Here is a 42,327-nt window from a genome sequence, read left to right as displayed (position 1 = left end):
GCGGAGCGACACCTCGAGAAGGGGCGCGTCGTGATCTTCGGCGCCGGCGCCGGCCTGCCGTACTTCTCGACCGACACCGTCTCGGCCCAGCGTGCCCTCGAGATCGGGGCCACCGAGGTGCTGGTCGCCAAGAACGGCGTCGACGGCGTCTACTCGGCCGACCCCCGCCACGACCCCTCGGCGGTCAAGCTTGACCGGCTCACCTACCAAGAGGCCCTGATGCAGGGGCTCAAGGTGGTCGACTCGACCGCCTTCAGCCTCTGCATGGACAACGGCATGCCCATGCACGTGTTCGGCATGGAAGGCGAGGGCAACATCGCCCGCGCCATCCGTGGCGAACGCATCGGCACGATCGTCAGCAACTAGACGACTAAGCTCGACCGCGAACCGAACAAGGAGCACCAGTGGCGATCAACGACGTACTCACCGACACGCGCGACAAGATGGACAAGGCGCTCGACGCCGCGAAGAACGACTTCGGCACGGTGCGCACCGGCCGCATCAACCCGGCTCTGTTCCAGAAGATCCCGATCGACTACTACGGCACGCCGACGCCCCTGGCCCAGCTGGCCTCGCTGCAGGTGCCCGAAGCCCGCACGATGATCGTCACCCCGTACGACAAGACGGCCCTGAAGGAGATCGAGAAGGCCATCGCGACCTTCCCGAACCTCGGGGCCAACCCGACGAACGACGGCACCATCGTCCGCGTCACGATCCCCGAGCTCACGCAGGAGCGTCGGAAGGAGTACGTGAAGATCGTCCGCACCAAGGGCGAGGACGCCAAGGTGCAGGTCCGCAACATCCGACGCAAGTCGAAAGAAGCGCTCGACGCCCAGAAGACCGAGGTCGGCGACGACGAGGTGGCTCGCGCCGAGAAAGAACTCGAGTCGATCACGAAGGGCTACATCGACTCGATCGACGACGCCCTGAAGAAGAAAGAAGCGGAGCTGCTCGAGGTCTGATGAGCGATCGACCCGACGGGGCCGGCTCCGACGAATCGTCACCGGCTCAGAAGAGCACCCTCGGCAGTCGCCGTGCCGACTTCGACGCCCGTGCGCAGGCCGCCCGGCACGACATCGAGACGCAGCTCCGGGCGGGCAAGGCCCGACTCGACTCCCGCAACGAGAAGCTGACGGCCCGCACCGGGCGCAACCTGCCGGCGGCCATCGCGGTGGGCGTGCTGCTCGGGGCCGCCGTCCTGCTGAGCCTGATCTTCGTCAAGGCGTTCTTCATGATCGTCGCCGCGGCCCTGATCGGGTCGTTGTGCTTCGAGCTCGCCAGCGCCCTGCGGTTCGCGGGTCGTGACGTCCCTCGCCTTCCGAGCGTGCTCGCGGGCGTCGCGGTCGTCCCCGCCGCCTTCTACGGTGGCGCGGCGGGTCACTGGGCGGCACTGCTCGGCGGCATCGTCTTCGTGTCGGCGTGGCGCCTCGTCGAACTGGCCCGTCCTTCGCACCGCAGCAGCGCCTCCTCACTCGGTCGCGACCTCGGGGCAGGGGCCTTCGTCCAGATCTACTGCGCGTTCCTCGGCAGTTTCATGGTGCTGATGGCTGCCCGGCCCGACGGCCAGTGGTGGACCCTCTCGGCCCTCATCGTCGTGATCGCCGTCGACACGGGCGCGTACGCCACCGGCCTCAACTTCGGCAAACACCCGATGGCCCCTCGCATCAGCCCGAAGAAGACGTGGGAGGGCTTCGCCGGCTCCGTGGCGGCCAGCTTGATCGCGGCCGTCCTGTTGTCGGTGTTCCTGCTCGACGAGCCCTGGTGGTTCGGTCTGGTCTTCGGCGGGGTCATCATCGTGACGGCGACCATCGGCGACCTGTCCGAGTCGCTCATCAAACGCGACCTCGGCATCAAAGACATCAGCACCTGGCTGCCCGGTCACGGCGGGTTCCTCGACCGGCTCGACAGCACGTTGCCGTCCGCGGCGGCGGCGTACGGGCTCTACCTCCTCTTCGCGTAGCACGCCCGCCGAAGTCGGTGGCGCCGCGCGTCCGGCGGATCGACATCGGGTGATGCGGCATGATGGTGGCCGTGAGCAGCACATTCCCGACCGTTCCCAAGGGCAAGCGCGGCTACGACGTCGACGAGGTCGACTCGTTCCTGGCCGACGCCCGCAAGGCGTACGCCGGTGACGCGAGCATCGGCATCGACTCGGCGCGCATCCGTCGCACGGCCTTCGGCCTGACGAAGAGCGGCTACTCCACGGCTCACGTCGACGCCGCCCTCGAACGCCTCGAGGACGCCTTCGCGAGTCGAGAGCGCGAACGTGCCGTCTCGTCGGGGAGCGAGTCGACCTGGTTCTCGGACGCCCGCTCGGGGGCGGAAGACATCGTCGCCCGCCTCGAACGGCCCCAGGGCCACCGCTTCGACCGGGTCGGCATCCTCACCACGGGCTACCACCCCCGCGACGTCGACCGCCTGACCCGCCGCCTGCACGGCTACTTCACCGACGGCCGTCCGCTCAGCATCGACGACGTCCGCTCGTCGGTCTTCAGGCCCCGGCGTGGTGGGTACCGTGAGAGCCAGGTCGACCTGCTGCTCGACACGGTCGTCGACGTCATGCTCGCCGTCCGCTGACGGCACGCCGCCGTCGCGCCGAGCGTGGCGCCCGTCGAAGGTCACCGACACGCGGACCCGTCGGCCCTGGCCGTCATGCTCGGATTCGGTTACCCTGGACGGACTCATGGGCAGGCACGCAGCTAATCCGACACCCGGTCCCTCTCGGCGAGAGCACCCGGCCGCAGTCGAACGACCCTCGACCCGTCGACGGGTCCGCATCCCGGCCTCGCAGAGCATGGTCCGCCGACCGGCCCCGGGCGGGCTCGCCTTCACCGGCCCCGGTCGTCCGACCACGGCACCTCGCCGTGCGGGTGCCGCTCGTCGCCTCGTCGTGCCCCTGATCGGCTTCTGCGCCTCCTTCGCCTTCGTCTCGGCCTCCCTCGTCAACCCGTTGGCGGGGGCCGAGGCCGCCACGACCGCCCCGGGTGCCGCGTCGGTGCTGACCGCCCCCGGCCAGACCCTGACCGTGGCAGGCGCCGCCGTGACGGTTGCCGATCGTGATGCCTACGGCGTCACCGAGTACGTCCCGCCGCCGCCGCCCGTGGTGGTGGCCGAGACCGCCGCCCCCGAAGCGACGTCGGGTTCGTCGTCCGGCAGTGCGAAGAAGTCGTCTGCGGCACCCGTCGCCGGTACGCCCGACCCGGGCAGCGCCAAGGCGATCGCCGCCGAGATCGTCGCCTCACGCGGGTGGGGCACCGACCAGTACGACTGCCTCGTGTCGCTGTGGCAGAAGGAGTCGAGCTGGAACGTCTACGCGTCCAACCGGTCCAGCGGTGCGTACGGCATCCCCCAGGCCCTGCCTGGAAGCAAGATGGCCTCCGTCGGTGCCGACTGGCAGACGAACCCCGCGACCCAGATCACCTGGGGCCTGAACTACATCGGCGGACGGTACGGCACGCCGTGCGGTGCCTGGGGCCACTCCGTCGCCAACAACTGGTACTGATCGCGCCGCTGGCCGTCGGTGGCGCGGTCCTCGACTCCGAGGCCGTTGCTACGCTGGTCGTCATGCCCCGAAGCAACCGCCCCCGTCGCACGCGCGACCGGCGTGAGGCCGACGAGGCGTACGACCTCCCCCGGGCGTCCTTCGGCGGTCTGACCGTCGAGACGAAGCACGGGCGTTCGTTCCACGTCCAGTCGGTCTCGGCCACGTCGGCCGTCAAGGACTACGTCTGCCCCGGCTGCTCGCTCGGCATCGCCCCGGCCACGCCGCACGTGGTGGCCTGGCGAGCCGACGGGCTGTTCGGGGCAGAAGACGACCTGGCGGCCCGCCGCCACTGGCACACCCACTGCTGGAGGATCTCGTGACGAGCCCCGACACCGACGTCGTCGACATCCGCGGGGGAGTCCTGCTGCCCGCTCGCCGAGAGGACGTCGAGTTGCGCACCGGCGACGGTCTCACCCTGGTCGGCGAACTCAGCCTGCCCGCGGACCGCGATCCGGTCGGCACGCTCGTCACGCTGCATCCCCTGCCGACCGCGGGCGGGTTCATGGACTCGCACGTCATCCGCAAGGCTGCGGCGCGTCTGCCGGCGCTGGCCGATCTGGCCGTCCTCCGGTTCAACTTCCGGGGGGTGTCCTCACCGCGAGGTCGCTCCGAGGGCGAGTTCGGCGAGGGCGTAGCCGAGGCGGCCGATCTCGCCGCCGCCGTCGCGTTCGTCCGCGATCGTGGACTGCCCACTCCGTGGCTGGTGGGGTGGTCGTTCGGCACCGAGGTCGCCCTGAAACACGGCCTCGACGTCGACGTGGCCGGAGCGGTGCTGTTGTCTCCGCCGCTGCACCGCACGACCGACGCCGAACTCTCGGCGTGGCACGGGTCGGGGCGGCCCGTCGTGGCGGTCGTGCCCGAGTTCGACGACTACCTGCGTCCCGACGAGGCTCGCCGGCGCTTCGCGCTCGTGCCCGAAGCCGAGGTGGTGGCCGTCGAGGGTGGCAAGCACCTCTGGGTGGGCGAGAAGCAGACCAGCCGCGTGCTCACCGAGATCGTCCGTCACGTCGCCCCCGGTGCGCTGCCCTTGCCGTCCACCTGGCCGCCCCGCGCCTCCTGACGGCCCCGCGCCTCCTGGCCGCCCCGCGCCTCCTGACGGCCCCGCGCCTCGTGACGGGCTCAGAGCTGGTTCTGTCGGGGCACGTAGACCTCGCGGATGATCAGCAGCACCGAGGCCGCGACCGGGATGGCGATCAGGGCCCCGAGGACGCCCAGCAGCGTGCCGCCGACCAAGGCGGCGATGACGACGATCACGCCGGGTACGCGTACCGCACGGCGCATGATGCGTGGGCTCAGCAGGTAGGCCTCGACCTGCATGTAGACGAGGTAGTAGACGGCGGCCGTGATCCAGGTGGCCGGTGACTGCGGCAGCAGGGCGATCTGCGCCAGCACGATGATCGCCGAACCGCTGATCGTGCCGACGAGCGGGATGATCGAGCCGAGGAACGCGATGAACGCGAACACGGCCGGCTGCTGGGCGCCGATGATCGTGAGGAAGACGAAGCTGAGGATGCCGTTGGTCGCGGCGAGCGTGAACTGCCCGATGACGTAGCGACCGACCGACTGGCTGATCTGCTCCGAGATGTCGACGAACGTCGCGCGCTTCGACGCCGGCACGAGCTGGTAGAGGGCACGCTTGACGCTGTTGATCGACGAGGTGAAGTAGATCGTCAGGATCACCACGACGACCGTGCCGAAGAGTCCGTTGCCGATCGCGACGCCCACCGCCAGCACCCCACCGCCGATGGTGACCACGTTGTCGGGGTTGGTGAGGAAGTCCACGATCGAGTCGAGGGCGTCTTGCACGTCGAAGACGTTCTGGGGCACGAGCTCTTGCAGGTTGTCGACGAACTGCTGCGTGGTGACGCTCTGCAGGTACGAGGTCAGCGCCTGGATCAGGCTCGTCGTCTGCTGCACGATGACCGGCACGATCGCGAAGACCACCCCGACGAATGCGCCCACCACCGCCACGAGGACGATGACGATGGCGATGCCGCGGGGCACGCGACGCTTCTCGAGCCACGAGACGATGGGATCGAGGCCCAACGAGATGAACAGGGCCGCGCCGACGTAGGTCAGGATCGTCGAGAGCTGACCGACGGCCCCGCCGATCACGAGCGCGACGAGCACGCCGAGACCGGCGAGCAACCCGATGCGGAACGGGTTGTGGATCTTCACGGGCGGGCTCCTGTCGACTGCACGGGCCGGTCGTGGCCACGGCCGCCCCGATCGCCCGGCACGGCCTGTCGCCCTACTCTGGCGTACCGCCGCCGACTTGTCCGATCATGCCACGCAGGTTCTCGAAGTAGTCGGCGACGGCATCCCGTTCGCGGGTGATGTCGGCGAGACGCTCCTCGGCGTCGCCGAGCAGGTCGTCCGCGCGCTGCTGGGCCTCGGCCACGATCGACCGCGACCGTTCGTCGGCGTTCGTGAGCACCTCGTGGGCCGTCGTGTCGGCGTCCGACCGGGTCGTGCGGGAATACTCACCGGCCTCGCGTTCGAGCTCGTCGGCCTCACGCCGCACCTCGGTGGCACGGCGGGTGGCGTCGGCCAGCTGCTCGGCGGCCGAGTCGAGGAGGTCCTGCGTCTCGGCGACGGCCTCTCGGTGACGGCGGGTCAGCTCGGCCTCGGCCTCGTCGCGGCGTGCGAGCAACTCGACCTCGAGGTCGGCTCGGCCCTGGTCGAGGTCGCGGCGCAGGTCGGCCGTCGCCCGCTCACGATCGGCCTCGAGCCCGGCGCGCACCCGGACGTCGTCGGCGACGAGGCGCGCACGCTGGGCCTCGGTCTCGTCCGCCAGCGTCGCGCGGACCTCGGCGGTCTCGGCCGCCAGTTCGGCACGGGCCTGGTCGATCTCGGCCGCGAGTTCGGCCCGACGCTCGGCGTCCTCACGAGCCAGGCGATCCGCCTGGGCGTCGCTCTCGCGGCGGAGGCGCTCGTCGGTCTCGATCGTGATGCGCTCGACGCGTTCGCGCGACGTGACCTCGGCGAGGTCGAGGTCGTCGCGACGACGGCGGGTCTCGCGCTCGAACTCGGTGCGGGCGTCGCCGAGCTCCCCCTCGAGCTCGGCCCGGGCCTGGGCGATCTCGGCGGCGAGACGGTCTCGGCCGGTGGTGATCTCGCGCTCGAGCTCGACGCGGGTGGACTCGACCTCGTCGGTCAGGTCGGCGCGGGTCGCGTCGACGTCCCGCGCGAGCAGCGCCCGGGTCTCGGCGACCTCGTGAGCCAACGCGGCACGCTCGGCGGCGACGTCGCGCTCGAGTTCGGCGCGCTGCGCAGCGACGTCGTCGGCCAGCCCGGCCCGGCCCGCGGCGATCTCACGGTCGAGCTCACCGCGTCGCGCGAGGAGTTCGGCGTCGAGGTCGGCGCGGGTGGTCTCGTCGAGCCGGGCGAGCTCGGCCCGGACGGTCACGCCCTCGCGGTCGAGGTCGGCGCGCTGCCGCTCCGAGTCGGCGTCGAAGACCGCCCGGGCCTCACGCGTGTCGGCGGCGAGGGTCTCGGCCTCGTCGCGGGCCTCGGCGAGGTCCCTGGCGACGGCGGCTCGCTCTTCGGCGACCTCGTGCTCGACCTCGGCCCGGAGGGCGGCAGCCTCGCGTCGGGCGGTCGAGACGTTCTGGGCCGCCTCGGTGGCGGCGGAGCCCCGGATCGAGATGGCGTCGCGCTGGGCCTCCTGCAGCAGGTCGCGGGCCTCGGCCCTGGCACGGGCGACCAGACGGTCCGCGTCGGCGGTCGACTCGGCGACCTGCGCCGCGGCACGACCCTTCGCGTCGTCGAGCACGGCGGTGGCCCGCTCGGTGGCATCGTCGACGAGCCGCTTCGCCTCGGCGGTGGACGACGACCGGAGGGCCTCGGCGTCGATGTCGGCCTGGCTGATCAGCAGGGTGGACTGCTGTTCGGCCAGTCGCAGGGTCTGCTCCAGTTTGCTGCCGAGGCCCGAGTACGTGGGGGTGCCCGCTTCCTCGAGCTCGGCGCGGATCTCGTCGACCCGCTGCTGCAGGAACGCGACCTCGCTCGCCCGGTCGGCCCGGTCGGCGTTGGCCTTGATGAGCTCTCGACGCAGGTCGCCGAGGACGCGGTCGACCTCGTCCTTCCGGTAGCCCCGGAGTTCAATGCCGAAATCGGCTTCGTCAGCGGCCACGGTGTCTCCTTCGGTGCAGGGTGCGGACCGGGCGGCGGTCCGAGAGACGATGCTAGTGCGAGCCCCTCGGCGGACGCCGACCCGCGGGTTAGGCGCCTCTCAGCCTCGTCGGATACGCTGAGCCGTCTTAAATTCTGCTGCCGCGCCCGGCCCCCTGGCCAGGCTCGTGCGAGGCCCGTCGTCGACCACGACGGTTCCTGGCGCCCCGACCGGGATGGTGGCTCGGAGGGAGAGAAACGTGCGTTTCATCGTGGCAGTCGTCGTCGTCGTCCTGGCGGCGGTGATGGTCGCGTTGGGCTTCGCCCAGCGCACCGTCTTCGCACCCCCGCCGAGCGTGTCGTCCCAGGTCGACACCTCCGACTCCGACGCGACCGTCACGGTCGTCCCCGCCTCCGCACTGCACGGTCACGACGGCCGCCAGACCGTGTCGGTGTCCGGCGGCGACACGGCCTTCGCCGCCTACGGCCGCACCTCCGACGTGCTGGGCTGGGTCGGCGACGCGACCTACAACGAGGTCGAGTACGACCAGGCCACGGGTGGCCTCGTCAGCCGCACGGTCTCGGGCGACAGCACCGAGGTCCCCGACCCGACCGACTCCGATCTCTGGTTCGACCAGTTCTCGGGCTCCGACCTCACGTTCTCGCTCGACGCTCCCGACGACGTGTCGCTCGTCGTCGTGTCGGACGGCACGCGGCCCGCGCCCTCCGACATCCGCGTCACCTGGCCGCTCTCGACCGCGACGCCGCTCGCCGGTCCATTGATCGTCGGCGGCCTGGTGGTGCTGCTGATCGGCATCGGACTCTACGTCTGGGCGATCCTGCACCACCGCCGCACCCGTGGTCCGCGACGCCGGTCGGGCGACGGCAAGCGGCCCCGGCTCTCTCGTCGGGCCGGTCGCAAGGCCGTCCGGGCCCTCGACGCCCAGGGCACCGAGACGATCGCACCCGCCCGAGATCGTCCGCGTGGCATCCGTCGTCTCGTGGCCGTCGCACCGATCGTGCTCGTGTCTTCTCTCGCCCTCTCGGCGTGCACGGCCGACTACTGGCCTCAGCAGGCTCCGGCCGCGGGCTCCGACTCGTCCACCCCGACCCCGACGCCCACATCGACCGACGGCACGGACGGCGGCGACCAGGGCAGCGCCCTGCAGCCGCCGGTCATCAGCGTGGCCCAGGCGAAGCGCATCGTCGAGCGCATCTCCGCGACGGCCACCGAGGCCGACGCCTCGTTGAACGGCGACCTCGCGGCCACGCGGTTCACCGGCCCGGCGCTCGAGCAGCGTCAGGCCAACTACGTCATCCGGTCGAAGGACGCGGCCGCGGCCGCCCCTCTGGCCATCCCGTCCGGCACCGTCACGCTCACGCTGCCGCAGCAGGCCGACTCGTGGCCCCGGTCGGCGTTCGTCGTCGTCCAGGACGCCGACGAGAGCGTGGCACCCGTGGCGCTGACGCTCGAGCAGGAGACGGCGCGCGACCCGTACAAGGTCGAGTACGCCGTCAGCCTGCAGACGCAGACCCCCCTCACCGTGGCGCCCGCCTCGGTCGGTGCCGCCAGGCTGTCGCCCGACGTCAAGCTGCTGAAGCTGCAGCCCGACCAGCTGGCCGAGGCCTACGGCGACATCCTGCGCAACGGCGACGAGAGCCAGTACGCGGCGCAGTTCCAGGGAGACGGCGACACCCTGCGCGAGAAGATCGGCAAGACGTACAAAGACGCGAAACGGGCCGCGTTGCCCACGACCGCGTCGATCGACTACGCCTCGCAACCCGACGACGAGACCCCGGTCGCGTTCGCCACGAACGACGCCGGAGCGATCGTCTCGGTCGCGCTGAACGAGATCGAGACCGTCAAGCCGACGGCCACCGGTGCCAAGGTGAACCCCGAGGGCACGGTCAAGACCCTGCTCGGGCTCGACGAGTCGTCGAAGGGCATCGAGGCGACCTACGGCGTCGAACTGCTCTTCTCCGTCCCGCCCGTGGGCAGCGACGACCCGATCGTCCTGCTCGGATTCAGCCAGGCCCTCATCTCTGCCAAGGAGCTGCCATGACCAACCTGCCCCCCGTCCCCGCCGGCCTCCGTGGCGCGGTCGACCTCTCGTCGCTCGTCAACCGTCCGCCGGCCCCGGCCGCGCCCTCGGGCGAGCCCGCTGAGGCCCCGACCGCAGGAGGCGCGGGTGGCGCCGGCGCCCCGGCCTCCGGTCAGGTCGCGGTGCCGGGTCTCGCGCTCGACGCCACGGACGCCACCTTCACGCAGGTGCTCGAGATCAGCAACACCGTCCCGGTGATCGTCGACCTCTGGGCCGAGTGGTGCGGCCCCTGCAAGCAGCTCTCGCCGGTGCTCGACAAGCTGGTGGCCGAGTACGCGGGCCGCCTGCTGCTCGTCAAGGTCGACGTCGACGCGAACCCCCAACTGACGCAGGCCTTCCAGGCTCAGTCGATCCCGGCCGTCGCCGCAGTCATCGGCGGTCGCCCCGTCCAGCTCTTCGTCGGAGCGCTGCCCGAGGCCCAGGTGCGCGACGTCTTCGAGCAGGTGCTCGAACTCGCCGCCCAGAACGGCGTCACGGGCACCGCGGTCGTCGACGGTGCCCCCGTCGGCGAGGCGGACGACGTCGAGCCCGAGCCCGAACCGCTGCCGCCGCACCACCAGGACGCCTACGACGCGATCGACCGGGGCGACTACGCCGCGGCGATCACCGCCTACAGGACGGCCATCGCCCAAGACCCCCGCGACCAGCTCGCGGTCGCCGGCCTCGCCCAGGTGTCGTTGCTCGAACGCCTGCAAGGAGCGTCGCTCGCCGACGTCCGGGCGGCGGCCGCCTCGGCGCCGACCGACCTCGACGCCCAGCTCGACGTGGCCGACCTCGACCTCAGCGGCGGACACATCGACGACGCCTTCGACCGGGTGCTCACCGTCTTCCCGTCACTCGACCCCCAGGGGCGCGACGCGGCCCGGGCCCGGCTGCTCGAGTACTTCGAGATCGTCGGGGTGGACGACCCTCGGGTGGCGACCGCCCGCCGTCGTCTGGCGATGCTGCTGTACTGACCCGCGCCTCCTGCGGTGTCGCGTGATGACGTCACGGCGACACGGCGTCACGACGACGCGACCCCCGCGGCCCTGACGGGTCGCGGGGGTCGTGTGGTCGTGCGGGCCGGCTCAGCGGCGCAGCTTGAGCCAGACGACGCCGAGCGGCGGCAGCTGGACGTCGGCCGCGGCGGGGCGACCCGCCCACGGCTCGTCGGTGGCGGTCACGCCGCCGAAGTTGCCCACGCCCGAGCCGCCGTAGACCTCGGCGTCGGTGTTGAGGATCTCGTCCCACCGACCCGCCTCGGGCAGGCCGAAGCGCATCCGCACGGGTTGTCCCGAGAAGTTGGCGAAGACGGCGACCGATTCGCCCGTGCCCGACTTGCGGAGGAACGCCACGACGCTGTGCTCGGCGGCGCCACCCTCGATCCACTCGAAGCCCTCGGTGTCGAAGTCGTGGGCCCAGAGCGCCGGTTCGTCGCGGTAGACCTCGTTGAGGCGCGCGACGAGGCCGTGCAGACCCTGGTGGACCGGCTGGTCGAGGATCCACCAGTCGAGCCCGCGTTCTTCGCTCCACTCGCTGGGCTGACCGAACTCGCTGCCCATGAAGAGCAGCTGCTTGCCGGGGTGACCCCACATGTAGGCGAGGTAGGCGCGCAGGTTGGCGAGCTTCTGCCACTGGTCGCCGGGCATCTTGGCCAGCAGCGACCCCTTGCCGTGCACGACCTCGTCGTGGCTGATCGGCAGCATGAAGTTCTCGCTGAACGCGTAGACGAACGAGAAGGTGATCTCGCCGTGGTGGTACGCGCGGTAGAGGGGGTCCTTCTCGACGTAGTCGAGGGTGTCGTGCATCCAGCCCATGTTCCACTTCACGCCGAAGCCGAGGCCGCCCTCGCTGGTCGGGCGGGTGACGCCGGGCCAGCTCGTGCTCTCTTCGGCGATCATGACGATGCCCGGGTGACGCTTGTACGCCGTCGCGTTCGCCTCTTGCAAGAAGCTGATCGCCTCGAGGTTCTCGCGGCCGCCGTGTTCGTTCGGCAGCCACTCGCCCTCGTTGCGGCTGTAGTCGAGGTAGAGCATCGAGGCGACGGCGTCGACGCGCAGCCCGTCGATGTGGAACTCTTCGAGCCAGTAGAGGGCGTTCGCGACGAGGAAGTTCCGCACCTGCGAGTCGCCGAAGTTGAAGACCAGGGTGCCCCAGTCGGGCTGCTCGCCGCGACGCGGGTCGGAGTGCTCGTAGACGGCCTGGCCGTCGAACTTCGCGAGGGCCCACTCGTCTTTGGGGAAGTGCCCGGGCACCCAGTCCATGATGACGCCGATGCCGGCCTGGTGCAGCCGGTCGATCAGGTACCGCAGGTCGTCGGGGCTGCCGAACCGGCTGGTCACGGCGTAGTAGCCGGTCACCTGGTAACCCCACGAGCCGCCGAAGGGGTGCTCGGCGAGCGGCATGAACTCGACGTGGGTGAAGCCCAGGTCACCGACGTACTCGATCAGCTGGTCGGCGAGCTCGCGGTACGAGAGGCCGGGGCGCCACGAGCCGACGTGCAGCTCGTAGACGCTCATCGGCCCCTGGTGCACGTCGTTCTCGGCGCGGGAGGTCATCCACGCGTCGTCCGACCAGGCGTGGGCGGCCTTCGTGATGACCGAGCCGGTCAGCGGCGGCACCTCGGAGGTGCGCGCCATCGGGTCGGCCCGCTCGACCCAGACGTCGTCGGCGGTGAGGATCTCGTACTTGTAGACGCCGCCGTCGACGCCGGGCACGAAGAGCTCCCAGATGCCGTTGCCGTCGAGTCGACGCATCGCGTGTCGCTCGCCGTTCCAGCCGTTGAGGTCGCCCTTCACGCGGACGGCACGCGCGTGCGGCGCCCAGACGGCGAAGGAGGTGCCGGTGACGCCCTCGTGCTCGCGCACGTGGCTGCCGAGCATCTTCCAGAGCTGCTCGTGGCGTCCCTCGCCGAAGAGGTAGAGGTCGAACTCGGTGACGGTGGGCGCGAAGCGGTACGGGTCGTCGGAGACCCACGCCGCGCCTCCTTGGTAGGTCGCCTCGACCGTGTAGGCACCGAGGGGCTCGCTCGTGACGCCCTGCCAGAGGCCGTGCGCGACGTGCTCGAGGGTGAACGACGACCCGGAGGCGCCGGTCACCGTGACCGTGTCGGCCAACGGTCGGACGACGCGCACGGCGGTCCGACCCCCGCGGGGGTGCGCCCCGAGGACGGCGTGGGGGTGGTCGTGGGTGCCGGCGGCGGCGGCGTGGACCTCGTCGTCGCCCAGGGCGAAGGTCGTATCGGGCTCGGCCGCAGAGGCCGGCGTCGTGTCGGGCTCGGCCGCCGGGGTCGCGTCGGGCTCGGTCGGGGGAGTGGTGGTCATCGGGTCGCTCCTACGGGGCTCGGTTGAGGTCGACGGAGAGGACGTGCACCGGTTCGACGAAGGCGTCCAGCCGGACGTAGTTGTCGTCGCCCCAGGTCCACGACTGACCGGTGATGAGGTCGCGCACGGTGTAGGTGCCACCGGGCTGCAGCCCGAACTTCGTCACGTCGAGGTGGACGGTGGTCTCGCGCGCCGAGTGCGGGTCGACGTTGGCGACGACGATGATGCCGTCGGCGCGACCGCTGCGGGTGTGCGCCCGCGACAGGTACTTCGAGAAGACCAGGATCGACTCGTCGTCGCTCGAGTGGATCTCGAGGTTGCGCAGCTGACGCAGCGCCGGGTGCGAGGCGCGGATGCGGTTGAGCTGCGTGAGGTACGGCGCCAGCGACGCCCCGGCCTCTTCGGCGGCGGCCCAGTCGCGCGGCTTGAACTCGTACTTCTCGTTGTCGATGTTCTCTTCGCTGCCGGGTCGGGCCACGTCCTCGAAGAGCTCGTAGCCCGAGTAGACGCCCCAGGTCGGCGACGCCGTCGCGGCGATCGCGGCGCGGATCTTGTACGCCGCGGGTCCGCCGAACTGCAGGTAGGGCGTGAGGATGTCGTGCGTGTTGACGAAGAGGTTCGGGCGCAGCCAGGCGCTGGTCTCCTTCGACAGCTCGTCGAGGTACTCCTCGAGCTCCCACTTCTCGTTGCGCCAGGTGAAGTACGTGTACGACTGGTGGAACCCCACCTGGGCGAGAGCCTGCATCATGGCCGGCTTGGTGAAGGCCTCGGACAAGAAGACGACCTCGGGGTTCGTGCTGCGGATCTCGTGCAGCAGCCACTCCCAGAAGCGCACCGGCTTGGTGTGCGGGTTGTCCACCCGGAAGATCGTGACGCCGAGCTCGATCCAGTGCCGCACGATGCGGAGCACCTCACGGCTGACGCCCTCGTAGTCGTTGTCGAAGTTCAGGGGGTAGATGTCCTGGTACTTCTTCGGCGGGTTCTCGGCGTAGGCGATCGTGCCGTCGGGCAGCGTCGTGAACCACTCGGGGTGCTCGGTGACCCAGGGGTGGTCGGGCGAGCACTGCAGGGCCAGGTCGAGTGCGAGCTCGAGGCCGGCGTTCTTGGCGGCGTCGACGAACCAGCGGAAGTCGGCGACCGTGCCGAGGTCGGGGTGGACGGCGTCGTGCCCGCCGTCGGGCGAACCGATGGCGTACGGCGACCCGGGGTCTTCGGGCCCGGCGGTCAGCGTGTTGTTCGGCCCCTTGCGGAACGTCGTGCCGATGGGGTGCACCGGCGGGATGTACACGACGTCGAAGCCCATGCGGGCGATCGACGGCAGTCGACGGGCGGCCGTGCGGAACGTGCCGCTCTTCCAGGTGCCGTCGGCCTGCTTGCGGGCGCCCTCGCTGCGCGGGAAGAACTCGTACCAGCTGCCGAGGCCGGCGCGGCTGCGCTCGACGCGCAGGGCCTCGGGGGCGCTGCGGGTGACCAGGCTGGCCAGCGGCGTGACCGCGAGGACGGCGGCGAGGCGCGGGTCGGTCGCGACCCGGAGGCGCGCGGCGGGGGAGAGCGCGGCGTTCGAGAGCGCCTTGGCGGCGTCGCGGATGAGCGTCGTGTCGGGGTGGTCGGCCACGGCGTCGGTCAGCAGCCGGCTGCCGAGGGCGAAGGTGACCTCGACGTCGAGGCCGGCCGGCACCTTGATCTCGGCAGCGTGCAGCCAGGTGGCCCAGTCGTCGGTGTACGCCTCGACCTGCCAGGTCCAGTCGCCCTCGGCCTCGAGCTGCACCTGGGCCGTCCACCGGTCGGTGCCGGGGATGCCGGCGACCATGCGGTGCCGGGCCTCGACCCCCTCGGGATCGGTCGTGACGAGATCGGCTCCGATCAGGTCGTGACCCTCGCGGAAGACGGTCGCCCCGAAGGTGACCACCTCGCCGGAGAAGGCCTTCGTCGGGAACACGCGGTCGGGGGTCGTCGGGGTGAGTCCCGTGATGGGGATCCGCCCGACTCTGGGTTCGTATGCTGTCGCCACGATGTCGACCGTACCCGGTCTGGCGCGGCGGGTCCCGGCCCCGCCCGCCGAGGGAGCGTCGGCGTGGTCGAGCGAGCGGTCGGGGGACACGGACGTGTCCGCCCTGACGCCGACAGACGTCACGGTACGTTTTGTCCCCCCAACTGGGTGCATGCAGATGCATAGAAAACCTGTCGGCACTTTGGGGGACCGCGTATTGTCGGACACGTCGTCGCGGCCTGCCCGCCCGATGGACCCGAACTCCCCGAGAGCCCGGCGCCCGACGACACCGATCGGCCGCCCGACCCGGAGCCGACAGCCCTGCAACGCCGTGCGCCACCCCGACGTCGACCCGACCGACGGCGCACGGCGGTGCTCGAGCGCGCCCCGGCGCGCGGAACAGGACCGACCATGAACAAGCTCGTCACGGGTGCCGTCGCCGGTGCCGCCGGCATCGCCCTCCTCCTCGGGGGCGCCGGCACCTTCGCCCTCTGGAACGCCAGCACCGAGGTCAACGCTTCGAGCGTCGCCTCGGGCACCCTGTCGCTCGCCCCCTCGTCGGCCGGCAGCTGGACCGACGTCACGAACGGCCGCAGCACGGCCCTCACCACGGCCCAGGTCGCGGCCTACAAGGTGGTCCCCGGCAGCAAGCTGCAGTTCACGCAGCCGATCACCATCGTGGCTTCCGGCACCGACCTGCGGGCAGACCTCACCTACGACGCGACGTCGGTCACCGGCAGCCTGAAGCCGTACGTGACGAACGCGCTCACCGTCTCGACCGCCGCCGGCAACTCGACCCTGCCCGCGGGCGTCAGCGCCGGCAGCACGGCCGGCAGCTACGTCGTCGCCCCCGTCGCCGCCGGCAGCACCTCGGCCGTGGTGACCTTCGTCGTCGAGCTGCCCTCGACCGTCACCGACGCCGCCAGCCAGGGCGGCACGCTCGACCTGAGCAAGCTGACCTTCACGCTCAAGCAGCGCGCCATCGCGTAGCGCGTGGGGGCCGCGCGTCGGCCCCGCACCCGCCGCACCGACCGGCGACCGGACCGCACCCGACGCGGTCCGGCCGCCACCTCCTCATCCGACCCGGCCGACCACCGGGGCCCGGACCACCGCACGACCGACCGCCAGGGGGTGAGCCGATGTCGAGACCGTCACCTGCGGGACGCGCGCGTCACCGCTCGGCCGAGCGCGCCTCCTCGCCTCGTCGCCCGCTGCGCTCGCTCTGGGCGGGGACGGCCGTCGTGGGCGGGTCCGTCGCCGTCGCCCTCGTGGCGACCGGGGGCACGTACGCGCTGTGGAACGGCTCGGTGGCCCCCACCGCCGTCACGGTCAGCTCGGGCACGGCAGGCCTCTCGGTCGGCGCCGTCACGGCCCTCGACGCGACCGTGCTCGGCCCCGGCGGGGCGACCGCCGGCACCTTCACCGCGACCAACACCGGCTCGGTCGACCTCGCCATGAGGGTCGCCGCCGGGACCACCACCGCGTCGACGTCGTCGCTCGTCGGCGAGCTGACGGTCCGGCTGACCGCCGTGGCGAGGTCGGCGGACTGCACCACCGGCGTGGGCGGCTACTCGGCCCGCCCCTCGAGCTTCGACACCGGCAGCGGCTACTTCACGATGCCCGCCGGGGTGACCGTCACCGGATGCGTGGTCGTCACGCTCGACGGCGACGCACCGGCAGCCGTGCAGAACCAGACCTCGTCGATCGGGCTCGTCCTGACCGGCACGCAGGTGGCGCCGTGACGGGCCGTCGGGCACGCCCCTCGGCCCGCCGCGCGACGGCCGCCCTCGTCGTCGGCGCGATCGTGGGCGTCGTCCTGGCGTCAGGAGGCGCGGCGGCCGCGCTCTGGACGGCGAACGCCACCCTGACCGAGCAGGTCAGGACCGGCGCGGTCGCGCTCTCGGCCGGCACGGTGGACGGCCTGCAGGCCGACTACGCCGGTTCGACGAGGTCGTTGACCGCGCCGTGGACCGTCACGAACGCCGGCACCGTCCAGGCCACCTACTCGACCGGCGGCATGCTCAGCTCGGGCAGCTCGACCGAGCTCGCCCGGTCGATCGTCCTCGTGGCCTGGCCCGTCCCCTCCGCCTCGGACTGCACCGCCTCCGCCCCCGTGGGCTCGGGCCGGGTCGAGGGCACCTGGGCGGCCGTCCCGAACATGACGGGGACGCTCGCGAGCAAGGCGTCCGTCACCTGGTGCCTGCGGACCTCGATCGCGACGTCCTCGCCCACGGGCCGCGTCAACCCGACCCTCACCGTCTCGCTCGCCGCCGGGTCGTGGACGGCGACTCCGCTGGACCGCCGCATCGTGCAGAACAACACGATCGCGCCGGCGCAGGCGGCCGTCTGCCGGCCCGACGGCGAGGCCTACGCGTGGCTCGACTTCGACCCGTCGTCGCGAGCGACCGCGACCCGCTACGCGAGCTACGTCGGCATTACCCGCGTCTCGAACTCCGAGCAGACGGGCGACTACCCGCACTTCGCCTTCACCCGCGACACCCTTCCGAAGGACCCGTTCGGCGACGGACCGATCACCGTCGACATCCGGGTCGTGGTCGACGGCCAGCCGACCGACCTCATGGCCGTCGGCACCCTGAGGGTGGTCTACGACCAGTACGGCACGAGGAACATCCAGTGCCCGTGAGACACGGTCGACCGGTCGTCGCCGCCGTCACCGCCGCGGCCCTCGTCGCGGCGGTCGGCGGTGCCCTGGCGACCCCGGCGCCGGCGGTCGCGGGCGAGGCCCCGCGCCTCATGGTGAGCGACGACGGCCGGCACTGGCAGGGTCGGCTCGACTCCGCCCTGTTCGGCGACGACCTCCGGCTCGTGCCGGGGGCGAGCACGACCGGCACCTTCTGGGTGAAGAACGTCTCGACCGGGCCCGCCACGCTCGGGGCCCGGCTCGTCGACGTCACGGCCTCGTCGGCCGCGTTCGCCGAGACGGTCACGGTCAGCTCGCACTCCGACCTCGACCTCGGCGAGGTGCCGCCCGTCACCCTGGCCGACGACGGGTGCACCCCGGTGCTCGCCCCGGTCCGGCTCGCCGCCGGGCAGGAGGCACCGATCACCGTCGCGGTCGCCCTCGACGAGTCCGCGGGTGCCGGCACGGACGAACAGACGCTCGACTTCGGCGTCCTCGTCACGCTCACCGGCCTGACGGGGGGCGCCCTCGTCGCGGGCTGCGCGGGGGCCGAGACCTCGGACCCCGGCGTCGGTGACGACGCGACCCCAGGAGGCGCGGGGGGCGACCGCGCGTCGAGCGCGACCGTCGAGGCGGTGGCGACCCGCGCCTCCTCGGCTGCTCCGGCCGGCGGGGCGGCGTCCTCCGTCGACGGCACGAGAGGGTCGGGCGGCGGAGTCGGCTCGTGGGGCGACACGGACCTGCCCGTCCACGCCCTGGACGCTCTGGACGACTTCGTGCCGTCGCCCCTGAGGGGCAGCTGGTTGCCGCTGCTGATCGCGGCGATCGCCGTGCTGTCGGGCGCGTTCGTGGCGGTCGGACGACGTCGGGCGGGCGTCGACGACGACGGGGCCTCGGGGGAGCAGCCGTGAGCGGCCGCCGCGCAGCCGTGAGCGGCCGCCGCGCCGCCGTGAGCGGCCGCCGCGCAGCCGTGAGCGGCCGCCGCGCAGCCGTGCGCGGCAGGGGGCTGCGGCACGCCCTCGGTCTCGGGCTCAGCGCGGGTCTGTTCGCCGTGGTGCTCGGGCTCGCCGTGGTGCTCATCGTCGTGCCCAAGGCGGCCGGGGCGACGCCCCTCACCGTGCTGACCGGCTCGATGGAACCGCGACTGCCCCCGGGCACCCTGATCGTGGTGGCGCCGACGCCGGTCGACGAGATCCGCCTCGGCGACGTCGTGACCTACCAGATCGAGAGCGGTCGGCCCGAGGTGATCAGCCACCGGGTCACCGAGATCGTGTCGTCGTCGGACGGCGGCACGGCGTTCGTCACGAAGGGTGACGCGAACTCCGAGCCCGACGCCGCCCTCGTGCTGCCCGAGCAGGTGCGGGGCACCCTGTGGTACTCGGTGCCCTGGCTCGGCTTCGTCAACCAGGTCGTGAACGGCGACGCCCGGTCGTGGATCGTGCCGCTGCTGGCCGTCGCGTTGCTCGGCTACGCGGGCTACGCCCTCGCGACAGGACTGGTGGAGGCGCAGCGACGTCAGGTGCGGACGCGAAGGGCCCGTCCGGCCTCCCGCTGAGCGAGAGGGCGGACGGGCCCGGGGTGGCGCGGTCTACTTCGTGAAGCCGACGATCGTCCAGTCGACGTCGCTCGCTCCGGCGCGGGCGCCGTAGTTCGCGAGCTTCGGGCTCTGGAACGAGATGAACGGCGCCTGGATGATCGGCATCGAGTGCCCGATCTCCCAGATCTTCTCGTCGGCCTGGTTGTACAGGTCGGCCGCCGTGTCGGGGTCGCCCTCGCCCACGGCCTCGCTCAGCAGGTCGTCGATCTCGGGGCTCGAGACGCGACCGTAGTTCTGGCCCTGCTCGTCGGAGTTGTAGATGCTGACGCTGGACGCCTGGTAGCCGGTGCCCTGCCAGACGAAGATCGTCATGTCGTAGTTGCCGGGCGTGACGTTGTCCTCGAAGAAGGCGTCGACGGCCACCGCGTTGATCGTCAGCGTGATGCCGACGGCGGCGAGCTGGCTCTGCATGACTTCCGACAGTTGCTGCGAGATCGGCGTGCCCGAGGGGATGGTGACGGCGATCTCGAGCTTCTCACCGTCCTTCTCGAGCACGTCGCCGTCGAGCTCCCACCCGTCGTCGGCGAGGATCTTCTTGGCCTCGTCGACGTCGTAGTCGCCCGTCTCCTTCGCGTTGTCCTGGTAGGCGCCGTCCGTGCTGAGGAACAGGTGGTTGTTCAGCGTCGTCAGTTCGTAGGGCAGGGTGCCCGTGATGACCTTGCCGAGCGCCTCGCGGTCGACGGCGTGCTGGATCGCCTGACGGATCTTCTCGTCGGCGAGCACGCCCTGGGTGCTGAAGTCGACGTGCGTGTACCGGTTGGACGGTGCCGCCCTGATGTCCGTGTCCTTCGCGTCCTTCAGGCGGTCGTACCGCTCGGACGAGTTGCCCGTCACGTAGTCGATCTCACCGTTCAGGTAGGCGTCGATGTCCGCGTCGCTGTCGAGGGCCCGGAACACGATCGAGTCGAGCTTGGGGGCGTCGCCCCACCACATCTCGTTCGGCACGATGGTGACGGTCTGGGCGGTCGTGTCGATGGTGTCGACCTTGTAGGGCCCGGCCGACACGGGCAGCGCGTCGACGTAGGCCGTGTTGAACGCGGTCGGGTCGTTGTAGAGGCTCGCCGGGTAGAGCGGGGCGAACATGCTCTTCCAGTCCGAGAACGGCTCGGAGTAGGTCACGACGACCTGCTTGTCGCTCGAACCCGCCTCGACCGAGGCCATGCGGTCGGGGCCGAGGGTGCTGCCCACCTGGTACTCGGCGTTCGAGCCGTCGAGGGCGGTCTTCCAGGCCTGGAAGTCGGCGACCGTGATCGGCGTGCCGTCGTTCCACACCGCGTCGGGGTTGATGTCGTAGGTCACGACGAGCGGGTCGTCGCTCGTCGCCTCGGCGCTCGTGACGAGGTTCTCGTCGAGCTGCGGCACGCCCTTCTCGTCGATCCGGAACGGCTGGGGGAGCACGGCGCTCTCGATCAGCGCCGCGTCGCCGAGTGCTCCGTCGAGTTGCGCGTAGTTCCACTGCGAGGGCAGCTGCTGCAGGGGCAGGGTGAGCGTGCCGCCCTGCTCGACGTCGGCCGCCGCGGTGGCGTTGATGTCGCCGTCGGGGGACAACTGGCCGTTCTGGGCGGCCCCGTCGCCGTCGGTGCCGCCGCCGCCGCTGCACGCCGTGACGACGAGGGCGATGCTGACGAGGCCGGCAGCGAGGCCGAGCTTCTTCGTGATCTTCATGGCACTCCGAACTGCATCGTGGTGAGAAATGCTGATCAGGGTGCCTGCGAGGGCGACGGCGGCCCGTGTTGTCACGAGGCGCAGCGCCTTTCGACACCTGACAGCGTGTGCACAAATGTACGGATGCCTTGAATCCACGCAAACTTTCATGAGAATTCGTTACACGCTCGAAACCTGGCCAGCTGGTCGGGGCTCGGGGTACGTCTAGTGTGATCTGCCATGGCTCGATTCCTCGCCCGCCGGCTGGTGTACTACGTCGCCCTGGTCTTCATCGCGACGTCGCTCACCTACTTCCTCGCCTCGGCGACCCTCAACCCACGCTCCGTCTACGCCGATCGCAATCCGCGTCCTTCCTCCGAGGTGGTCGACGCCAAGCTCACCTCGATCGGCGTCAACGACAAGGACCCCCTCGGCGACCGGTACGTCCACTGGCTCGGTGGCGCCGTGACCGGCGACCTCGGCCAGACCATCCAGGACAAGCCGGTGGCTCAAGAATTCGGGCCGCGGCTGGGCGTCAGCCTGCGCCTCCTGCTGGTCGGGTCGATCCTCGGCATCGTGCTGGCCGTCGTGGTCGGCACCTGGAACGCCATCCGGCAGTACGCGTTCTCGGACCGGGTCTCGTCAGTGCTGTCGTTCGTCCTGATCTCGACCCCGGTGTTCCTCACTGCGGTGCTGCTGAAGATCGGGGCGACGAAGCTCAACGACGTCCTGGGCTACCAGCTGATCACCTTCACCGGTGAGGCGACGCCCAACCTCGCCGGCGGCTTCGGCACGATCGCCTGGGACCGCATCGCGCACCTCCTGCTGCCGACCGTCTCGATCGGCGTCGGCCTCATCGCGGTCTACAGCCGGTACCAGCGGGCGACGATGCTCGACGTGCTGCAGGCCGACTACATCCGCACCGCCCGGGCCAAGGGGCTGCGCCGTCGGCCGGCGATCTTCAAGCACGGGTTGCGGACCGCCCTCATCCCGATGACGACCCTGTTCGCCTTCGCCTTCTTGGGGGTGCTGACCGGCGCCACGTTCACCGAGAAGATCTTCGCGTGGAACGGCCTCGGCGCCTGGTTCATCGACGCCGTCCAGACCAACGACATCAACGTCGTCGTCACGTACACCTTGTACAGCGCCGTCGTCGTGCTGCTCGCCGGCTTCGTGTCGGACGTGCTGAACGCGGTGCTCGACCCGCGCGTCCGAGCGCAGAAGTAGGGCCGCCCCATGACCCGGTTCACACCCGACCTCCTCGAGGGCCCGTCCGACGCCGTCGTGCCCGAGTCGCGAGAAGAGGCGGCGGCGACGACGCCGAACCGCCTCGTGCTGACCTTCAGACGCCTGTTCGCCAACCGCGGCGCCACCGTCGGCCTCGTGACCGTCGTGCTGCTCTTCGTCTTCGCGTTCGTCGGCCCGCTCGTCTCGCCATACGCCTACGACTACATCGACTACACGGCCCTGTCGTCGCCGCCGACCGGCGCCCACTGGTTCGGCACGAACAACATCGGCCAGGACGTGTTCGCCCAGACCGCCCGGGGCCTGCAGAAGTCGCTGTTGATCGGCCTGCTCGTCGCGCTGTTCTCGACCGTCATCGCCGGGATGCTCGGTGCGATGGCGGGCTACTTCGGCGGCTGGGTCGACCGGGCCGTGATGGTCTTCGTCGACCTGCTGCTCGTGCTGCCGTCGTTCTTGATCATCGCGATCCTGTCGCCGCGCCTGAAGCAGTACGGCTGGCTCATCCTCGTCGCCCTGCTCGCCCTGTTCGGCTGGATGATCACGGCTCGCGTCGTGCGCTCGCTCACCCTCAGCATCAAAGAGAGGGAGTTCATCCGGGCCGCGCGCTACATGGGCATCGGCCACTTCACGATCATCGTGCGGCACATCCTGCCGAACGTCGCGTCGTTCCTGGTGATCGACGCCACGATCGCGATCGGGGCCGCGGTGCTGACCGAGTCGGGGCTCTCGTACTTCGGCTTCGGCGTGCAGCCCCCCGACGTGTCGCTCGGCACGCTCATCGCCCAGAACCAGAGCGCGGCCACGACCAAGCCCTGGCTGTTCTTCTTCGCGGCCGGCGCCTTGATCGTCTTCGCGCTCGCGAGCAACCTGCTGGGCGACGGCCTGCGCGACGCGCTCGACCCGACCTCGACGGCGGGTCGCACCGGCCGGCGTCGCCGCACGCGCGGCCGAACGGCCGAGGGCCGAGGAGGCGCGGCGCCCCTCGGTCGCACCGGCGGCGTCTCCGAGACCGCGAGCCCCGCCCCCGGGGCCGACGTCGGCTCCGCTGCCCCGCCCCGCACGAACGACGAGAAGGGGGAGCGCGCATGACGCTCACCGAACCGGTCGACCGCACCCGCGCCTCCTCGGCCCCGGTGCTCGAGGTGCACGACCTGACCGTGACCTTCCCGACCCCCGACGGCGACGTGCGCGCCGTGCGCGGCGTCGACCTGACGCTGCGACGCGGCGAGGTGCTCGGCATCGTGGGCGAGTCGGGCTCGGGCAAGTCGGTCACGAGCCTGGCCGTGCTCGGCCTGCTGCCCGCCACCGCCCAGGTGACGGGGTCGATCACGCTCGACGGGGACGAGCTGCTCGGTCGCAGCGACAAGTCGATGTCGGCGATCCGCGGCAAGCGCATCGCCATGGTCTTCCAAGACCCCCTGTCGGCCTTCACGCCGGTCTACACGGTGGGTCAGCAGATCGCCGAGACGGTGCTCATCCACCGCGGAGGCTCGAAGAAGCAGGCTCGCGAGCGGGCCGTCGAGCTGCTCGGGCTGGTCGGCATCCCCGAACCCGAGCGCCGGGTCGATTCGTTCCCGCACGAGTTCTCGGGGGGCATGCGGCAGCGAGCCATGATCGCGATGGCGATCGCCAACGACCCCGACGTGATCTTGGCGGACGAGCCGACCACGGCCCTCGACGTGACCATCCAGGCCCAGGTCATCTCGGTGCTGCGGACGGCCCAGCGCGAGACCGGGGCCGCCTTGATCTTCGTCAGCCACGACCTCGGCGTCATCGCCGGGTTCGCCGACCGAATCGCCGTGATGTACGCGGGTCGCGTCGTCGAGACGGCCACCGCGGACGACCTGTTCGCCCACCCCCGCATGCCGTACACGGTCGGCCTCATCGGAGCGCTGCCACGCCTCGACCAGCGCTCGGACCAGCCGCTCGTGCCGATCCCGGGCACGCCGCCGTCGCTGCTGTCGCTCGCCCCCGGCTGCCCGTTCGCGGCACGCTGCCCGCTGGCGACGGCCGAGTGCCGGGTCGACGAACCCGCCCTCGAGCAGGCCCCCGCGGTCGAGGCCGGCCACCGGGCCGCGTGCCTGCACTCCGACCAGCTCGTCGGCGAGGGCACCGACCCCGAGGACGTCTACGACCTGCCGCCCGCCCTCACCTCGGCCCTCGCCGCGGTGCCCCGGGCTTCTCGCGACCGCGTGCTGCACGTCGACGGGCTGGTCAAGACCTTCCCGCTGACGAAGGGCTCGGTGTTCAAGCGCCGGGTCGGCAGCGTCTGGGCCGTCGACGGTGTCGACCTCGACGTGCGCGAGGGCGAGACGCTCGGGCTCGTGGGCGAGTCGGGCTCGGGCAAGAGCACGACCCTGCACGAGATCATGGACCTCCGCGTGCCCGAGGCCGGCACCATCGAGTTGCTCGGCACGGCCCTCGACCGCAAGCTCGACGCGTCGACCGTCAAGCGGTTGCGCGGCGCCGTGTCGATGGTCTTCCAAGACCCCATGGCCAGCCTCGACCCCCGCCAGCCGGTCAGCGACATCATCGCCGAACCGCTGCTCGCAATCGGGCGGCCCCGTGACGAGGTGTCGCGCCGCGTGCCCGAGCTGATGCGGCTCGTCGGGCTCGAGGCGGCTGCGGCGACCCGCTACCCGCACGAGTTCTCGGGCGGACAGCGGCAGCGCATCTCGATCGCCCGGGCGCTGGCCGCCGACCCGAAGCTGATCGTGCTCGACGAACCGGTGTCGGCGCTCGACGTGTCGATCCAGGCCGGCGTGCTCAACCTGCTGGCCGAGCTCAAGGCGAAGCTCGACCTGTCGTACCTGTTCGTGTCGCACGACCTCTCGGTCATCCGGCACGTGGCCGACCGGGTCACGGTGATGTACCTCGGCCGCACGGTCGAGACGGGCCCGGTCGACGAGGTGTTCGAGCACCCGCTGCACCCCTACACCCAGGCGCTGCTCTCGGCCGTACCGGTGCCCGACCCGGTCAAGGAGCGCGCCCGCGAGCACATCGTGCTGCCGGGCGACCCGCCGACGCCGACCGTCAAGCAGACGGGTTGCCGGTTCCGCAGCCGGTGCCCGCTGTACGCGATGCTGCCCGAGGCCCAGCGCTCTCGGTGCGAGGACGAGGTGCCCACCATGCTGCCGCACGGCCGCGACGGCGCCGACCACACGGCCGCCTGCCACTTCGCCCGCGAGAAGCAGCTGGTCTGAGGTCGCCGAGACCCCAGGAGGTCGCCGAGACACTCGCGCGCGCACGAGTGTCTCGGCGGTTCACCGGGGTCTCGGTGCGCGTGCCGGCGGTGCGCGTGCCGGCGGGCAGGCGCGCGGTGCTAGCCGACGAGCACGAGGGCGGCCGCGACGGCCAGCACGTCGACGGCCACCGTGGCCCAGAAGGCGACCTGGAACGACCGCTTGCTCGTCTTGTGACGCAGCAGCTGCTGTGCGACGAGGGCTCCGGGCCAGCCGCCGAACAGCCCGAGCAGCAGCAGGACGCGTTCGGGTACGCGGCGTCGTCCGTGGCGGGCGGCGGACTTGTCGACGGCGTAGACGACGGCCGTCGCCAGGCTGAGCACGAGGGCGCCGCCGATCAGCCAGGGCACGGCGTCGTCGACGGCCGTCGCCCGAGCACCGGTCGTGGCGAGCACGCCCACGGCGACCACGATCGCCACCGCGAGCACGAGCCCCACGACGAGCGCGACCCGCCCGCCTCGGGTCGGGCGCGGCGCCCGGGCCCGGGGCGCCGACCACCGGCCACCGACCGGTGCGACGCGGACCGCCGCCGGCCCCCGGTCGCCGTGCCGGTCGACCTCGTACGAGAAGGCGTCGCCCACGCGCGGCCGGGCCGACCCCCGGCTGAACGCCGTGATGTGCACGAAGGCACGACCCCGCCCCGAGACCGGGGTGAGGAACCCGAACCCGCGGTCGTCGTCCCACGAGGTGAGCGTGCCCTCGATCCGGGCCGGACTGCCGGTCATGCGCCCGACCCTAGCCCGCGCTGGCCGTGTGCCCGCCGCCGCCCGAACTGCCCTGCCGCCTGAACTGCCCTGCCGCCTGCCCTGCTCTGCCGACCCGGCACCCGCCGCTTCGCTTCGCGCCACGAAGTGGACACCGCGCCACGTCTTTCCGTGGCGCGGTGTCCACTTCGTGGCGGCGTGGGCTCCGCGGGCTGGTGTGCGGGAGGCGCGGCGGGCGTCAGTCGCGACGGATCGCCGCGTAGGTGCCACCGGTGGCGCGCACGAGGTCGTCGGGGGCGATCTCGATGTCGAACCCGCGCCTCCCGCCGCTGACGAACACCGACGGGAAGGAGGCGGCGCTCGCGTCGACGACGGTCGTCGCGGCGGTCTTCTGGCCGAGCGGGCTGATGCCGCCGACGACGTAGCCCGTGCGGCGTTCGACCAGGGCGGGGTCGGCGAGCGAGGCCTTCTTCGCTCCGACGGCTGCGGCGAGGGCCTTGAGGTCGAGGCGACCGGAGACCGGGACGACTCCCACGACGAGGGTGCCGTCGGCGTCGGCCACGAGGGTCTTGAAGACGCGCTCCTCGGACAGGCCGAGCTCGGCCGCGGCCTCCTCGCCGAAGTTCGTCGCCGTGTCGTGGTGCTCGTAGGTGTGCGGGGTGAAGGCGATGCCGGCCGCGGTGAGCGCGACCGTGGCCGGCGTGGCGGGGCCGCGCGCGCCTCCTGCGGTCGGTTTCGTCACGCGCCGGTCTCGACGGCGTCGCCGGTCGTGCCGGTCGCGTCGGCCCCGTGGGTTGCGTCGGCCCCGTCGGTGGCGTCGGCCTCGCCGCTCGTGCCGGCCTCGTCGGTCGTGTCGGCGTCGACGGTCACGCCGCGGAACAGCACGACGGTCGGCCCCGAGACGATCAGTTCGTCGCCGGGGGCGGTGTCACGGGGCAGGCTCCGGTCGTCGCTCGACCACAGGGCGTCGTACGAGGTGACGCCCTCGTGGCGGGGGAGCGTCACCGTGACGCTCGTCTCGGCACCGTGCACCACGACCAGCACGGTGTTGGGCGCCTCGTGCTCCGGGGTCGAGACGGCGAGGTACTGCAGGGTGCGGACGCCCGGGTCGTTCCACTCGTCGGGCCGCATCTCGTCACCCGAGGCCGAGTGCCACGACATCTCGTTGGCGCTCAGCGTGCAGGCGCCGTCGAGGCCGAAGCGCGACGGGCGCAGCGCGGGGTTCTCCGCCCGCAGCCGGGCGAGCGTCGCGACGTCGTCGTGCAGGTCGCGGTGCCAGGGCTCGTCGGTCCAGTCGACCCAGGTCAGCTCGCTGTCGGTGCAGTACGCGTTGTTGTTGCCGTGCTGGGTGCGACCGCGTTCGTCGCCGGCCGTCAGCATCGGGATGCCGGCCGAGACGAACAGGGTGGCGAGCAGGTTGCGCATCGAGCGGCGTCGGGCGTCCGAGATCCAGGGGTTGACGCTGTCGCCCTCGACGCCGTGGTTGAACGAACGGTTGTCGTCGGTGCCGTCGCGGTTGGCCTCGCCGTTGCTGAGGTTGTGCTTGCCGTCGTACGAGACGAGGTCGAGCAGCGTGAACCCGTCGTGCGCCGTGACGAAGTTGACGCCCGACAGCGGGCCGCGCTCGCGGGCGTAGATGTTGCTCGACCCGCTCAGCTTCGAGGCGAAGGTGCCGAGACCCGACGGGGGAGCACCCTGCGACCGCGCGGCGGCGATGTCGGTCAACCAGAAGTCGCGGGCCCGGTTGCGGAAGCGGTCGTTCCACTCGATCCAGCCCTCGGGGAAGGCGCCGGTCTGCCAGCCGCCGAGCCCGACGTCCCACGGCTCGGCGATCATCTTCACGCCCTCGAGCGCCGGGTCGTTCACGATCGCCGAGAGCAGCGGGTGCTCGGGGTCGAAGACGTGGTCGGCGCCCCGCCCGAGGGTGGCCGCCAGGTCGAACCGGAACCCGTCGATCTGCACCTCGTTCGCCCAGTAGCGCAGCGAGTCGAGCACGAGTCGCGAGGCGGCGGGCGTGCTGGTGTCGAGCGAGTTGCCGCAGCCGGTCACGTCGACGGGTCGGCCCTCGGCGTCGTGTCGGTAGTAGGCGGCGCCGTCGAGACCACGGAGGCTCGTCACCGGCCCGCCGACCTCGCCCTCTTCGGCGGTGTGGTTGTAGACGACGTCGAGGTAGACCTCGATGCCGGCCTCGTGCAACAGGCGCACCATGCCCTTGAACTCGCGAACGATCGCGGACGCCCCGGCGAGCTGGGCGTCGCGGCTCGCGTACGCGGCGTGCGGCGCGAAGTAGTTCAGGGTGTTGTAGCCCCAGTAGTTCTCGATGCCCTGCGCGACGAGGCGCTGCTCGTCGACGTGCTGGTGCACCGGCAGCAGCTGCACGGCCGTGACGCCGAGCCCCTGAAGGTAGGCGATGGTCGACTCGGCGGCGAGGCCGGCGTAGCTGCCCCGCAGCTCTTCGGGCACGAACGGCGCCAGCCGGGTGAGGCCCCTGACGTGCGCCTCGTAGACCACGACCCGGTCGAGCGGCGTGCGCGGCTTCTCGACCCCGCCCCAGTCGAACGCCTCGTCGACGACCGCCGAGCGCCACGTGCCCCGGCCGGTGCGACCGAGCCCCCGCGCGTACGGGTCGAGCAGCTCGAGCGACGGGTCGAAGGCGCTGCCCGGGCCCGAGGGGCCGTCGGCCCGCAGCCAGTACCGGCGACCGGGGGTGAGGGCGCCGTCGGTGGCGCTCCAGACGTCGTGCTCGTCACGCACCATCGGCACGACACGGTCGTGAGGGGCGTCGTCGATCACGAGGTCGACGCGCGTCGCCGACGACGACCAGACCCGCAGGGTCGGCCCGTCGGGGCCGGTGCGGACGCCGAGGTCGCGCAGGGGGTCGAGGTCGGTCACGGCACTTACAGTAGAGGAGGCGCGCGTCGGCCCCGAAATCACCTGGCGTCACCGGCGCACCCGCCCCACCCCAGCCTGAGGACCCTTCCATGAGCGTCTACCTCGACCACGCGGCCACCACCCCGATGCACCCGCTGGCCATCGCCGCCTATGCCGAGGCGCTCGGCACCGTGGGCAACCCGTCGTCGATCCACTCGGCCGGGCAGAACGCCAAACGGGTGCTCGAAGAGGCCCGAGAACGCGTCGCCGTGACCCTCGGCTGCGACCCGATCGAGGTCGTCTTCACCTCGGGCGGCACCGAGGCGGTCAACCTCGCGATCAAGGGACTCTGGTGGGCGAGGCAGTCCGACCGACCGCGCCCGCGCCTCCTCGTCCCGGCCGGCGAGCACCACGCGACCGTCGACACCGTCGAGTGGCTCGAACGGTACGAGGGCGCCGTCGTCACCTGGCTGCCGCTCGACGAGCAGGGCCGGCTGCGCGTCGACGCGCTCGCCGCGGCCCTCGACGAGCACGACGACGTCGCCCTCGTCAGCCTGCTCTGGGCCAACAACGAGGTCGGCACGATGCAGCCCGTCGACGAGGTCGTCGCGCTCGCCGCCGCCCACGGCGTGCCCGTGCACTCCGACGCGGTGGCGGCGTACGGCCAGGTGCCGATCGACTTCGCGTCGTCGGGGCTCGCGGCGCTCAGCGTCAGCGCACACAAGATCGGCGGGCCGATCGGCATCGGAGCTCTCGTGCTGTCGCGGTCGGCGACGGTCGTGCCCCTCATCCACGGCGGCGGCCAGCAGCGGCAGGTGCGCTCGGGCACCCAGGACGCCCCGGCCGCCGTGGCCTTCGCCGTCGCGGCCGAGCAACCGCACGCCGACTACGAGCCGTTGCGCGACCGCCTGGTCGCCGGCGTGCTGGCCTCGGTGCCCGGCGCGGTGCTGCGCGGCGACCCCGTCGACCGGCTACCGGGCAACGCCCACTTCACCTTCGAGGGGTGCGAGGGCGACTCGTTGCTGTTCTTGCTCGACGCCGCCGGGGTCAGCGTGTCGACCGGGTCCGCGTGCCAGGCGGGCATCCCCGAACCGTCCCACGTGCTGCTCGGCATGGGGCTGTCGCCCGACGCGGCCCGCGGGGCGCTCCGCATGACCGTCGGTCACACCTCGACCGAGGCCGACGTCGACGCCCTGCTCGCCGCACTGCCCGACGCCGTCGCCCGGGCCGGCCGAGCCGGCTACGCCGACCGCACGCCCGCCCTCGGCGCCCGCTGACGCCGGGCGCGCCCGCCCGGGCTCGCGCGCATCCGTCGTCACGTCGCCGCCCACCGGCGACGGGCGGGCACACTGTGAGCATGCAGCTCTACTCGTCGTCACCCCTCGTCCGTGCCCGCCAGGTGACCGGCGACGTGGTGGCGATCGGCCTCGTCGTCGTGTTCGTCGTGCTCGGGGTGGCGATCGCGGGCTTCATCGGCACCTTCGCCGACCTCGGGCGACAACTCGAGGAGGCGGGGGCCGGCTTCCAAGGGACAATGCAGGACGCCTCGCGCGCGCTGGCCGGGGTGCCCCTGGTCGGTGATGCCGCCAGCGCACCCTTCGACGGAGCGAGCGGTGCCGGGCAGGCCCTCGCCGACGCCGGACGGCAGCAGCAGGACGGCGTGGCCCGCGCCGCGCTGGTCGCGGGTCTCGTCGTGGCCGGGGTGCCGAGCCTCGTGGTGCTGTGGGTCTGGCTGCGCGGGCGGATCGCCTTCGCGCGCCGCGCCTCCTCGACCCGGTCGCTGCTCGCCCTGCCCGGCGGCGACGACCTGCTCGCGCTGCGGGCACTGACCGGCCGTGACGCCCGGGCGGCGCTCGCCGTGTCGCCCGACCCCGTCGCGGCGTGGCGAGCGGGCGACCCCGAGGTCGTCCGGCGCCTCGCCGACCTGGCCCTGCGTGACGCGGGCGTCGCGCGGCGCTGACGGGCGAGCCCGCGGGCCCACCCGCACGTCGCCCCCACCCGCGCCGGGTAAGCTCGGGGACCATGATCGCACTGGATTTCTCTGAGCAGATTGCCGCCCTCCGGGCCACGTTCGAAGACATCCGTGCGGTGATCGGGCAAGACCGTCTCGTGGCCGAGATCGCCGAGCTCAGCGAGCAGGCCTCGGCACCCGACCTCTGGGACGACACCGAGAACGCGCAGAAGGTCACCAGCGCCCTCAGCCACCGGCAGTCCGAGCTCGAGAAGCTCGAGACGACCGAGCAGCGGCTCGACGACCTCGAGGTGCTCGTCGAGATGGCGAACGACGGCGACGACCAAGAGAGCGCCGACGAGGCCCAGGCCGAGCTCAAGGCCCTGCAGAAGATGATGGACGTCCTCGAGGTGCAGACCCTGCTCGACGGCGAGTACGACCCGCGGCCCGCGGTCATCACGATCCGCGCCGGTGCCGGTGGGGTCGACGCCGCCGACTTCGCCGAGATGCTGCTGCGCATGTACCTGCGCTACGCCGAGAAGCACGGCATGTCCGCGACGGTGATGGACACCAGCTACGCCGAAGAGGCGGGGATCAAGAGCGCCACCTTCGAGATCGACGCGCCCTACGCGTTCGGCACCCTGAGCGTCGAGGCCGGCACGCACCGTCTCGTGCGCATGAGCCCGTTCGGTGCGGCGGGCAAGCGTCAGACCAGCTTCGCCGCGGTCGAGGTCATCCCGCTGATGGAAGAGACCGAGTCGATCGACATCCCCGAGAACGACATCCGCGTCGACGTGTTCCGGTCGTCGGGCCCCGGTGGTCAGAGCGTCAACACGACCGACTCGGCCGTCCGCCTGACGCACATCCCGACCGGCACCGTCGTCTCGATGCAGAACGAGAAGAGCCAGATCCAGAACCGGGCCGCCGCCATGCGCGTGCTCCAGTCGCGCCTCCTGCTGCTGCAGAAAGAGGCCGAGAACGCCAAGAAGAAAGAGCTGGCGGGCAACATCACGGCCAGCTGGGGCGACCAGATCCGCAGCTACGTGCTGGCGCCGTACCAGATGGTGAAAGACCTTCGCAGCGAGCACGAGGTGAACAACCCCTCGAACGTCTTCGACGGCGACCTCGACGGTTTCATCTCGGCCGGCATCCGCTGGCGCAAGCGCGACGACCAGGACTAGCACCGCAGCGAGTCGTTGCGCCGATCGTCCTGACCCGCGCTTAGGGTGATCCCCGTCATGATTCGGTTTGATGAAGTCACCAAGGTCTACGTCGGCAACCCCCGGCCCGCGCTGAACGCCGTCACCCTCGAGATCCTCAAGGGCGAGTTCGTGTTCCTCGTCGGGGCCAGCGGCTCCGGCAAGTCGAGCTTCTTGCGGCTCGTGCTGAAAGAAGAGAAGCCGTCGCAGGGTCAGATCCACGTGCTCGGGCAGCGTCTCGGCACGCTCTCGAGCCGCAAGGTCCCGTACTTCCGACGCAACCTCGGCGTGGTGTTCCAGGACTTCCGCCTGCTGCCGCAGAAGAACGTCTTCGACAACGTCGCGTTCAGCCTGCAGGTGATCGGCAAGAGCAAGGGCTTCATCCAAGAAGCCGTGCCCGACGTCCTCAAGATGGTCGGCCTCGTCGGCAAGCAGCACCGCCTGCCGCACGAGTTGTCGGGCGGTGAGCAGCAGCGCGTCGCGATCGCGCGGGCGATCGTCAACAAGCCCGCCATCCTGCTCGCCGACGAGCCGACCGGAAACCTCGACCCCTCGACGAGTGCGGGCATCATGACCCTGCTCGAGCGCATCAACGCCGGGGGCACCACGGTCATCATGGCCACGCACGACGCCGGCATCGTCGACCAGATGCAACGTCGCGTGATCGAGCTGAGCGCGGGCAACATCCTGCGCGACGAGCGACACGGCGGCTACCAGACGCAGGCGGTGCCCATCCAGGCCATCGGAGTCGAAGACCTGAGCACGAGAGGGGCGGACGCATGAGACTCGGACTCGTCCTGAGCGAGGTCGGCAGCGGCCTGCGCCGCAACGCGTCGATGGTCGTCTCGGTCGTGCTCGTCACGTTCATCTCGTTGACCTTCGTCGGCACGGCCGCGCTGCTGCAGATGCAGATCACGCAGATGAAGGGCTACTGGTACGACAAGGCCCAGGTCGCCGTCTACCTCTGCACCGACACCGACACGACGGGCAACTGCACCGGCGCGATGGCGACGCAAGACCAGAAGGACGGCGTCGAGGCACAGCTGCAGAGCGACGTGCTCACGCCGTACGTCGACAAGTTCTACTTCGAGGACCAGACCGAGGCCTACGACCGCTTCAAGCAGCAGTTCGCCGACAGCCCGGCCACCGAGTTCGTCCAGCCCGCGTACCTCAACGAGACCTTCTGGGTGAACCTGAAGGACCCCACGCAGTCCGACGTCCTCACCGAGAGCCTGTCGAGCCTCGCCGGCGTGCAGAGCGTCGTCGACCAGCGGGGGTACCTCGACCCGATCTTCTCCGTGCTGAACGCCGCGAGCTACACGGCCATCGGCATCGCCTCGCTGATGCTGATCGCCGCCGTGCTGTTGATCGCGACCACCATCCGCCTGAGTGCCTTCAGCCGACGGCGAGAGCTCGGCATCATGCGCCTGGTCGGTGCGTCGAACCGGTTCATCCAGACGCCGTTCATCCTCGAGGGGGTGATCGCGGCCCTCGTGGGCTCGGTGCTGGCGGGTGCGGCGATCGTCGCCATCGTCAACTTCTTCGTGAAGGGCTACCTGGCCGTGACCTTCCAGGGCACGCCGTTCATCGGCCTGCGCGACGCCGCCCTCGTCGTGCCGATCGTCGTCGTCGTGGGCATCCTGCTCGCGGCGCTGAGCGCCAACGTCGCGATCAGGCGCTACCTCAAGGTCTAGAGCCGCGGCAGAGCCGAGGAGGCGCGGTGTCCGTCGAGCGGGCACCGCGCCTCCTCGGCTCTGCCTGTATACTGAACGGCTGCCTGTCGGCAGCACACCACCCGAACGACCAGGAGGCCCAGCGTGGCGAAAGAACGCGGTGAGAAGGTCGTGGCCACGAACCGCCGCGCGCGCCACGACTACACGATCGACACCACCTACGAGGCGGGCATCGTGCTGAGCGGCACCGAGGTCAAGTCGCTGCGGCAGGGGCGGGCGTCGCTGGTCGACGGGTACGCCTTCGTCGACGCCGGCGAGGCGTGGCTCGACGCCGTGCACATCCCCGAGTACACCGAGGGCACCTGGAACAACCACGCGCCCCGACGCAAGCGCAAGCTGCTGCTGCACCGCCACGAGATCGACAAGATCGGGCAGAAGACCAAAGAGGGCGGCTTCACGGTCGTCCCCTTGAAGATCTACTTCAGCGACGGCCGGGCCAAGGTCGAGATCGCCCTCGCCAAGGGCAAGCGTGAGTACGACAAGCGGCAGACGCTCCGAGAGCGCACGGCGACCCGCGAGGCCCAGGCCGCCATGTCCGCCCGCAAGCACCTGGGGGAGTGACGCCGTCCTGGGCGACGGCCCCCACCGCGGTGGCGCGATCGCCACGGACGACGTAGACTGATGGGCCGCACGGATTCGTGCGTTGGTAATTCAAGAGCGTGTGACGACGGCCCCCTCATGGGGATGATCGGTTTCGACATCGCCTGTGTGCGAACGAGAAGCGGGCCGAGGATCCAGGGTTATCTCGTAAACGATCTCTGGAAAACAATAAGTGCCAATAACAAGCGCACTGACTTCGCTCTCGCTGCGTAAGCAGTAGAGCCACATGGAGTCCGTCAGTCTGGTGACCGCCTTCTAACCAGATCCTGACGTCATTTAGATGGCTAGCTGTGTGACTGCGCCTGGGGGTCACACGGGACTTGCACTCGGGCTGGGCTCGTCGACCTAGAAGCCAGTAGCAAAGGTCGGAGCCGAGCAGAACGTCTCATCTGGCTACGCCCGTAGAATGCGTGCAATCTCAGCGATGGACGGGGGTTCAATTCCCCCCATCTCCACCATCGGTCGTCGTCACACGACTCGCGAACACGAACGCCCCCGCCTGATCAGGCGGGGGCGTTCGTGCGTCCGGGGTGACTGCCCGCGGGACGCGGGACGGCCCCCGCCGCTGCCACGCGGGACGGCCCCCGTCGCTGCCGAGGCAGCGACGAGGGCCGTCGTCGTGGTGCGGGGTGTTACTCGGCGGGCGTCTCGGCGACGGCCAGCTTCGCGCGACGACGAGCCGCGATCAGCAACAGCGCGCCGGCCAGCAGCGCGGCGGCGCCGATGCCGGCAGCCGTCTCGGTGCCCTCCGAACCCGTGTAGGCGAGGCCCGAGGGCGTCGTCGGGGTGGCGGCGGTCACGACGGCGGCGACGACGGTGAAGTCGACGGGGTCACCCGTGGCGACCGCGGTGGTCTCGCCCGCGGCGTTCAGCGCGAACGAGAACGGCGCGATGGTGTACGCACCGGGGACGAGACCGGTGACGGTCGAGCTCCAGTTGCCCGCGGCGTCGACGACGATCGTGCTCTCGGCCTGGGCCTGCTCGAAGGGCTGCGACGACTGGGGCTGTCCACCCTGGGCGTAGATGACGAAGGCCACGCGGGCGCCGGGCGTGCCGGTGCCGGTGACGTTCAGCGTGCTGCCGACGACGGCCTGGCCGGCGCTGGGCGAGGTGACGACCGGTGCTTCGAAGGGGGCGACGGCCGCGGCCTCGAGGGTGAAGTCGACCGGGGTCGACGGGGCGGAGACGATCGGGGCGCCGGTGCCGTCGAGCACGGGGTCGCCGTTCTCGTCGAGCAGAGCCTGGACGGCGACGGCGGTGTACTCGGCGGGTGCGAGGGCCAGCGTGACGGTCCAGTTGCCGTCGGCGTCGACGACGATGCGGTCGGCCGGGTCGTCGGCGAGGGTGCTCACCGAGTCGGTGGGCGCGACGACGAGGCCGATGTCGGCCCCGGGGGTGCCCGTTCCTTCGAAGGTGACCTCGGTGCCGGTGACGGTCTCACCCTGCTCGGGCGAGGTGATGACCGGGGTGTCGAGCGCGTCCGGCGTGGTCGGGGGGACCACGGCGGCGGGCAGGACGAACGAGACCTCGGTGTCACCGGTGCCGGAGCCGCCCGTGACCTCGGTCACGCGGACGGTCTGGTTGCGGTCCGCGTCGTCGGGGTAGGTGTATTCGAGCGACCACTGGCCGTCGACGACGGCGACGGCGCCGGTACCCGGCAGGCGATCGTCGTTCGTGTCGAGCACGTTGACGGTCGAGCCCGAGAGGCCGGTGCCCGAGAAGGTGACCGTGCGCGAGTCCAGCTCTTGGCCTGCCTTGGGCGTGACCACCTCGAAGGTCTCGACGGGAGCCACGGCGGGGAGGGTGAACGACCGCGTGACGGTCGGGTCGAAGCCGCTGAACCCCTTCTCGCCGTCGACGAAGATGGTCTGAGTCTCGTCGGCGTCGTCCGAGTACTGGATCGTCGTCGAGAATGCGCCGGAACCGTCGGTGGTCGTGCGCGCGAGCACGGTGCCGTCGGTGTTCGTGTCCTTGATGATCACGTTGGCGTCGGCGATGGCCGTGCCGGCCACGGTGACCAGCCGCGAATCGGTGGGCGTGTCGGCGAGCGGCGACGTGACCATGAGGTCACTGTCGACGGCCTGCGCCGCGGTGGTGGAGAGGAGGGCCCCTCCGAGGGCGAGCGTGAGGACGGCCGGGACGGCCACCGCACGGCGCCAAGAGAACTTGGTGATCACGTGGTGAGTGCTTTCTTGTTCGGTGGTGCAAGCGTCATCGCTTGTCCGCCCCCAGCCCAGCGCCAGGTGAGACATGCCGTGCCGGCCCGGAGGGCAGCACCGTTCGAACCTATCGACAACCTGAGAAAACGACACCGTTCGGTCCAGAATGCGACGGGTGGTTCAGGTGGCACCCGAACGTCACCCGTTCGCGGGTGGCGATCTGCGGCAGACCTGCTATCGACCCGTTCGGGGGTCACGCCGGGGCGGGCCCCGACGACCCTCGCCGCACGAGCGACGCCGGCGGCGCGTCCACCGAGGCGACGGCCTCGCCTGCCATGACGGACAGCAGCATGCCCGCGGCCAGTTCGCCGATGCCCTGCACGTCGTGGCTGACGGCCGAGAGCGAGGGGGTCGACAGCTGGCACTGTGCCGAGTCGTCCCACGCGACGAGGGTGAGCCGGCCGGGCACGTCCACCCCGAGCCGCCGGGCCGCGGAGAGCCCGCCGAGCGCCATCTGGTCGTTGTCGAACACGACGGCCGTCGGGGGCGTCGGCCCCGAGAGCAGCCGCGAGAGGGCGGCTGCGCCGGCGTCCCACGAGTAGTCGCCCTCGATCGTCTCGACGACGGACGAGGAGGCGCGGCTCGCGGTGACCAGCGCCTCCTGCCTCACCTGCGTGTGCAGCAGGGCCATCGGGCCCGACACGTGGGCCAGGCGGCGGTGCCCGTCCGCCACGAGTGCGGCCACCGTGTCGCGCATCGCGAGGCCGTCACCGGTCCACACGGCGGGCAGGTCGCCCGAGAGCGCCGGGTCGCCGAGGACGACGGCGGGCAGGCCGAGCGCACCGAGCAGGGCGGGCCGCGGGTCGTCGTCGGTGAGGTCGACCAGCACCACCGCGCCGAAGTCGCCCGAGGCCGCCCAGCGTCGGTAGGCCGTCAACTCGGCGTCGCGGTCGGCGAGGGCCTGCAGCAGCAGGGTGTGGCCCCGGGGGCGCAGCACGCGTTCGATGCCGGCGATCAGTTCGTGGTAGAACGGCTCCGCCCCCAAGATCTCGCCGGGGCGGACGAGGGCGAGACCGACGCGACGGCGGTCGCCCGGGCCGGCAGGGGCCACCCGGGTGTCGACGATCGAGTCGGTCATGAGCCCGAACCTACAGCCCAGACAGGTCGGAGCGACGCACGTGGTGACCCGCGAGACCGACCCGAGCACGCGAGCCACGTCGGCCGCCCCGCACCCCCCGCAGGCACAGCCGCCGCCGCCGCAGCAGCCGCAGCCGCCGCAGCCGCAGCCGCAGCAGCAGACGAGCCGCGACCTCGTCGTCGACCTCGTGCGCTCGTCGGGTCCGATCAGCCGGGTCGAGCTCGCCGAGGCCAGCGGGCTGACGCAGGCGTCGATCTCGACGATCGTCCGTCGGCTGCTCGACGAGGGGCTCGTCCGCGAGACCGGGCGGGCGGCCTCGACTGGCGGCAAGCCGCGCACGATGATCGAGGTCAACCCCCGGGCGGTCTACGGCATGGGGGTGCAGATCGGGTCGGACTCGCTCACCTTCGTCGTCACCGACCTGCGCGGGGGAGTCGTCGGGCGCCTGCAGATCGACGCGGGGGCCGCCGCCTCCGACGACGTCACGGCCGCGGCGGTCCGCATCGTCGACGGCTTCCACGACGTCGTCGGCAGCCTCGGGCTCGCGAGCGGTGCGGTCGCCGGGCTCGCGGTCGTGGGCCCCCGCGCCACCCTCGCGCACGGCGTCCGCACCGGGCCGCGTTCGACAGAGAGCGCGCTCCACGCCGGGCTGCACGCGGCGGTCGCCCTGCGGCTCGGTCTGCCGGTCGTGGTCGACAACGACGCCGCGGCCGCCGCGCTCGGCGAGTTCTGGAGCCGCCAGGTGCCGCGGACCGAGACGTTCGCCTGCGTCTACCTCGGCACGGGCGTCGGGGCCGGCGTGGTGCTCGACGGCGCCCTGCACCGCGGGGCGAGTTCGGGCGCGGGCGAGCTCGGCCACGTCTCGATCGACCTCGACGGCGAGCCCTGCTACTGCGGCAACCGCGGCTGTCTCGAGCTCGCCGCCTCGCCGGCCGCGGTCGTGGCCCGTGCGCACCGCGACGCGTCCGCGTTCGACGACCTCGGCCTCACGTACGCCCCCGGCGGCGTGGCCCGCGACTTCGACCTGCTCGCCCGCGCCGCCGTCGCCGGGCATGCCGCGGCCGACGCACTCGTCACGCGGGCCGCGGGGCAGCTCGCCGCGGGCGTCGTGACGCTCGCCAACCTGCTCGACCTGGACCGCGTCGTGCTGAGCGGCCCCGGGGTCGCCGTGGCCGGTTCGATCTACGCCCGGGCCGCCGTCGACGCGCTGGCCCGCCGGGCTTTCTCGCGCGGGGTGCACACCACCCGGGTCGAGGTCTCGACCGACCCGCGCGACGCGGCCGCGATCGGCGCGGCCGCCCTGGTGGTGCAGCGGGCCATCGCGCGCTGACCCCGCCGCGGTGCCCGAGGCCGGCCCGCGCCTCCTCGGCTCCGCACCGCATGTCGTGCACCGCACCGCGTCTCGTCGGGGTGCCGTGCACGAAACGCGGTGCGGTGCGGTGCGGTGCGGGCCGACGGCACCGGCCGACGCCGTGCGCTGCGGCACCCCGAGGAGGCGCGGGTCACGATCGCGACACGGCCTCAGCTCTTTCTTGACTCGCTTACGTAAGTCGTCTAAGAAAGACCTCGGGACCAGGCGACGGCGCCTGGCACGACGAAGGGTCGACGATGCCTCTCTCCATGACCATCCGCCGAAGGGCCGGGCTCGGTGCGATCGCGATCGCCGCGGCCGCCGGTCTCGTGCTGACCGGCTGCACCGCCTCGGGCGGCGGCGACGAAGGCGGCATCACCGCCAACACGGGCCCGTCGGGCGACCTGACGGCGAACTTCAACCCGTTCTCGGCCACGGCCGACAGCACCTCGCAGGGCCTGCTCTACGAGCAGCTCTTCTACTACAACGTGTTGACCGGGGCCGACCCCAAACCCGTCCTCGGCGAGAAGTACGAGTGGAACGACGACGGCACGCAGCTGACGGTCGACCTCCGCACCGGGGTGACCTGGAGCGACGGCGAGGCCTTCACGGCCGACGACGTCGCCTACACGTTCCAGACGATGCTCGACAAGCCCGAGCTCAACCGCGTCGGCTTCGAGGGCACGGTCGAGGCCACAGACGACGACACGGTCGTCTTCTCGTTCGACTCGACGTCGTTCGTCAAGGGGCCCGACATCCTCGGCCAGGCCGCGATCGTGCCCGAGCACGTCTTCTCGAAGCTCTCCGACATCGCGACCGACCCGGTCGAGAAGCCGATCGGCACCGGGCCGTACATGCTCGACACCTTCACCCCGCAGAGCTACGTCTACAAGGCGAACCCGAACTACTGGCAAGAGGGCAAGCCCGAGATCAAGAGCATCCGGTACATCGCCCTGGCCAACAACACGTCGGCGACCGACGCGATCGTCGGCGGCAACCTCGACTGGTCGAGCATCTTCATCCCCGAGGCCGACAAGGTGCTCGGCAGCAACCCCGACGTCAGCTACGTCGCGACCCCGCTGCAGCAGATCACGCTGATGACCTGCTCGAACGCCGACCTCGGCTGCACGGGCCCGCAGACCGACCCGGCCGTCCGGCAGGCGATCTACCAGGCGCTGAACCGCGACCAGCTGAACGACCTCGCGTTCTCAGGCACGAACAAGCAGATCTCGCCGACGTTCATGACCCTCGGTCGTGACGACGACTACATCAGCCCCGACGTGCAGAAGGAGACGCCGATGACGGCCGACACCGCGGCCGCCGACCAGCTGCTGCAGTCGGCCGGCTACGTCAAGGGCTCGGACGGCATCTACGCCAAGGACGGTCAGAAGCTGTCGCTCGAGATCCAGGTGGTCACGGGCTACTCGGACTACATCGCGGCGATCGACGCCATGGCCGAGCAGCTGCGCGCGGTCGGCATCGAGATCACGCAGAGCGCCAAGTCGTACAACGAGTGGGTCGCGGCCCGCAACAACGGTCAGTTCCAGCTGACGATGGACTCGCTCGGCCAGGGCCCGTCGACCGACCCGTACTACATCTACAACGGCAACTTCGACTCGACCACCACCTCGCCCGTGGGCGAGCAGGCGATCAACAACTTCGCCCGCTACTCGAACCCGACCGTCGACGCCGCCATCGTCGCGGCCGAGCAGACCGACGACGTCGCCGAGAAGACCCAGCAGTACTACACGATCCAGAAGGAGATCGTGAAGGACATGCCGTACATCCCGGTGCTGCTGCAGGCCACGCTGACCGAGTTCAACAGCTCGAAGGTGACCGGCTGGCCGACGGGTGACGACGACACCGAGAACTTCCCGGCGACGTGGAAGGCCTGGGACAACGTCCAGACCGTCCTCAACCTGAAGCTCAAGTGATCGTGGTCGGAACCGAGAAGGTCAGGAGGCGCGGGTGAGGTACGTCGCCCAGAAGGTCGGCTTCTACGCGGTCGCGTTGTTCGCGGCCCTGACGCTGAACTTCTTCATCCCGCGGTTGCTGCCCGGTGACCCGGTGGACATCCTGCTGGCCAAGATGCAGCAGAAGGGCCCGGTCAGCGAGGCGACCGTGACCAGCCTGCGCCTCCTTCTCGGGTCCGACTCGGACGAACCCCTGTTCTCGCAGTACGTGCAGTACCTCGGCAACCTGGCCCGGGGGGACCTCGGCATCTCGGTGTCGTACTTCCCGGCCGGGGTGTCGACCATCATCGGCCAGGCCATCCCGTGGACGATCGCCCTGATCGGCATCGCGACCATCTTGTCGTTCGTCTTCGGGGTGGGCCTCGGCACGCTCGCCGGCTGGAAGCGCGGGTCGGTGCTCGACAACTTCATCCCCGTGACGACGATGTTCCAGGCGGTGCCGTACTTCTGGCTCGCGCTGATCCTCTTGTACGTGTTCGGCAGCATCCTGCGGGTGTTCCCGCTGTCGGGTGGGTACGACGTGTACGAGGCGACACCGGGCCTGAACGCGACGTTCATCCAGAGTGCGGTGCTGTACGGCACGCTGCCGGCGCTGACGATCATCATCTCGTCGGTCGGCGGCTGGCTGCTCGGCATGCGCAACATGATGGTGTCGACCCTCAGCGAGGACTACATCGTCACCGCCGAGGCGAAGGGCCTGTCGCCGATGCGCATCCGCCAGACGTACGCCGCCCGCAACGCGGTGCTGCCGCAGTTCGCCGGGTTCGCGATCTCGCTCGGCTTCGTCGTGTCGGGGTCGATCGTCACCGAGCAGGTGTTCTCGTACCCGGGCATCGGCAACGCGCTGTTCACGGCGACGCAGAACAACGACTACGCGCTGATGCAGGGCATCTTCTTGGTCATCACCCTCGCCGTGCTGGGGACGAACTTCATCGTCGACCTGATGTACGGCTTCATCGACCCGCGCACGCGCGCCAAGCGTTAGGACGACGAGCATGTCCACGATCGACCTCGGCCAGCTCGCCGACCCGAACTCGCCCACCGGCGACAGCGGTGCAGGCACCGGCCGCACGGGCCTCACGAGGGTCTTCCCGCACGTGACGCCCAAGCTCTGGGTGGGGGCGGGCATGATCGCCGCCATCGCCCTGTTCGGCCTGATCTTCCCGTTCGTCGTGCAGAACCCGCAGGCGATCAGCGACGTCGGCCTGAGCGCCCCGAGCGGCGACCA

At 71.1% G+C, this 42,327-nt stretch carries 36 protein-coding genes, 1 other RNA gene and 1 pseudogene (1 of these 38 cut by a window edge); 28 read left to right on the top strand and 10 right to left on the bottom strand.

Annotated features, from left to right (window positions below; all coding sequences use genetic code 11):
- The 7 genes and pseudogenes from ITJ55_RS15890 to ITJ55_RS03885 all read left to right on the top strand — a co-directional run.
- A pseudogene (locus ITJ55_RS15890) lies at positions 1-366 on the top strand (uridine monophosphate kinase); the annotation flags it as partial.
- A gap of 77 nt (positions 367-443) precedes the next feature.
- Entirely contained in the window at positions 444-962 is a 519-nt protein-coding gene (gene frr, locus ITJ55_RS03910; protein WP_056258360.1) for a ribosome recycling factor, read from the top strand.
- Entirely contained in the window at positions 962-1,960 is a 999-nt protein-coding gene (locus ITJ55_RS03905; protein WP_194594162.1) for a phosphatidate cytidylyltransferase, read from the top strand. Before frr ends, ITJ55_RS03905 begins: the two co-directional genes overlap by 1 nt.
- A 62-nt stretch (positions 1,961-2,022) precedes the next feature.
- Positions 2,023-2,577, top strand: a complete 555-nt coding sequence (locus ITJ55_RS03900; RefSeq protein WP_228497758.1) for a DivIVA domain-containing protein — start codon at positions 2,023-2,025, stop codon at positions 2,575-2,577.
- A 217-nt stretch (positions 2,578-2,794) separates the two neighbouring features.
- Entirely contained in the window at positions 2,795-3,502 is a 708-nt protein-coding gene (locus ITJ55_RS03895; RefSeq protein WP_194594160.1) for a lytic transglycosylase domain-containing protein, read from the top strand.
- Between the two features lie 62 nt (positions 3,503-3,564).
- A complete protein-coding gene (locus ITJ55_RS03890) occupies positions 3,565-3,864 on the top strand; it encodes a hypothetical protein (protein ID WP_194594159.1) in 300 nt (99 codons plus the stop codon).
- Complete coding sequence (locus tag ITJ55_RS03885; RefSeq protein ID WP_370544003.1) at positions 3,861-4,604, top strand: alpha/beta hydrolase; 744 nt, start codon at positions 3,861-3,863, stop codon at positions 4,602-4,604. Before ITJ55_RS03890 ends, ITJ55_RS03885 begins: the two co-directional genes overlap by 4 nt.
- Before the next feature lie 59 nt (positions 4,605-4,663).
- Here the strand turns inward: ITJ55_RS03885 and ITJ55_RS03880 are convergent, their stop codons facing one another.
- The gene (locus ITJ55_RS03880; protein WP_194594158.1) at positions 4,664-5,722 is read right to left on the bottom strand and encodes an AI-2E family transporter; all 1,059 of its coding nucleotides are present in this window, start codon (positions 5,720-5,722) and stop codon (positions 4,664-4,666) included.
- 73 nt (positions 5,723-5,795) lie between these two features.
- Positions 5,796-7,679: a hypothetical protein gene (locus ITJ55_RS03875; RefSeq protein ID WP_194594157.1), complete on the bottom strand. Its 1,884-nt coding sequence runs from the start codon at positions 7,677-7,679 to the stop codon at positions 5,796-5,798.
- 238 nt (positions 7,680-7,917) lie between these two features.
- On the opposite strand from ITJ55_RS03875, the gene ITJ55_RS03870 reads away from it, so the two are divergent.
- Entirely contained in the window at positions 7,918-9,720 is a 1,803-nt protein-coding gene (locus tag ITJ55_RS03870) for a hypothetical protein (RefSeq protein WP_194594156.1), read from the top strand.
- On the top strand, positions 9,717-10,715 hold the full coding sequence (locus ITJ55_RS03865; protein ID WP_194594155.1) for a tetratricopeptide repeat protein: 999 nt from the start codon (positions 9,717-9,719) through the stop codon (positions 10,713-10,715). Before ITJ55_RS03870 ends, ITJ55_RS03865 begins: the two co-directional genes overlap by 4 nt.
- 111 nt (positions 10,716-10,826) lie before the next feature.
- Here the strand turns inward: ITJ55_RS03865 and glgB are convergent, their stop codons facing one another.
- Positions 10,827-13,061, bottom strand: coding sequence for a 1,4-alpha-glucan branching protein GlgB (gene glgB / locus ITJ55_RS03860; protein ID WP_194594154.1), 2,235 nt, complete (start codon positions 13,059-13,061; stop codon positions 10,827-10,829).
- A gap of 10 nt (positions 13,062-13,071) precedes the next feature.
- Positions 13,072-15,072, bottom strand: coding sequence for an alpha-1,4-glucan--maltose-1-phosphate maltosyltransferase (locus ITJ55_RS03855; protein ID WP_370544002.1), 2,001 nt, complete (start codon positions 15,070-15,072; stop codon positions 13,072-13,074).
- A gap of 390 nt (positions 15,073-15,462) precedes the next feature.
- On the opposite strand from ITJ55_RS03855, the gene ITJ55_RS03850 reads away from it, so the two are divergent.
- The 5 genes from ITJ55_RS03850 (at position 15,463) to ITJ55_RS03830 (ending at position 19,247) form a co-directional block, all read left to right on the top strand.
- Entirely contained in the window at positions 15,463-16,041 is a 579-nt protein-coding gene (locus ITJ55_RS03850; RefSeq protein WP_194594152.1) for an alternate-type signal peptide domain-containing protein, read from the top strand.
- Between the two features lie 149 nt (positions 16,042-16,190).
- Complete coding sequence (locus ITJ55_RS03845; RefSeq protein WP_194594151.1) at positions 16,191-16,793, top strand: TasA family protein; 603 nt, start codon at positions 16,191-16,193, stop codon at positions 16,791-16,793.
- The gene (locus ITJ55_RS03840; protein WP_194594150.1) at positions 16,790-17,695 is read left to right on the top strand and encodes a hypothetical protein; all 906 of its coding nucleotides are present in this window, start codon (positions 16,790-16,792) and stop codon (positions 17,693-17,695) included. Before ITJ55_RS03845 ends, ITJ55_RS03840 begins: the two co-directional genes overlap by 4 nt.
- Positions 17,686-18,603 (top strand): hypothetical protein, encoded by a 918-nt coding sequence (locus ITJ55_RS03835; protein ID WP_194594149.1) that lies wholly within the window; start codon positions 17,686-17,688, stop codon positions 18,601-18,603. Before ITJ55_RS03840 ends, ITJ55_RS03835 begins: the two co-directional genes overlap by 10 nt.
- The gene (locus ITJ55_RS03830) at positions 18,600-19,247 is read left to right on the top strand and encodes a signal peptidase I (RefSeq protein WP_370544001.1); all 648 of its coding nucleotides are present in this window, start codon (positions 18,600-18,602) and stop codon (positions 19,245-19,247) included. The genes ITJ55_RS03835 and ITJ55_RS03830 overlap by 4 nt, the downstream gene beginning before the upstream one ends.
- A gap of 33 nt (positions 19,248-19,280) precedes the next feature.
- On the opposite strand, the gene ITJ55_RS03825 is transcribed toward ITJ55_RS03830, so the two are convergent.
- Positions 19,281-20,954, bottom strand: coding sequence for an ABC transporter family substrate-binding protein (locus ITJ55_RS03825; protein WP_194594148.1), 1,674 nt, complete (start codon positions 20,952-20,954; stop codon positions 19,281-19,283).
- Between the two features lie 219 nt (positions 20,955-21,173).
- Here ITJ55_RS03825 and ITJ55_RS03820 point away from each other — a divergent pair, with 219 nt between their 5' ends.
- The 3 genes from ITJ55_RS03820 to ITJ55_RS03810 are packed head-to-tail and all read left to right on the top strand — an operon-like array spanning position 21,174 to position 25,381.
- A complete protein-coding gene (locus tag ITJ55_RS03820) occupies positions 21,174-22,160 on the top strand; it encodes an ABC transporter permease (RefSeq protein WP_194594147.1) in 987 nt (328 codons plus the stop codon).
- Between the two features lie 9 nt (positions 22,161-22,169).
- A complete protein-coding gene (locus tag ITJ55_RS03815) occupies positions 22,170-23,267 on the top strand; it encodes an ABC transporter permease (protein ID WP_194594146.1) in 1,098 nt (365 codons plus the stop codon).
- Positions 23,264-25,381 carry an ABC transporter ATP-binding protein gene (locus ITJ55_RS03810; RefSeq protein WP_194594145.1) on the top strand — a complete coding sequence of 706 codons (2,118 nt, stop codon included), beginning with the start codon at positions 23,264-23,266 and terminating at the stop codon, positions 25,379-25,381. Before ITJ55_RS03815 ends, ITJ55_RS03810 begins: the two co-directional genes overlap by 4 nt.
- Before the next feature lie 119 nt (positions 25,382-25,500).
- Here the strand turns inward: ITJ55_RS03810 and ITJ55_RS03805 are convergent, their stop codons facing one another.
- From ITJ55_RS03805 to glgX, 3 genes are all read right to left on the bottom strand, one after another.
- The gene (locus ITJ55_RS03805; protein ID WP_194594144.1) at positions 25,501-26,145 is read right to left on the bottom strand and encodes a DUF1294 domain-containing protein; all 645 of its coding nucleotides are present in this window, start codon (positions 26,143-26,145) and stop codon (positions 25,501-25,503) included.
- A gap of 217 nt (positions 26,146-26,362) precedes the next feature.
- Complete coding sequence (gene ybaK / locus ITJ55_RS03800) at positions 26,363-26,866, bottom strand: Cys-tRNA(Pro) deacylase (protein WP_194594143.1); 504 nt, start codon at positions 26,864-26,866, stop codon at positions 26,363-26,365.
- The gene (gene glgX, locus ITJ55_RS03795; protein WP_194594142.1) at positions 26,863-29,016 is read right to left on the bottom strand and encodes a glycogen debranching protein GlgX; all 2,154 of its coding nucleotides are present in this window, start codon (positions 29,014-29,016) and stop codon (positions 26,863-26,865) included. The genes ybaK and glgX overlap by 4 nt, the downstream gene beginning before the upstream one ends.
- Positions 29,017-29,105: 89 nt before the next feature.
- Here glgX and ITJ55_RS03790 point away from each other — a divergent pair, with 89 nt between their 5' ends.
- The 7 genes from ITJ55_RS03790 to ssrA all read left to right on the top strand — a co-directional run bounded on the left by ITJ55_RS03790 (position 29,106) and on the right by ssrA (position 34,936).
- On the top strand, positions 29,106-30,272 hold the full coding sequence (locus ITJ55_RS03790; protein WP_194594141.1) for a cysteine desulfurase family protein: 1,167 nt from the start codon (positions 29,106-29,108) through the stop codon (positions 30,270-30,272).
- Between the two features lie 80 nt (positions 30,273-30,352).
- Positions 30,353-30,955 (top strand): hypothetical protein, encoded by a 603-nt coding sequence (locus ITJ55_RS03785; RefSeq protein WP_194594140.1) that lies wholly within the window; start codon positions 30,353-30,355, stop codon positions 30,953-30,955.
- 62 nt (positions 30,956-31,017) lie between these two features.
- A complete protein-coding gene (prfB, locus tag ITJ55_RS03780; protein ID WP_194594139.1) occupies positions 31,018-32,127 on the top strand; it encodes a peptide chain release factor 2 in 1,110 nt (369 codons plus the stop codon).
- A gap of 57 nt (positions 32,128-32,184) precedes the next feature.
- Positions 32,185-32,928: a cell division ATP-binding protein FtsE gene (gene ftsE, locus ITJ55_RS03775; protein WP_043593759.1), complete on the top strand. Its 744-nt coding sequence runs from the start codon at positions 32,185-32,187 to the stop codon at positions 32,926-32,928.
- A complete protein-coding gene (ftsX, locus tag ITJ55_RS03770) occupies positions 32,925-33,839 on the top strand; it encodes a permease-like cell division protein FtsX (RefSeq protein WP_194594138.1) in 915 nt (304 codons plus the stop codon). The genes ftsE and ftsX overlap by 4 nt, the downstream gene beginning before the upstream one ends.
- A 123-nt stretch (positions 33,840-33,962) precedes the next feature.
- Entirely contained in the window at positions 33,963-34,439 is a 477-nt protein-coding gene (smpB, locus tag ITJ55_RS03765; protein WP_056257192.1) for an SsrA-binding protein SmpB, read from the top strand.
- Positions 34,440-34,558: 119 nt separating this feature from the next.
- Positions 34,559-34,936: a transfer-messenger RNA gene (gene ssrA / locus ITJ55_RS03760) on the top strand.
- Positions 34,937-35,110: 174 nt separating this feature from the next.
- On the opposite strand, the gene ITJ55_RS03755 is transcribed toward ssrA, so the two are convergent.
- Both ITJ55_RS03755 and ITJ55_RS03750 read right to left on the bottom strand, forming a co-directional pair.
- A complete protein-coding gene (locus tag ITJ55_RS03755) occupies positions 35,111-36,655 on the bottom strand; it encodes a hypothetical protein (protein WP_194594137.1) in 1,545 nt (514 codons plus the stop codon).
- A gap of 235 nt (positions 36,656-36,890) precedes the next feature.
- On the bottom strand, positions 36,891-37,775 hold the full coding sequence (locus tag ITJ55_RS03750) for a LacI family DNA-binding transcriptional regulator (RefSeq protein ID WP_194594136.1): 885 nt from the start codon (positions 37,773-37,775) through the stop codon (positions 36,891-36,893).
- On the opposite strand from ITJ55_RS03750, the gene ITJ55_RS03745 reads away from it, so the two are divergent.
- The 4 genes from ITJ55_RS03745 to ITJ55_RS03730 all read left to right on the top strand — a co-directional run.
- Entirely contained in the window at positions 37,774-39,105 is a 1,332-nt protein-coding gene (locus tag ITJ55_RS03745; protein ID WP_194594135.1) for an ROK family transcriptional regulator, read from the top strand. The genes ITJ55_RS03750 and ITJ55_RS03745 overlap by 2 nt on opposite strands.
- Positions 39,106-39,395: 290 nt before the next feature.
- Positions 39,396-41,060 (top strand): ABC transporter substrate-binding protein, encoded by a 1,665-nt coding sequence (locus ITJ55_RS03740; RefSeq protein WP_194594134.1) that lies wholly within the window; start codon positions 39,396-39,398, stop codon positions 41,058-41,060.
- Positions 41,061-41,094: 34 nt separating this feature from the next.
- Positions 41,095-42,084 carry an ABC transporter permease gene (locus tag ITJ55_RS03735; protein WP_194594133.1) on the top strand — a complete coding sequence of 330 codons (990 nt, stop codon included), beginning with the start codon at positions 41,095-41,097 and terminating at the stop codon, positions 42,082-42,084.
- A 10-nt stretch (positions 42,085-42,094) separates the two neighbouring features.
- Positions 42,095-42,327: the beginning of an ABC transporter permease gene (locus ITJ55_RS03730; protein ID WP_194594132.1), read on the top strand. The gene runs 763 nt beyond the window's last position; only the first 233 of its 996 coding nucleotides appear in the window; its start codon is at positions 42,095-42,097; its stop codon lies beyond the right edge, outside the window.

The sequence above is a fragment of the Frigoribacterium sp. VKM Ac-1396 genome (assembly GCF_015350895.1).
Lineage (GTDB): Bacteria > Actinomycetota > Actinomycetes > Actinomycetales > Microbacteriaceae > Frigoribacterium.
This window is presented reverse-complemented; position numbering and strand designations above follow the sequence as displayed.

Bases quoted from the DNA above. Each gene is read 5' to 3' on its own strand.
- ITJ55_RS03845 (WP_194594151.1), top strand. From the start codon at position 16,191: ATGTCGAGACCGTCACCTGCGGGACGCGCGCGTCACCGCTCGGCCGAG.
- ITJ55_RS03850 (WP_194594152.1), top strand. From the start codon at position 15,463: ATGAACAAGCTCGTCACGGGTGCCGTCGCCGGTGCCGCCGGCATCGCC.
- ITJ55_RS03825 (WP_194594148.1), bottom strand. From the start codon at position 20,954: ATGAAGATCACGAAGAAGCTCGGCCTCGCTGCCGGCCTCGTCAGCATC.
- ITJ55_RS03785 (WP_194594140.1), top strand. From the start codon at position 30,353: ATGCAGCTCTACTCGTCGTCACCCCTCGTCCGTGCCCGCCAGGTGACC.
- ITJ55_RS03805 (WP_194594144.1), bottom strand. From the start codon at position 26,145: ATGACCGGCAGTCCGGCCCGGATCGAGGGCACGCTCACCTCGTGGGAC.
- glgB (WP_194594154.1), bottom strand. From the start codon at position 13,061: ATGACCACCACTCCCCCGACCGAGCCCGACGCGACCCCGGCGGCCGAG.
- ITJ55_RS03740 (WP_194594134.1), top strand. From the start codon at position 39,396: ATGACCATCCGCCGAAGGGCCGGGCTCGGTGCGATCGCGATCGCCGCG.
- ftsX (WP_194594138.1), top strand. From the start codon at position 32,925: ATGAGACTCGGACTCGTCCTGAGCGAGGTCGGCAGCGGCCTGCGCCGC.
- ITJ55_RS03810 (WP_194594145.1), top strand. From the start codon at position 23,264: ATGACGCTCACCGAACCGGTCGACCGCACCCGCGCCTCCTCGGCCCCG.
- ITJ55_RS03905 (WP_194594162.1), top strand. From the start codon at position 962: ATGAGCGATCGACCCGACGGGGCCGGCTCCGACGAATCGTCACCGGCT.
- ITJ55_RS03820 (WP_194594147.1), top strand. From the start codon at position 21,174: ATGGCTCGATTCCTCGCCCGCCGGCTGGTGTACTACGTCGCCCTGGTC.
- prfB (WP_194594139.1), top strand. From the start codon at position 31,018: ATGATCGCACTGGATTTCTCTGAGCAGATTGCCGCCCTCCGGGCCACG.
- ITJ55_RS03865 (WP_194594155.1), top strand. From the start codon at position 9,717: ATGACCAACCTGCCCCCCGTCCCCGCCGGCCTCCGTGGCGCGGTCGAC.
- ITJ55_RS03745 (WP_194594135.1), top strand. From the start codon at position 37,774: ATGAGCCCGAACCTACAGCCCAGACAGGTCGGAGCGACGCACGTGGTG.
- frr (WP_056258360.1), top strand. From the start codon at position 444: ATGGACAAGGCGCTCGACGCCGCGAAGAACGACTTCGGCACGGTGCGC.
- ITJ55_RS03750 (WP_194594136.1), bottom strand. From the start codon at position 37,775: ATGACCGACTCGATCGTCGACACCCGGGTGGCCCCTGCCGGCCCGGGC.
- ITJ55_RS03895 (WP_194594160.1), top strand. From the start codon at position 2,795: ATGGTCCGCCGACCGGCCCCGGGCGGGCTCGCCTTCACCGGCCCCGGT.
- ITJ55_RS03900 (WP_228497758.1), top strand. From the start codon at position 2,023: ATGGTGGCCGTGAGCAGCACATTCCCGACCGTTCCCAAGGGCAAGCGC.
- ITJ55_RS03790 (WP_194594141.1), top strand. From the start codon at position 29,106: ATGAGCGTCTACCTCGACCACGCGGCCACCACCCCGATGCACCCGCTG.
- ftsE (WP_043593759.1), top strand. From the start codon at position 32,185: ATGATTCGGTTTGATGAAGTCACCAAGGTCTACGTCGGCAACCCCCGG.
- ITJ55_RS03815 (WP_194594146.1), top strand. From the start codon at position 22,170: ATGACCCGGTTCACACCCGACCTCCTCGAGGGCCCGTCCGACGCCGTC.
- ITJ55_RS03890 (WP_194594159.1), top strand. From the start codon at position 3,565: ATGCCCCGAAGCAACCGCCCCCGTCGCACGCGCGACCGGCGTGAGGCC.